53 protein-coding genes, 1 tRNA gene and 1 CRISPR repeat array (2 of these 55 running past the window's edge) are annotated in these 55,917 nt (G+C 61.3%); of the genes, 26 read left to right on the forward strand and 28 right to left on the reverse strand.

Annotated elements, in window-relative coordinates:
• A protein-coding gene (locus Q355_RS0101830) for a 23S rRNA (cytosine(1962)-C(5))-methyltransferase (RefSeq protein WP_027876212.1) crosses the window boundary here: on the reverse strand, positions 1-124 show its 5' end (the start). It extends 1,031 nt beyond the left edge of the window; the window shows 124 of its 1,155 coding nt (coding positions 1-124); the start codon lies at positions 122-124; its stop codon lies beyond the left edge, outside the window.
• Positions 125-571: 447 nt separating this feature from the next.
• Here Q355_RS0101830 and Q355_RS0101835 point away from each other — a divergent pair, with 447 nt between their 5' ends.
• The 10 genes from Q355_RS0101835 (at position 572) to Q355_RS0101880 (ending at position 9,782) form a co-directional block, all read left to right on the forward strand.
• Positions 572-886: a V-type ATPase subunit subunit G family protein gene (locus Q355_RS0101835; protein WP_027876213.1), complete on the forward strand. Its 315-nt coding sequence runs from the start codon at positions 572-574 to the stop codon at positions 884-886.
• Positions 887-894: 8 nt separating this feature from the next.
• Entirely contained in the window at positions 895-2,907 is a 2,013-nt protein-coding gene (locus Q355_RS0101840) for a V-type ATP synthase subunit I (RefSeq protein ID WP_084496002.1), read from the forward strand.
• 76 nt (positions 2,908-2,983) lie between these two features.
• Positions 2,984-3,280, forward strand: a complete 297-nt coding sequence (locus Q355_RS0101845) for an ATP synthase subunit K (RefSeq protein WP_027876215.1) — start codon at positions 2,984-2,986, stop codon at positions 3,278-3,280.
• 95 nt (positions 3,281-3,375) lie between these two features.
• On the forward strand, positions 3,376-3,942 hold the full coding sequence (locus Q355_RS0101850; RefSeq protein ID WP_027876216.1) for a V-type ATP synthase subunit E: 567 nt from the start codon (positions 3,376-3,378) through the stop codon (positions 3,940-3,942).
• Complete coding sequence (locus tag Q355_RS0101855) at positions 3,902-4,930, forward strand: V-type ATPase subunit (RefSeq protein ID WP_051529263.1); 1,029 nt, start codon at positions 3,902-3,904, stop codon at positions 4,928-4,930. Before Q355_RS0101850 ends, Q355_RS0101855 begins: the two co-directional genes overlap by 41 nt.
• Positions 4,927-5,247: a V-type ATP synthase subunit F gene (locus Q355_RS0101860; RefSeq protein WP_027876218.1), complete on the forward strand. Its 321-nt coding sequence runs from the start codon at positions 4,927-4,929 to the stop codon at positions 5,245-5,247. The genes Q355_RS0101855 and Q355_RS0101860 overlap by 4 nt, the downstream gene beginning before the upstream one ends.
• Positions 5,248-5,321: 74 nt before the next feature.
• Positions 5,322-7,058, forward strand: coding sequence for a V-type ATP synthase subunit A (locus tag Q355_RS0101865; RefSeq protein WP_027876219.1), 1,737 nt, complete (start codon positions 5,322-5,324; stop codon positions 7,056-7,058).
• A gap of 10 nt (positions 7,059-7,068) precedes the next feature.
• The gene (locus Q355_RS0101870; protein WP_027876220.1) at positions 7,069-8,469 is read left to right on the forward strand and encodes a V-type ATP synthase subunit B; all 1,401 of its coding nucleotides are present in this window, start codon (positions 7,069-7,071) and stop codon (positions 8,467-8,469) included.
• A gap of 99 nt (positions 8,470-8,568) precedes the next feature.
• A complete protein-coding gene (locus Q355_RS0101875) occupies positions 8,569-9,234 on the forward strand; it encodes a V-type ATP synthase subunit D (RefSeq protein ID WP_027876221.1) in 666 nt (221 codons plus the stop codon).
• Between the two features lie 197 nt (positions 9,235-9,431).
• Complete coding sequence (locus Q355_RS0101880) at positions 9,432-9,782, forward strand: hypothetical protein (protein WP_027876222.1); 351 nt, start codon at positions 9,432-9,434, stop codon at positions 9,780-9,782.
• Here Q355_RS0101880 and Q355_RS0101885 read toward each other — a convergent pair.
• The 3 genes from Q355_RS0101885 to Q355_RS0101895 are packed head-to-tail and all read right to left on the reverse strand — an operon-like array spanning position 9,749 to position 11,191.
• The gene (locus Q355_RS0101885) at positions 9,749-10,516 is read right to left on the reverse strand and encodes a carbon-nitrogen hydrolase family protein (RefSeq protein ID WP_027876223.1); all 768 of its coding nucleotides are present in this window, start codon (positions 10,514-10,516) and stop codon (positions 9,749-9,751) included. The genes Q355_RS0101880 and Q355_RS0101885 overlap by 34 nt on opposite strands.
• Positions 10,513-10,860 carry a hypothetical protein gene (locus Q355_RS0101890; RefSeq protein ID WP_027876224.1) on the reverse strand — a complete coding sequence of 116 codons (348 nt, stop codon included), beginning with the start codon at positions 10,858-10,860 and terminating at the stop codon, positions 10,513-10,515. The genes Q355_RS0101885 and Q355_RS0101890 overlap by 4 nt, the downstream gene beginning before the upstream one ends.
• 19 nt (positions 10,861-10,879) lie before the next feature.
• On the reverse strand, positions 10,880-11,191 hold the full coding sequence (locus Q355_RS0101895) for a hypothetical protein (protein WP_027876225.1): 312 nt from the start codon (positions 11,189-11,191) through the stop codon (positions 10,880-10,882).
• Between the two features lie 158 nt (positions 11,192-11,349).
• On the opposite strand from Q355_RS0101895, the gene Q355_RS0101900 reads away from it, so the two are divergent.
• Entirely contained in the window at positions 11,350-12,576 is a 1,227-nt protein-coding gene (locus Q355_RS0101900; RefSeq protein WP_027876226.1) for an aspartate kinase, read from the forward strand.
• Between the two features lie 95 nt (positions 12,577-12,671).
• Positions 12,672-13,187 carry a phosphoribosyltransferase gene (locus Q355_RS0101905; protein ID WP_027876227.1) on the forward strand — a complete coding sequence of 172 codons (516 nt, stop codon included), beginning with the start codon at positions 12,672-12,674 and terminating at the stop codon, positions 13,185-13,187.
• 203 nt (positions 13,188-13,390) lie between these two features.
• Here Q355_RS0101905 and Q355_RS0101910 read toward each other — a convergent pair whose 3' ends face one another.
• Positions 13,391-14,380, reverse strand: coding sequence for a malate dehydrogenase (locus Q355_RS0101910; RefSeq protein ID WP_027876228.1), 990 nt, complete (start codon positions 14,378-14,380; stop codon positions 13,391-13,393).
• Positions 14,381-14,621: 241 nt separating this feature from the next.
• Between Q355_RS0101910 and Q355_RS0101915 the strand changes: the two genes are divergently transcribed.
• Both Q355_RS0101915 and hspR read left to right on the forward strand, forming a co-directional pair.
• Complete coding sequence (locus Q355_RS0101915; protein WP_027876229.1) at positions 14,622-16,352, forward strand: NAD-dependent malic enzyme; 1,731 nt, start codon at positions 14,622-14,624, stop codon at positions 16,350-16,352.
• A gap of 140 nt (positions 16,353-16,492) precedes the next feature.
• Entirely contained in the window at positions 16,493-17,215 is a 723-nt protein-coding gene (hspR, locus tag Q355_RS0101920) for a heat shock protein transcriptional repressor HspR, fused homodimer type (RefSeq protein ID WP_027876230.1), read from the forward strand.
• Between the two features lie 168 nt (positions 17,216-17,383).
• Here hspR and murJ read toward each other — a convergent pair whose 3' ends face one another.
• The 6 genes from murJ to mqnB form a co-directional block, all read right to left on the reverse strand.
• On the reverse strand, positions 17,384-18,886 hold the full coding sequence (gene murJ / locus Q355_RS0101925) for a murein biosynthesis integral membrane protein MurJ (protein ID WP_084496004.1): 1,503 nt from the start codon (positions 18,884-18,886) through the stop codon (positions 17,384-17,386).
• 190 nt (positions 18,887-19,076) lie between these two features.
• Positions 19,077-21,791 carry an AAA family ATPase gene (locus Q355_RS0101930; protein WP_027876232.1) on the reverse strand — a complete coding sequence of 905 codons (2,715 nt, stop codon included), beginning with the start codon at positions 21,789-21,791 and terminating at the stop codon, positions 19,077-19,079.
• 8 nt (positions 21,792-21,799) lie between these two features.
• The gene (locus Q355_RS0101935) at positions 21,800-22,960 is read right to left on the reverse strand and encodes a metallophosphoesterase family protein (RefSeq protein ID WP_027876233.1); all 1,161 of its coding nucleotides are present in this window, start codon (positions 22,958-22,960) and stop codon (positions 21,800-21,802) included.
• Between the two features lie 112 nt (positions 22,961-23,072).
• Positions 23,073-23,990: a DUF1385 domain-containing protein gene (locus Q355_RS0101940; RefSeq protein ID WP_051529264.1), complete on the reverse strand. Its 918-nt coding sequence runs from the start codon at positions 23,988-23,990 to the stop codon at positions 23,073-23,075.
• Positions 23,991-24,072: 82 nt separating this feature from the next.
• Positions 24,073-24,675, reverse strand: a complete 603-nt coding sequence (locus Q355_RS0101945) for a cyclase family protein (protein ID WP_027876235.1) — start codon at positions 24,673-24,675, stop codon at positions 24,073-24,075.
• Positions 24,672-25,340: a futalosine hydrolase gene (gene mqnB / locus Q355_RS0101950; RefSeq protein ID WP_027876236.1), complete on the reverse strand. Its 669-nt coding sequence runs from the start codon at positions 25,338-25,340 to the stop codon at positions 24,672-24,674. The genes Q355_RS0101945 and mqnB overlap by 4 nt, the downstream gene beginning before the upstream one ends.
• Before the next feature lie 600 nt (positions 25,341-25,940).
• On the opposite strand from mqnB, the gene Q355_RS0101955 reads away from it, so the two are divergent.
• Both Q355_RS0101955 and Q355_RS0101960 read left to right on the forward strand, forming a co-directional pair.
• The gene (locus tag Q355_RS0101955) at positions 25,941-26,858 is read left to right on the forward strand and encodes an ABC transporter ATP-binding protein (RefSeq protein ID WP_027876237.1); all 918 of its coding nucleotides are present in this window, start codon (positions 25,941-25,943) and stop codon (positions 26,856-26,858) included.
• Positions 26,851-27,603 carry an ABC transporter permease gene (locus Q355_RS0101960; protein WP_051529265.1) on the forward strand — a complete coding sequence of 251 codons (753 nt, stop codon included), beginning with the start codon at positions 26,851-26,853 and terminating at the stop codon, positions 27,601-27,603. Before Q355_RS0101955 ends, Q355_RS0101960 begins: the two co-directional genes overlap by 8 nt.
• 3 nt (positions 27,604-27,606) lie before the next feature.
• Here the strand turns inward: Q355_RS0101960 and Q355_RS0101965 are convergent, their stop codons facing one another.
• The 5 genes from Q355_RS0101965 to Q355_RS0101985 all read right to left on the reverse strand — a co-directional run bounded on the left by Q355_RS0101965 (position 27,607) and on the right by Q355_RS0101985 (position 34,371).
• Positions 27,607-29,277 carry a glycerol-3-phosphate acyltransferase gene (locus tag Q355_RS0101965; RefSeq protein WP_027876239.1) on the reverse strand — a complete coding sequence of 557 codons (1,671 nt, stop codon included), beginning with the start codon at positions 29,275-29,277 and terminating at the stop codon, positions 27,607-27,609.
• 93 nt (positions 29,278-29,370) lie between these two features.
• Positions 29,371-29,925 (reverse strand): class I SAM-dependent methyltransferase, encoded by a 555-nt coding sequence (locus tag Q355_RS0101970; protein ID WP_027876240.1) that lies wholly within the window; start codon positions 29,923-29,925, stop codon positions 29,371-29,373.
• A 7-nt stretch (positions 29,926-29,932) separates the two neighbouring features.
• Positions 29,933-30,640 (reverse strand): TerC family protein, encoded by a 708-nt coding sequence (locus tag Q355_RS0101975; protein ID WP_027876241.1) that lies wholly within the window; start codon positions 30,638-30,640, stop codon positions 29,933-29,935.
• A gap of 23 nt (positions 30,641-30,663) precedes the next feature.
• The gene (locus tag Q355_RS0101980) at positions 30,664-31,623 is read right to left on the reverse strand and encodes an alpha/beta hydrolase-fold protein (protein ID WP_027876242.1); all 960 of its coding nucleotides are present in this window, start codon (positions 31,621-31,623) and stop codon (positions 30,664-30,666) included.
• A gap of 57 nt (positions 31,624-31,680) precedes the next feature.
• On the reverse strand, positions 31,681-34,371 hold the full coding sequence (locus Q355_RS0101985; protein ID WP_027876243.1) for a phosphoenolpyruvate carboxylase: 2,691 nt from the start codon (positions 34,369-34,371) through the stop codon (positions 31,681-31,683).
• A gap of 137 nt (positions 34,372-34,508) precedes the next feature.
• Here Q355_RS0101985 and Q355_RS0101990 point away from each other — a divergent pair, with 137 nt between their 5' ends.
• Entirely contained in the window at positions 34,509-35,021 is a 513-nt protein-coding gene (locus Q355_RS0101990; RefSeq protein WP_027876244.1) for an NUDIX hydrolase, read from the forward strand.
• Positions 35,022-35,058: 37 nt separating this feature from the next.
• The gene (gene ribF / locus Q355_RS0101995; protein WP_084496006.1) at positions 35,059-35,946 is read left to right on the forward strand and encodes a riboflavin biosynthesis protein RibF; all 888 of its coding nucleotides are present in this window, start codon (positions 35,059-35,061) and stop codon (positions 35,944-35,946) included.
• A 110-nt stretch (positions 35,947-36,056) separates the two neighbouring features.
• On the opposite strand, the gene Q355_RS0102000 is transcribed toward ribF, so the two are convergent.
• The 6 genes from Q355_RS0102000 to glgP form a co-directional block, all read right to left on the reverse strand.
• Positions 36,057-36,470: a hypothetical protein gene (locus Q355_RS0102000; RefSeq protein ID WP_027876246.1), complete on the reverse strand. Its 414-nt coding sequence runs from the start codon at positions 36,468-36,470 to the stop codon at positions 36,057-36,059.
• A gap of 96 nt (positions 36,471-36,566) precedes the next feature.
• The gene (locus tag Q355_RS0102005; RefSeq protein WP_027876247.1) at positions 36,567-37,193 is read right to left on the reverse strand and encodes a ComF family protein; all 627 of its coding nucleotides are present in this window, start codon (positions 37,191-37,193) and stop codon (positions 36,567-36,569) included.
• Between the two features lie 3 nt (positions 37,194-37,196).
• Complete coding sequence (gene mtnA / locus Q355_RS0102010; protein ID WP_027876248.1) at positions 37,197-38,180, reverse strand: S-methyl-5-thioribose-1-phosphate isomerase; 984 nt, start codon at positions 38,178-38,180, stop codon at positions 37,197-37,199.
• Between the two features lie 9 nt (positions 38,181-38,189).
• Positions 38,190-39,356: a serine hydrolase gene (locus Q355_RS0102015; protein ID WP_027876249.1), complete on the reverse strand. Its 1,167-nt coding sequence runs from the start codon at positions 39,354-39,356 to the stop codon at positions 38,190-38,192.
• A 10-nt stretch (positions 39,357-39,366) separates the two neighbouring features.
• Complete coding sequence (locus Q355_RS15235; RefSeq protein ID WP_051529266.1) at positions 39,367-39,888, reverse strand: ArsR/SmtB family transcription factor; 522 nt, start codon at positions 39,886-39,888, stop codon at positions 39,367-39,369.
• Between the two features lie 243 nt (positions 39,889-40,131).
• Entirely contained in the window at positions 40,132-42,648 is a 2,517-nt protein-coding gene (gene glgP / locus Q355_RS0102025; protein ID WP_027876250.1) for an alpha-glucan family phosphorylase, read from the reverse strand.
• 505 nt (positions 42,649-43,153) lie between these two features.
• Positions 43,154-43,850: a CRISPR direct-repeat array (repeat unit 35 nt; unit sequence GTCGCAAACAAAAAGCCCCGTAAGGGGATTGCAAC).
• A gap of 43 nt (positions 43,851-43,893) precedes the next feature.
• On the opposite strand from glgP, the gene Q355_RS0102030 reads away from it, so the two are divergent.
• The gene (locus tag Q355_RS0102030) at positions 43,894-44,598 is read left to right on the forward strand and encodes a YkgJ family cysteine cluster protein (RefSeq protein ID WP_027876251.1); all 705 of its coding nucleotides are present in this window, start codon (positions 43,894-43,896) and stop codon (positions 44,596-44,598) included.
• A gap of 30 nt (positions 44,599-44,628) precedes the next feature.
• Here the strand turns inward: Q355_RS0102030 and Q355_RS0102035 are convergent, their stop codons facing one another.
• The 3 genes from Q355_RS0102035 to tilS all read right to left on the reverse strand — a co-directional run bounded on the left by Q355_RS0102035 (position 44,629) and on the right by tilS (position 46,881).
• Entirely contained in the window at positions 44,629-45,036 is a 408-nt protein-coding gene (locus Q355_RS0102035; RefSeq protein WP_027876252.1) for a YbjN domain-containing protein, read from the reverse strand.
• Positions 45,037-45,138: 102 nt separating this feature from the next.
• A tRNA-Ser gene (locus tag Q355_RS0102040) sits at positions 45,139-45,230 on the reverse strand.
• A 130-nt stretch (positions 45,231-45,360) separates the two neighbouring features.
• A complete protein-coding gene (gene tilS, locus Q355_RS0102045) occupies positions 45,361-46,881 on the reverse strand; it encodes a tRNA lysidine(34) synthetase TilS (RefSeq protein ID WP_051529270.1) in 1,521 nt (506 codons plus the stop codon).
• Between the two features lie 75 nt (positions 46,882-46,956).
• On the opposite strand from tilS, the gene truD reads away from it, so the two are divergent.
• The 7 genes from truD (at position 46,957) to rplS (ending at position 52,003) form a co-directional block, all read left to right on the forward strand.
• On the forward strand, positions 46,957-48,036 hold the full coding sequence (gene truD / locus Q355_RS0102050; protein WP_051529267.1) for a tRNA pseudouridine(13) synthase TruD: 1,080 nt from the start codon (positions 46,957-46,959) through the stop codon (positions 48,034-48,036).
• 154 nt (positions 48,037-48,190) lie between these two features.
• A complete protein-coding gene (gene ffh, locus Q355_RS0102055) occupies positions 48,191-49,495 on the forward strand; it encodes a signal recognition particle protein (protein WP_027876255.1) in 1,305 nt (434 codons plus the stop codon).
• An 84-nt stretch (positions 49,496-49,579) separates the two neighbouring features.
• Positions 49,580-49,825, forward strand: a complete 246-nt coding sequence (gene rpsP, locus Q355_RS0102060) for a 30S ribosomal protein S16 (RefSeq protein ID WP_013013291.1) — start codon at positions 49,580-49,582, stop codon at positions 49,823-49,825.
• 75 nt (positions 49,826-49,900) lie between these two features.
• The gene (locus tag Q355_RS0102065) at positions 49,901-50,119 is read left to right on the forward strand and encodes a KH domain-containing protein (RefSeq protein ID WP_015586465.1); all 219 of its coding nucleotides are present in this window, start codon (positions 49,901-49,903) and stop codon (positions 50,117-50,119) included.
• A gap of 15 nt (positions 50,120-50,134) precedes the next feature.
• Positions 50,135-50,623 (forward strand): ribosome maturation factor RimM, encoded by a 489-nt coding sequence (gene rimM / locus Q355_RS0102070; protein ID WP_027876256.1) that lies wholly within the window; start codon positions 50,135-50,137, stop codon positions 50,621-50,623.
• Between the two features lie 7 nt (positions 50,624-50,630).
• Positions 50,631-51,344 (forward strand): tRNA (guanosine(37)-N1)-methyltransferase TrmD, encoded by a 714-nt coding sequence (gene trmD / locus Q355_RS0102075; protein WP_027876257.1) that lies wholly within the window; start codon positions 50,631-50,633, stop codon positions 51,342-51,344.
• Positions 51,345-51,529: 185 nt separating this feature from the next.
• On the forward strand, positions 51,530-52,003 hold the full coding sequence (rplS, locus tag Q355_RS15240) for a 50S ribosomal protein L19 (RefSeq protein WP_036258467.1): 474 nt from the start codon (positions 51,530-51,532) through the stop codon (positions 52,001-52,003).
• Positions 52,004-52,249: 246 nt separating this feature from the next.
• Here the strand turns inward: rplS and Q355_RS15245 are convergent, their stop codons facing one another.
• The 3 genes from Q355_RS15245 to Q355_RS0102095 all read right to left on the reverse strand — a co-directional run.
• On the reverse strand, positions 52,250-52,885 hold the full coding sequence (locus Q355_RS15245) for a hypothetical protein (protein ID WP_245597453.1): 636 nt from the start codon (positions 52,883-52,885) through the stop codon (positions 52,250-52,252).
• A 129-nt stretch (positions 52,886-53,014) separates the two neighbouring features.
• Positions 53,015-55,501, reverse strand: coding sequence for a S8 family serine peptidase (locus tag Q355_RS0102090; RefSeq protein ID WP_027876258.1), 2,487 nt, complete (start codon positions 55,499-55,501; stop codon positions 53,015-53,017).
• A 137-nt stretch (positions 55,502-55,638) separates the two neighbouring features.
• Positions 55,639-55,917, reverse strand: the end of a protein-coding gene (locus Q355_RS0102095) for a Vgb family protein (protein ID WP_027876259.1). Its footprint extends 1,050 nt past the window's final position; 279 of the gene's 1,329 nt are visible here — the last part of the coding sequence; the start codon falls outside the window, past its right edge; it ends in the stop codon at positions 55,639-55,641.

Here is a 55,917-nt window from a genome sequence, read left to right on the forward strand (position 1 = left end):
CTGCACCGGCTTGAACAGGGTACAGACCGGGCTCTTTGGGCCCCCCCACCACATCGCTGCGATAAACCCAGGGATGACGGGCCATCAGCCGGGCTGCACCTCTGGCATTAACTCGAATATTCATTTGCGGGTACCGGCTTCACATAAGATGGCCTGCCACATCTTTGTAAAGCTCAGCAAACTCCTTTCTGTGGGGGCAGATGTCCTCAATGATAGAAGACCTGCCCAAACCTGGTATGAGTCTACCGCTTCTAGCGGCGGGTGATGCGACGGCTCAGCATCCATGCGGCGGTCTCGTGCTCCCTAGCCCCTGCAAATCGCAATTGTTTTGGCCGATGTGTAAATTTTCTATATTATTGCCATTGCCTGTGGGGCTCGAGGCATTGCAGGGGATGCCTTAATGTATGTTTTTATACGATGCTTTGTTCAAACTTGCTGTTGTATGCTATCTCGCGTTGACACGAGTCCCAGGGAATCGCTATGATTCTTGGGGTTCATTTTGAGCAAGTTTTCACTTGCTCACTTTCCCGCTGTACAGACCTAAAACGATGGTGGCAAGAAAGGAGGGAACGTGGCTGGATCAGGACTCATAAAAAGCCTTGCGGAGCGCGAACAGGCCCTGGCTAAGCAGCTTGAAGAGGCCAAGCGGGCCGCGGCAGCCAAAGTCCAGGAGGCCGAGCTTAAGGCCGCCCAGATTATGGCGGAAGCCGAGCGGGCCGCACAGGACTTGGAAGCGCAGTTCCGGACCCGCACCGCCGAAGCAGTGGCCAGAATTGAAAGCGAAGCCAGGGCCAGGGCTGAAGCGGAGGCCAGGGCTATTAGCGAAGCGGCAACTGCGAAGGTGGCCGAGGCGGTTCAGGCGGTGCTTAAGGAGGTACTGCCTTGATCGCTCCCATGGAGAAGCTGATTGTGGCTGGCCCCAAGCGGCTGGCCCGGGAGCTTTTGGCTGAGCTGCAAAAGGCTGGGGTGGTGCATATTGACCCCCTGCGCCCTGATGAACTGGGCGAGTACCGCTTGTCCCCGACCGAAGAGGCCGAACTTAAGCGCTGGGAAGCTGTGGTCTCGCAGACCGAGCAGTCGCTGGCTGTAGCCGGCCTGACCCCGCTGGCGGGTGGCAAGCAGTTTGCGGGGTCGCTCGAGGAGGCCGAGGTCGTCCTTCGTCCGGTGGCCCGTCGGGCCGAGGTGCTGGGCAAGGAGCGCGCGGTGCTGGAAGAAGAAATCCAGACCATCGAGCTGTTCGGTAAAGCCGTCGAAAAGCTGGCTGCGCTGGTGCAGGGGCTGGACGAGAGCCCCCGGCTGGGGGTGATCCCGTTTTTGCTGGCCAAGCCGGAAGAACTCGAGCCGGTGCGTAAGGCCCTGCAGGATGCCCTGGGCGACCGTTTCGTGCTCGAGGCCGAGCCCCTGGAAAACCAGGTGGCGGCGGTCGTGGTGGTCAGGCGTAGCGAACTCGAGCAGGCCCGCTCCTCGCTTTCCCGCTTGGGCCTGGCCGAACTGCGCCTTCCCGGCAACTACGGCACCCTGTCCATCACCAAGGCCGCAGCCCGCATGAAAGAACGGGCCAAGCTGGCCCCCGAAGAGCTATTGGGCATCCGCGAAGAGATCGCCCGACTCTCGAGGGAGTCCAAAGATGCCCTCTTGCACCTGTGGGCTCGAGCCAAGGACGAGGTGGCCCGCTACAAGACCTCTGCCGATATGGCGGCGGGCAAGTACGGGATTGCCCTTATGGGCTGGGTTCCCCAAAAATCCAAGGGTAAGGTGGAGGAAGCCCTGGGCCGCCTGCGCGACCAGATTGTCTACACCTTCGAACCCGTAGACGAGCACCACGAAGGGCATCAGGTTCCCGTAACCCTGGAAAACCCGGCCTGGGCCAAACCTTTTGAGCTTTTGCACGGCTTCCTCAACACCCCCGCCTACGGCGGGCACGACCCCACCCTGATGATCGCCATCTTCTTCCCGCTGTTTTTCGGCATCGTGGTAGGGGATATCGGCATAGGCCTGCTTTTTTTGCTGGCTGCCCTCTGGATGGCGGGTAAAGCCCGCCGCGGCGAGACCCTGCGTATCGATTTTCTTGGGGCGGCTTTCGGCCCTGATGTGCTGGGTAAGCTCTCCATCATTGGAAAATGGATGGCGGGCTGGGCCATCTTCTGGGGGGTGCTGTACGGGGAGTTCTTCGGAACCTTCCTGGAGAAGCTGCGCCTTCCCGGTATGTTTGGCCTGAAGGACGGCTGGCGGGTCTTCTATCCGACCGGCCCCGGCTACGATCCCGAGAAGTACTATGGCCTGATCCCCATGGTCATCAACCGCCTGGATTTCGCCCAAACCGCCAATGGCCTGATGGTCTTTGCCATTATGTTCGGGGTTTTCCAGGTTCTGTACGCTTTCTTCTTGCGTATGCGCCTGGGGCTCAAACACGGCCACATGAAGCACTTCTGGGAAGGCTTCGGCTATTTCTCGGGTCTGGTGGGTCTGGTGGCCTTCGCCTACAACTTCCTTACCCAGGCCAACATCGCCATCCTGAACATCGTCTTTGTGGTGGGCATCATCCTCTTCCTGGTAGGCGTGGCCCTCTCGCGTGAAGTGCTGATGATTGCTGAGCTACCCGGTAAGGGTGGGCAGATTCTAAGCTATATCCGTTTGTACGCGGTGGGGGTGGCAGGGGGTGTGCTGGCCAGCCTGGCCAACCAGGTGGGCTTTGGCCTGGCGGAGCGTTTTGGCTTTATTGGCGGTGTGCTGGGATTTTTCATCGGTCTGATCCTGATCCTGGCGATCATCGTCATTACCACCCTGGGCCACGTGATCCAACCCATCCGTTTGCTGTGGATTGAGTTTTCCACCAACTTTGGCTTTTTCGAAGAGAGCGGACGGCAGTACAAGCCCTTTAAGTCGGTTAAGGAGCAGAATAGCTAGGGGTGCGTGGCGCCCAATAAACCAGTCCATAATGTGCTGTAGGCACATGGAACCAAGTACCAAAAGGAGAGAAACCATGAAGAGTGTAAAGCTAACCAAGACCCTCTTGATCGTCGCTGTTGCCATTCTTGCCACTGTAGCCTTTGCCGCCGAGGAAGGCGCCGCCGCCGGCACTTCTCTGGCTGCCATCGGTAAGGGCCTGGCCATCGGCCTGGGCCTGCTTGGTACCGGTATGGCCCAAAGCGCCATTGGTGCGGCAGCTGTGGGGGCAGTGGCGGAGGACCGTCGCAACTTCGGTACGGCCCTGATCTTCTTCCTGATTCCCGAAACGCTTGCCATCTTCGGTCTGGCTTTCTCGTTCCTCATCAACTAACGCGGATGGCCGATAGTCGATGGCTCATAGTTTTTTTTCTTTAGCCATACGCTATCAGCCATCGGCTATCAGCAAGAAGCACAAAGAGGAGCCAAATGTCAAAGCTTGAAGATATTCTGCAAAACGAAGTGGCCGCCGAAATAGGCGCGATTGCCGCAGAGGCTGAGGCCAGGGCTAAAGCGATTGTAGATGCCGCAATGGCCAAAGCCGAGGCACTCAAAGCAAACAAACAGCGCCAGCTCGAGGCCGACCATGCAGCCGCTTTGCGTCGGGCCGAGAGCGCCGCCGAACTACTGCTGAGCCAGGCCCGCATTACGGCCAGGGGCCAGGCCATGGAGCGGGTTCGGGCCGAGGTGGGGGACAGCCTGCAAAAACTGACCCAAAAGCCCGAATTTGCCACCATCCTGCACCAGCTGGCCGATGAAGCCTTGAGCAACATTGGCAAGGCCGAGTCGGTAGTGGTTAATCCGGCCCATGCCAGCTTGTTGAATGAATGGGCCCAGAGCAAAGGTTTGCAACTCAAAACCGACCCCTCCATTCGCGATGGGGTTCGGCTGGTAGCGGTAGGAGGGCGGGCATTCGTACAAAACACCCTGAGCGAGCGCCTCGAGCGGGCCTGGGATGCTTTGTCGGCCAAGGCGGCCAAAGCCATCTGGGGGTAGTGTGCTAACCCGTAACACGTTTGCCTACCTTAACGCCCGCGTGCGCTCGAGGCGAAGCCAGGTGGTTCCAGAGGCCTTTTTTCAACAGGCCCTGAGCCTGTCGTTCCCGGATTTTTTGCGCCTGCTGTCCGAAACGGTCTACGGGGCAGACCTGGTGGGCGACTCCCTGGCCGATGTGGACCGCGCGGTGACCAACCACCTGGCCCGTACAGTGGGTGACCTGCCGGGGCTGGTCTCGGGTGAAATGCGAGCGCTGGTCAGCCTGCCCCTGTTTCGCGCCGACCTGATTAACCTCAAGGCCATCTTGCGGGGTAAGCAGAGCAACAAAACGCCCGAGGAGATCAAGGCAACATTGCTGGGTGGAACCCTGAAAGAGCCGCTCATCAACGCCATGATCCAGGCCCCGGATGCGGCCAGCGTGGCCCAGATTCTGCAAGTGCCGGGGCATCCTCTGGCTAAGGCTTTGCGCAGCGCAGCAGCGGGCAACCCCGACCTTCTGGCCCTGGAGGTTGCGCTGGATCGGGAGTTTTTTGCGGCCAGTTTTGAGAGGGCCAAGAAGTTAGGGCAGAGCCGGATTTCTGCCTACTTTGCCCTCGAGGTAGATGTAACCAACCTGAACACCGCCTTCAAGCTGCAGGCCCTGGGGGCCAGCCTCCCCAACCTGGATGGCTACTTCATTGCTGGGGGCAGGTACCTGGGCCGCGCGGTGTTTGGCCGAATTGCCTCGGGGGACCTGGCGGCCCTCGATGCGCTGGGCGGTACCCCCCTTGCGCCCGCCATGGGGGCCCGCACCCTGGGCGAGCTCGAGCGGGCTGTGCGGGGAATTATGCTGGCCAGGGCGGCTTCGGGCGCGACCGATAGCCTGGGCGGTGGGCTGGTGCTCGACTACATCCAGCGCAAGCAGTGGGAGGCCAGCCGTATTCGCCTGCTGGCTCGGCGCGCCTACTTCAACCTGCCTGCCGAGGCTGTGGCAAAGGAGATCGCATGAAGATCGGTGTGCTGACCGATATCGAGACGGCCTCCGGCTACCGCATTGCGGGCCTCGAGGCGGTTACGGCTGGCCCCGAGGAGGCCGCCCGGAAGCTCTCGGAGATGGTTCAGTCGAACCAGTACGCCCTGATCGCTGTAGACCAGCGGCTGCTGCCCGACCCCAACAAGGCGGTCGAGCGGGTCATGCGGGGGCGCAATGTGCCGGTGCTGCTCTCGCTGCCCAACCTGCTCGACACCTTTAGCGGTGCAGGCGATGCCAAGGCCTACATGCGCGCTCTGGTGCGTGAGACGATGGGGTTTGACATCAAGCTATAAGCCCATAGCCGATGCTGGGCAGCTATCATCAAGAAGTCATTTGCTGCGAGCTAAGAGCATCCGAAGGAGGATACGTGGGAGTCATCAAAAAAATCGCAGGGCCGGCGGTCATTGCCGAGAACCTGCAAGGCGCCAAGATGTACGACATCGTGCGCGTCGGTAATGAAAAGCTGGTGGGTGAGATCATCCGCTTGGATGGTAACACCTGCTTTATTCAGGTCTACGAAGACACCAACGGCCTCAAAGTCGGCGAGCCGGTGGTTACGACGGGCCTGCCTTTGGCCCTGGAGCTGGGGCCGGGCCTTCTGAACGGCATCTTTGACGGGATTCTGCGTCCTCTGGACAAGATCCAGGCCGTTTCGGGCATCTTCATTAGCCGGGGTATCGAGGTTTCCTCGCTGGATCGCACCCGTAAGTGGGACTTCACCCCCCTGAAAAAGGTGGGCGACGAGGTCAAAGGGGGCGACATCCTGGGTACCGTGCCCGAGTACAGCTTTACCCACAAGATTCTGGTTCCACCCGATAAGGCGGGCCGCATCAAGAGCATTGTGGGTGCAGGCCAGTACACCATCGACGACACCATTGCTGAGCTCGAGGACGGTACCAAGCTGCGCCTGGCCCACTACTGGCCGGTGCGCAAGCCACGGCCCATCCAGCGCAAGCTCGACCCCAACCAGCCCTTCCTGACCGGGATGCGGATTCTGGACGTACTCTTCCCGCTGGCCGCGGGGGGTACGGCGGCCATTCCCGGCCCCTTTGGATCGGGAAAGACCGTAACCCAGCAGTCCATCGCCAAGTTCGGCGATGCCAACATCGTGGTGTATGTGGGCTGCGGTGAGCGCGGCAACGAGATGACCGATGTGCTGGTGGAGTTCCCCGAGCTGGAAGACCCCCAGACCGGCCGCCCCCTGATGGAGCGCACCATCCTGGTGGCCAACACCTCCAACATGCCGGTAGCGGCCCGCGAGGCCAGCCTGTACACCGGCATCACCCTGGCCGAGTACTTCCGCGACCAGGGCTACAAGGTCTCGCTGATGGCCGACTCCACCAGCCGCTGGGCCGAGGCCCTGCGCGAGATTGCCTCGCGGTTGGAGGAGATGCCCGCCGAGGAAGGCTACCCGCCCTACCTGGCCTCGCGCCTTTCCAGCTTCTACGAACGGGCCGGCAAGGTGGTTACCCTGGCCGGGGAGCAAGGCGCGGTCTCGGTGATCGGGGCGGTCTCGCCGGCGGGCGGCGACTTCTCCGAGCCCGTCACCCAGTCCACCCTGCGTATTACCGGGGGTTTCTGGGCCCTGGACGCGCAGTTGGCTCGAGCCCGCCACTTCCCCGCCATCAACTGGGCCCGCTCGTACTCCTTGTTCCTGGGCAGCCTCGAGTCGTGGTACCGCGAGAACGTGGCCCCGGACTACCCCGAGGTGCGCACCCAGATCATCACCCTGCTGCAACGCGAGGCCGAACTGCAACAGGTGGTGCAGCTCGTGGGCCCCGATGCCCTGCAGGATGCCGAGCGGCTGAGCCTGGAAATTGGCCGTATCGCCCGTGAAGACTTCCTGCAACAAAACGGCTACGACCCGGTGGACGCCAGCTGCTCGATGGCCAAGGCCTACGGCATCATGCAGATGATTATTGCGGCCTACAAGCAGGGCGAGCTGGCCCTCTCCAAGGGGGCTACCATCTCGGACTTCCTGAACGACCCGGTCATCGAGAAGATCGGGCGGGCGCGTTACGTGCCGGAGGCCGAGTTCCCCGCCTATAAGGCCGAGTTCGACCAGATGATCAAGACCGCCTTCTTGGGTGCGGTCAAGGCGTAAGGAGGTTTTGATGCTCAAAAAAGAATATAACGCCGTAACTTACGTCTCCGGCCCGCTTTTGTTTCTGGAAGGGGCTTCCGACCTGGCCTACGGCGCCATTGTGAACATTGATGACGGCACGGGCCGCATTCGCGGCGGCCAGGTGATCGAGGTCTCTGACCAGTACACGGTTTTGCAGGTCTTCGAGGAAACCTCGGGGCTGAACCTCGAGCACACCACGGTTTCGCTGGTGGAAGATGTGGCCCGCCTGGGCGTCTCCAAGGAGATGGTGGGCCGGGCCTTCAACGGTATCGGCAAGCCCATCGACGGCCTGCCCCCGGTGGTGGCCGATAAGCGCCTGCCCATCAACGGCGCCCCCATCAACCCGGTGGCCCGCGAGAAGCCTGAGGAGTTCATCCAGACCGGGGTTAGCGCCATTGACGTCAACATGACCCTGGTGCGCGGGCAGAAGCTGCCCATCTTCTCCGGTTCCGGTCTGCCGCACAACGAGCTGGCCGCCCAGATTGCCCGTCAGGCCAAGGTGCTGGGCGAGGGCGAGGGCTTCGCGGTGGTGTTTGCCGCAATGGGCATTACCCAGCGCGAGGTGAGCTACTTCATGCAGGAGTTTGAGCGTACCGGGGCTTTGAGCCGCTCGGTGCTCTTCCTCAACAAGGCCGACGACCCCACCGTGGAGCGCCTGCTGACCCCCCGCATGGCCCTCACGGCTGCCGAGTACCTGGCCTTCGAGCACGACTACCACGTGCTGGTGATCCTCACCGACCTGACCAACTACTGCGAGGCCCTGCGCGAGATTGGTGGGGCCCGGGAAGAGATTCCGGGCCGCCGCGGCTACCCTGGCTACATGTACACCGACCTGGCCTCGCTCTACGAGCGTGCGGGCGTGGTGCACGGCAAGAAGGGCTCGGTGACGCAGATCCCCATCCTCTCGATGCCCGGCGACGACATCACCCACCCCATCCCCGACCTGACCGGCTACATCACCGAAGGCCAGATCTTCATTGCGCGCGACCTGGCCCAGCAGGGCATCTTCCCGCCCATCAACGTACAGCCCAGCCTCTCGCGGCTGATGAACAACGGTATCGGCAAGGGCAAGACCCGCGCCGACCACAAGGAGCTGGCCGACCAGCTTTTCAGCTCCTACGCCCGTGGGGTGAACCTGCGCCGGTTGGTGGCCATTACCGGCGAGGACGCTCTGACCGAGATGGACAAGAAGTACCTGCGCTTCGCCACCAACTTCGAGCAGAAGTTTATCAACCAGGGCCAGAAGGAGCGCTCCATCGAGGAGAGCCTGAACATCGGCTGGGCTTTGCTCGCCGACTTCCCGCCCTCTGAACTCAAGCGTATTCGTCGCGAGTACATCGAGCAGTACCACCAGAAGACCGGCAAGCTTGAAGAGCTGGTGGGAGCTTAACGCATGAAAGGCGTGGAAAGTAGAAAGAGAAAAGTAAAGTCAAGGGCTCTTGGGTTTCCTTTCCACTTTTCTCTTTTCTCGCCTTTTAGGGGTTAAATTATGGCTGAACCTGTCTCACCGACCCGCTCCACCTTGCTGGCCAAACGCGACCAGAAGCGGCTGGCCTTGCAAGGCGTGGAACTGCTAAAGAACAAGCGGGACGCCCTGATTGGCGAGTTTTTCGCCCTGGTGCAAGACTCGCTCAAAGCCCGCGAGGCCCTCAACAATGCTGCTAAGGAGGCGTACTTCAGCCTGCTGATTGCCAAGGCTTTCGATACCCCCGAGGCGGTGGAGTCGCTTTCGGGTAACCCCATCGAGGTGCAGATAGAGGTAGAGAGCCTTTATGGCGTTAAGGTGCCCAGGATTTCTGCGCCAACCTCGGAAGGAGGCTTGTCCTTTAGTCCGATTGGGGTAGGGGCCAAGACCCTCGAGGCCGCCACCGCCTTCCGCCGCCTGGCCGAGGCCATCATCGCGGTGGCCAACACCGAAAACCGCCTGCGCAAGATCGGCGAGGAGATCAAGAAAACCAACCGCCGGGTGAATGCCCTCGAGCAGATCTCCATCCCCGAGATTAACGAGCAGATCAAGTTCGTTACCGACACCCTCGACCAGCGCGCTTTGGAGGAGGTGACGACCCTCAAGCGCATCAAGGCCGCCATTCTGGCCCGCGATGCCGAGGAGCAGGGCATCGTCTCGGCGCATATCGAGAAAGGCGCTGGGTTATAGGGCACCACGCAGTTTGCATACCCCGCCGAAAGGCGGGGTTTTTTGGTTTGCCCTCGAGCCTATTTTTTGAGTGCGCTCGAATGCTCCAAATATACGACGAAGCGGTTTTTGTCCCCAAATCAATACGCGGAGCGGAACTGTCTTCTGCTTTTGAGAATGGCGACATCAATGAGATGCGCACGATAGAATGAGCCGCAATGCTTGATTTTTTCGTCGGATTGGGGTTGTTCTTGCTGGCATTGGTAGTGGTGCGTCGCCTGGGCTGGGCCTGGGGGGTGGTGGGGGTCTGGCTCAACCTGTTGTGGTTTATCTACCAGAACGAACTGGGCCAGGGCTGGCTGTTTTACATGCGCGGGGTGGGGCTGGCCTTTGTGCTGGCGGCGGGCTATCGGCAGTATGGGCTGGCCTGGGCCCTGCTGCCCTGGCCACTGCTTGTGGTGGGGCGTTTTGAGATGCAGATGCTCTGGCCCTACTTTCCCGCCTGGGGCGAAGGGCTGATGCTGGGGGCGGTGTTTTACTTGCTGGTGGGGCTTTTTAAGAGGCCCTGATACAGCTCGGGGCGGCGCTGGGGGAAGACGGGGAAGTCCTGGCGCAGCTTGGCGGGATAACTGGGGTCGAGCGCCACCACCCCAAGCCCCTCGCTTTCTACCCGCAGCAGCTCCATGCCCAGGGGGTCTACCGCCAGGCTGGGCGCACCAAAGGGTTCTTCGGCGTGGTTGACCGCAACTAGGTAGGCCTGGTTTTCGGCGGCCCGGGCTTTGCAAAAAAGCTCCCAGGCGTAGCTGCGGCTCATGGGCCAGGCCGAGGGAATCAGGAATAGACTGACCCCCTGTAGGGCATAGGCACGGAAGAGCTCGGGGAAGCGCAGGTCGAAGCAGATGGCGATGCCAACCTTGAAGCCCCCCAGCTCGAGCGCAACCAAATCCTGCCCCGGAACCATGGTCTCGGGCTCGCCAAAGGCGGGAATCAGGTGGGTTTTGGTGTAGCAGGCCCCCTGGCCCGCGGGCCCCATGACCCTGGCCCGGTTGGCGTGGCGCTCGCCGGCCTGCTCCAGCACCCCGGCGACCAGGGTCATGCCGGTTTGGCTAGAGAATTGCTCGAGGTGCGTCAGCACGGCTGGGGTAAAGGCAGCATCGGCAAAGCGGTAGCCGCTGGGGAATAGCTCGGGCAGCACCGCGACCTGTGCGCCTTCCTGGTGGGCCTGGTGGAGGAGCTCGAGAGCCTTTTCCAACGTGGCCTGGGGGGTTTCGCGGGTTGCCAGGTGCAGTAGGGCTACTTTCATGCTTTCTCCCGCAAGCGGTAGGCCAGATAGGGCAGGCCCAGTCCCAGGGCGCTTCCCAGCAGTGCGGCCCAGAGCTGCCCGCCCACACCCAAGAGCCCTCCGACGGCCTGTGCCAGCACCAGCGCGGCCAGCACCGCCACATACAGCGGGATGACAAAGGGTTTACCGCTGCCGTACTGCACCAACCCGGCCCCCACCAGCGTTGCTACGGAAAGGGTGGCGCCAAAGGGGCTGGGCTGTACAAAGAAAAACCAGATAAAGCCAGCTATTCCAGCATAGATGAGGGTACGGGCCAGCCAGTCGGGTGCTAGCGAGCGCTCCAGGAATGTGCCCAGCTTGCTCAAACCCGGCCTCCAAAGCGTATCAGGACTTGATAAAACGCCAGACGATGAGGCTCGACAAAATGAGCCCCAGGCCACCCCAGGCCACCTGAGGCTCGCTGCCCGCAAAGCCCAGCAGTGCGGCCAGCACACCTGCGCTCAGGAAGCCAGGCGCATACTTTGGATTGACGGTCAGTCCCAGCAGGAACGCTACCAAAAAACCCGAAACTGCCGGTGGCATACTGGCCCCCACCGCTACTACCACAATTAACAAGCCCAGGGTAATTACCAGGCCTACGAAATAAGCCCCTGGAAAGGGTTCCTTGCTCGGTTTGTCTGTTGCTTTCTCTGCCATGTGCTATACCTGCTTTATAGCTTACCGCTTTTGGATGAGCTTGGCACCTAAGCAGCTTCGTTCGCTGGGCTTTCCCTGGGCATTGTTATGCCTGTGCTGGTGGGCGGCATTTTGCTATTGGCTAGCGTCAGCAGTCATGTTAGCATTCTTTGCTAGCTATGGCCCTCATTGTCCAAAAATATGGCGGAACCAGCGTGGGCGACCTCGAGCGCATTCACAAGGTGGCCCAGCGCGTCCACCACTACCTCGAGAAAGGACACCAGCTTGTGGTGGTGGTCTCGGCCATGGGTCGTATGACCGACGAACTGATTGCCCTGGCCAGGCGGGTGAACAAACGTCCGCCTCAGCGCGAACTCGACATGCTTACCACCATTGGCGAGCAGCAGTCGGTGGCCTTGCTTTCGATGCAGCTCAACGCTATGGGTATTCCAGCGCGGGGGTTTACCCAACACCAGATTGGTATAACTACCGATGGGCGCTACGGCGATGCCCGCATTTTGCGGGTAGAGCCCACCCTCATCCAGCAAGCCCTGAACCGGGGAGAAGTGGCGGTGGTGGCGGGCTTTATGGGCACTACCCCCGAAGGCGAACTGACTACCCTGGGGCGCGGCGGCTCCGATACCACCGCAGTTGCTCTGGCAGCGGCCCTGGGGGCGCGGGAGTGCGAAATCTTTACCGACACCGAAGGGGTTTATACCACCGACCCACACACCATCCCTGAGGCGCAAAAACTCAACAAAATTGGCTACGACCAGATGCTGGAGATGGCGGCCCTGGGAGCGCGGGTGCTGCACCCCCGGTCGGTCTACTACGGCAAGCGCTATGGGGTGAGAATCCACGTGCGCAGCAGCTTTTCCTATAACCCTGGCACCATTGTTACGGAGGATGGAATGGAACTCGATCGCCCAGTGACGGGGGTAGCCCTCGACGACGAAATTGCCCAGATCGGTCTGATAGGCATTCCGGATCGGCCCGGCATTGCAGCCCGGGTCTTTGAAGCCCTAGCCCGCAAAGGCGTGGCCGTAGACATGATTATCCAGGGGGTTCCCGGCCACGAAGCCAGCCGAACCCAGATGGCTTTTACCGTTAACCAAGACTTTGTCGAAGAGGCCTTGGAGGCCCTCGAGCCCGTTCTGGCCGAGATTGGCGGCGAGGCCCAGCTGCGCCGGGACATCTGCAAGATTTCCATCGTGGGGGTGGCCCTGGCCTCGACCCCCGGCATTCCGGCCCGGATGTTCCAGGCCCTCTTTAGCGCCGGGGCCAACATCGACATGATTGCAACCAGCGAGGTGCGCATCTCGGCCATTATCCCCTCGCAGTACGCCGAAGCGGCCCTGCGCGCAGTGCATAGCGCGTTTGAGCTGGATAAGCCGGTGGAAAAGTAACAGGCGAGAAAAGTGGAAAGAGAAAAGGAAAATCCAGAGCTTTTGACTTTTCTTTCCTCTTTCCCCTTTTATCTTTCCTCGCCTGTGGGGGTCATATGAGTGAAACCACCAACTACTCTGGCAAACAATACCTGAGCTGGCAGGATATTACCAACCTGGTTTCCAAGCTGCTGGGCCAGGTCAACCCCAACGACTTTGACTGCATTCTGGCGGTAACTCGAGGTGGTATGATTCCGGCCTGCCTGGTTTCCGAGGCCACCGATCAGCGCAACATTCTGACTGCTGCTGTGATGTTTTACACTGATGTGGGCGAGACCATCAAAGACCCTGTTTTTCTCCAGTTTCCCTCCGATAGTTTGCTGTATGGTAAGCGGGTACTGGTTGTAGACGACGTGTGGGATTCGGGTAAAACGGCTGTGGCGGTGCGCGAGCGCATCCGGATGGCCGGTGGACGTCCTCAGGTAGCGGTCTTGCACTACAAACCCAGCAAAAGTCAGTTCCCCGCTGACGGCCCCGACTACTACGCTGCCGAGACCGAGGCCTGGATTGTGTATCCCTGGGATCCGGCCCAGGGCTGGACCACCTTGGGCCAGGGGGCCAGCCAGGCCTGAAATACGGCAAGTGCGGTGGAGGGGCAGATTTAACTAGCCGCTCACAACTTGAATTGCTGTGAAAGGTGCGATAAGCGGGCCTTACCGAGGTGAGGCCCGCTTGGTTTGTCCCGAAGGGGAAATAGCAAAATGCCGTAAGACTAACGCCCGAAGCGTTCGGGTGAGCGTTTTCCCCCTATTGCTGCTACGGGCGGAGGCTCCTACTACTTGATCAGGCCCAGTTGCAGCACCGCGTCGCGCTCCTCGGCCAGCTCTCTGGCGGTAGCGTCCATCTTGCTGCGGCTGAACTCGTTGATATCCAGGCCCTGCACAATTTCAAAGTCGCCGTCTTTGCAAACACAGGGGTAGCTGTACACCAGCCCTTCGGGGATGCCATACGAGCCGTCGGAGGGAACAGCCATGCTGACCCAGTCGCCCTCAGGGGTGCCCAGGGCCCAGTTGCGCATGTGGTCGATGGCCGCGCTGGCTGCCGAGGCCGCCGAGGAAGCGCCGCGGGCTTCAATAATTTCAGCCCCGCGCTTGGCGACTTTGGGAATGTAGGTATTGACGTACCAGTCGTGGTCGCCTACCAGCTCGTAGGCATTTCTGCCCCCAACTTCGCAGTGGAACAGGTCGGGGTACTGGGTGACGGAGTGGTTGCCCCAGATGGTCATCTTCTTAATCTCGCTTACGGGCACCTTTAGGCGGGCCGCCAGCTGCGAGATGGCCCGGTTGTGGTCGAGGCGGGTCATGGCGTGAATCTGACGCGGCGAGAGGTTGGGGGCGTTTTTGTAGGTGATGAGGGCGTTGGTATTGGCTGGGTTGCCTACTACCAGCACCTTTACATCTTTGCGGGCGTTGTCCGAAAGAGCGCGGCCCTGGGCGGTGAAGATGGCGCCGTTGGCCTGGAGCAAGTCGGCGCGCTCCATGCCTTGTTTGCGGGGCATGGCCCCTACCAGCAGGGCATAGTCGGCGTCGGCAAAAGCTATGTTGGGATCGTCGGTGGGTACGATGCCTGCCAGGGTGGGGAAAGCACAGTCCTCGAGCTCCATAACGACCCCATTCAGGGCCTTGAGGGCCGGGGTAATCTCCAAGAGCTGCAGGATAACCGGCTGGTCTTTGCCGAGCATCTCGCCTGCGGCAATGCGGAACAGCAAGCTATAGCCAATTTGACCGGCTGCACCAGTAACTGCGACACGTACAGGGGACTTCATCTGAAAGCTCCTTTCAATGGGTTGTAACCCATCTCTGCCGTTCACGATAATAACGCGCCGAAGGCCCAATGTCGAAGGACAAAGGTCGGGGGTAGTTACACCATTGAGGGGTTTTCAAAAAAATGCTTATCAGGCCCGCTTCCATTGGGAAGCTCGAGCCCCAGGTGGCCCTGAGCCGCGCGCGGCTCGGCATGTAACCTGCATCTAGACCACAAATACCCTCTGGGCGTAACATTGCCACATGACCGTGAGCCGCTACTACGATGTGAAGCGCGATGAGCGAGGTAAGCGCTACCTGGAGCCATTTATCGAGGGATCGCTCTTGCTGGGGCTGCCCCTTTTGAACAAAGGAACGGCTTTTACGCATGAAGAGCGCAAAGCCCTCAAGCTCGAGGGCCTCCTGCCCCCCCACGTGACCAGCCTAGAGGAGCAAAAACAGCGCAATTATCGGCGCTACTGCCTGATCGAAAACGACCTGGAAAAACACATTTTTTTGCGCAACCTGCAAGACCGCAACGAGGTGCTTTTCTATGCCCTTTTCGCCGACCACATGAGCGAAATGCTCCCTATCCTCTATACTCCTACGGTGGGCGAGGCGGTCAAGCAGTTCTCGCATATTTATCGCTATCCACGGGGATTTACGGCCTCCACCGACAACATCCACGAAATTGAGCAGGCCCTCTCCAACGTGCCCCTCAACGATGTGCGGCTGGCCGTTGCCACCGATTCTTCGGCCATTCTGGGCATCGGCGACCAGGGTTTTGGAGGGATGGCGATCTCCATCGGCAAACTTTCCATCTATACCGCTGCCGGGGGTCTGGGCCCCGACAAAGCCCTCCCTATCGAGCTCGACGTGGGCACCAACCGGGCCGACCTGATCAACGACCCGCTCTACCTGGGGGTGCGCCACCGCAGGCTTTCGGGGGATGAATACTTCGCCTTTATGGATCGCTTTGTGGAGGCTTTCTGCAAGCGCTACCCCAACGCGGTCATGCAGTGGGAAGACTTTGGCAAGGACACGGCTTTTACTGTGCTCGAGCGCTACCGCAAGGTGCTGCCCTCCTTCAACGACGACATCCAGGGTACCGGAGCGGTCACGCTGGCGGGGGTGCTCTCGGCTTGTCGGATTAATGGTCAGCGCCTTTCCGACCAGCGCATCCTGGTTTATGGGGCCGGGGCGGGGGGCATTGGCGTGGCCCAGGCCTTGCTCGAAGGCCTTATGCGCGAGGGCCTGAGCGAGGCAGAGGCCTTAGAGCACCTGTTTGTTCTCGACTCCAAGGGCTTGCTGCTCTGCAACCGCAGCATGGAAGCCTACAAGCAAAAGTTCGCCAAAGACCCGGCCCTGATTCAGGACTGGCCCATCGCGGGCGAGGCGCCCAACCTGTACGAAACAGTGGTGAACGCGAAGATTACCGTCTTGTTGGGGCTTTCTGGCCAGGTGGGGTCGTTTACCGAACCCATCGTGCAGGCGGTGCAGGCCAACGCCGAGCGCCCCATTATCTTTCCGTTATCCAACCCCACCAGCTCGTCGGAGGCGTTTCCGGAGGAAATTTTGCGCTGGACGCGGGGCAAGGCGCTGGTGGCTGCCGGGAGTCCCTTTGCCCCGGTGGAGTTGGACGGCCAGGTTTACCCAATCGGCCAGGGGAACAACGCCTTTGTGTTCCCAGGGCTAGGTTTTGGTACGGTACTCTCTAAGGCTAAAGAAGTCTCCGACGCCATGGTGCTGGAGGCGGCCTACGCCCTTTACGACTACACCAGCAAGCACCACCCCGACCGGGTATACCCGCCCACCTCCGAGTTGCGTGAGGTGAGTCAGTATGTGGCCTCGAGGGTGATTCGCCAGGCCATGAAGGAGGGTTTGGCCCGCGAAGAGCGCCTGAAGGGGCTCAGCATGGAGGCCATCCAGGCCTATGTGGCGGAGCGGTTCTGGCAGCCGCGGTATCTGCCCTACAAGATGGCGACCAAGGCCTAGTAACCCCATATGGGGGTTGGATCGCGGGCTTGAATACGCTCAACTCAGCATTCACAGGTGGGCCTTCTGCGCATTACTGACATAAAACCTGTAGATTTTCGTATACTTAAGGTGTCAAGGGCTTTTAGCCCGGTTTATATATGGACAAGAAAGACCGCCCGGTATACATCATTTCGGTTGCTGCCGAACTGGTGGATATGCATCCCCAGACCCTGCGCCTGTACGAGCGCAAAGGTCTGATTCAGCCCAAGCGCTCGGGCGGCAAAACCCGGCTGTATTCAGAACGGGATGTGGAAAAGCTGCGGGAGATTCGTCGCCTGACCCAGGAGCTGGGGGTCAACCTGGCCGGGGTGGAGGAGATCATGAAGCTGCGCGACGAGTTGTGGGCGCTCGAGCAGCGGTTTCGAGAGGAGGCCGAGCGATTGAAGCAGGAGCTAGGGGATAAGCTCGAGGCCCTCAAGACGCCCCCAGCTCTACCACCTCCTGGCGAAAAAAGCAGAAAGACCGACGATAAAGAGCGGCCCGTCTACATCATCTCGGTGGCCGCAGAACTGGTGGGCATGCACCCCCAGACCCTGCGGCTCTACGAGCGGGAGGGCCTGGTTGCGCCCAGCCGCACCTCAGGCAAAACCCGCCTGTACTCCGAGCGAGATGTGGAAAAGCTGCGGGAGATTCGCCGCCTGACCCAGGAGCTGGGGGTCAACCTGGCCGGGGTGGAGGAGATCATCCGCCTGCGGGATGAGCTGGACATCCAGCAAAACCGTCTGGAGTCGGAAATAGCCCGCCTGCGCCTGGCCTTGTTGCGTGAACTCAAGCAGGAAAAAGGCGAGGTGCAGAAGAAAGCCAGATCCTCGGCAGGCTGAACTGCTGCACTGGAAATTCAGGGCCCAGCCAGGCTGCGCTATGGTGGTCGTCGCTTTTTTGCCGCTGCCCAAAAACGACGCATGTTTTCGAGTTTCCCAGCGGCAAAAGATACGCCTGAAATGGTCTTCTTCTTGATTGGGATGGCACCCTTCCCGTTGAAGACCGCTCTAACGAAGCCTCAGCGGGAGCCGCAAGGCATAGGCCAGCCCAATAAACACCCCCAGACCTGCCAGCCCCCCAAGGATGAGCGGGGGGATGTTTTGCAAAAAAAATGCTGGGAGGCCAAAGTGTGCCGCTACCAGGTAAGCCACCCAGCCTGCCGGTGCGGCTGCCAGGATGGTTTTTGCGACCATTCCCCACACCTCGGCCTGCGCTGCCATCTGAAAAGCTTGCAACTGCCGGGCATAAAGAGCCAGGCCCAGCCAGCCTGCGACCACTGTAGCCAGGTTCAACACAAACAAGCCCTGCTCGCGCAGCAGCCAATAGCCAAAGGTGTTGAGCAGCGCCACCACTACCGTAACCCGCACGGCCTGGCTTACCTTCCCCACTGCATAGAAACCCCGCAGCAGCAACTGGTTTAAGCCCCAGGGGAGCAGGGCCAGGCCCAGGGCCATCACGGTCTGGGTGGTAAAGGTTCGGTTGGCCTCGGAGAAGTTGGCGGTAATGGCGTAGAGCAGGCCTACAATCCAGGGGGCCAGCGCCACCATCATGGCTGCCGCGAAGGCCAGGGGCACCGCCAGCCGGGCCATGATACGGTGGAGCAGCTCGCGGGCTGCGGGCACGTTCTGGCCACCTGCCAGCGCAGACAGACGGGGGAAAGCGGCCATAGCGGGTGAGACGGCCAGCAGGCCCAGCGCGGTAGTAAAGATGAGCTCACCGTTTTGGAAGCCCGTGACGGCTGCTGAGGGGTAGGCAGCTAGAATGCTCAACAGAACCAGGTTCAAAAACTGCCGCACCGAGGTGGTGAAGGCAAAGGGGCCAATCCGGGCCAGGGCTAGGCGGAAGGCCGGGTGCCATTTGAACTCGAGCCGGTACCCTTTGAGGGCAGGGAGCTGTACCAGGGCCTGTAAAGCCCCCCCCAGCGCGACCGATAAGCCCAAAGCCACCACGCTGTCTGGAAAAAGCAGCATCAGCGCTATAGAACCCACGTTGAAGGCCATCGGGCTGAAGCTGGTAATACCGAAGCGCTCACCCGACTGAAGCACCGAAGAAAACAGCGAAGCCATTGAGATGGAGAGCAAAAAGGGCATCACCAGGCGAACCAGGAGCACCAACTGCTCAAAAACCGTCGGGTCGCGCAGGGGGCTGGCCTGGGCCAGGGAAAGCTCGGCGAGCCACAGCAGGGCATGGGCAACCTGGGGGGCAAAGAGCAGGCCCAGACCCAGAATCACCAGATTGATGCCCAGCAAAAACGCACCAAAACGCCGGGCGAACACACGGGATTCTTGGGGTGGGAGGCTGGTCAGTACCGGGATTAGGGCGTTTTGAATGGCCCCCTCGGCCAGCAGCTCGCGCAGCAGGTTGGGAATACGGTAAGCCACCCAGAAGGCATCTTTGATGACATCCGGCAGTGGCAGGTTGGTGAGGATGGTCTGGCGTACCTGGCCCAAAAGCCGGCTGGAAAGGGTGCCGGCCATGACCAAAAAGGTGTTGCGAAGGATGCGTGACATATGGATGGGGGGTTGGCGCCTCGAATGCTTCCAAAGGGATTTATACCAGATGGGTTTGGTTTTTGGCCGGGAAAACCAACCGAAGGAATGCGGCTAGATTTTGCGCCGGGCTGGGCTGCTCATATGAACCCCGCCTGAATCGTTCCGTTGGGGATTGTCAGAGCACCCTGGCTTTTCGAGCTGTTGCAGATCAATCTCTCCAGCGCACTTGACTGCCTGCAGGCGATTTGTAGACCTCCAGGCGGGCAGGCAGGCGTTCGGCCAGGGCTTCGACGTGGGTCACGATGCCCACCAGGCGGCCCTGGGTGGGCAGGGCCTCGAGCACCCCGGCTACTTGCTCTAGGGTTTCGCCGTCCAGGGTACCAAAGCCTTCGTCAAGGAAAAGTGCCCCGATTCTGCCGCGCGAGAGGTGCTCCGAGAGTGAGAGGGCCAGGCATAGGCTGGCCATGAAACTCTCGCCCCCCGAAAGGGTGCGCACTGGCCGCAGGGCATCGGTCCAGCGGTCGAATACAAAATACTCACCATCCTCGAGCTGCAGGCTATAGCGGTTTTGCGAGAGGGAAGCGATCAGCTGGGAAGCTCGGCCCAAAAGCCCGGACTGGTAGCGCTCGAGCAAAAAGTCCTGGAAGCGGTCGCCCTTGAGGTCGCCCGCGAGCTGCTCCCAGAGGTCGATTTGCTTGTCCAACTCAGCTTTTTCCTGGAGGAGCTGGCGCTTGCGCTTTAGCTGCTCTTCCAAGCGCTTTAGGTCGCTCCTCTTGCCGCCCAGGCTTTTCTTGATCGCATCGAGCTCCCGCTCGAGGCTGTCTTTGAGGCTGCGCTGTTCGGTTACCTGATCCGGGGTGATGGGGGGCTGGCCTCTTAGTTTTTCCTCCAGCGCCCCCAGGTTGCTGGCGATCTGGGCCCCCTCGAGCTCGTCTTCTTTGATCCGCTTTTGCAGCGCCTCCATTTCTTCTGGGCTCAGGCGGGCGCTCCGGGCCGCCTCGAGGCTGTCGAAGTTGGCTGCGCGCAGCAGGGCTAGCAGGCTTTCCCGCTGGCGGGCCAGGTTCAGCACCCGCACCACCTCGGCCTGGCTCTGGATTTTGCCTTTTAGCTCGGCAACCTGGGCCTCGAGCCGGTCGATCTCTTGCTTCAAGTCCCGCAGGGTCTGGAGCTCTTGCTCGAGCCACTTCACGTAAGCCGCAACCTCCTTACCCCCGGTGATGGTTCGAACCTCTTCGGCCAGGGCCGCAAGGCGCCGGGTGCGCTCTTCCCTGACCTGCTCGGGGCTGCCCAGGGCTTGGGCCTGGGCCTCCAGCTCGGCGTGGGCTTTGCGGGCTTCTTCGGCCTCGGCGCGCAGCTTGTCTAGCTGTTCTTGCAGCCGGGGCAGGCGTTCTTCCAGGTCTTTGAGGCGCTGCTGGGTAGCCGCATACTGGGCCCTTAGCTCGCCAAGGGTGGTTTCCAGGTGCTCGACCTGGGCCTCCAGGGCTTGCAGATCGGCCTGGGGCTTGGGCGGGGGCAGGTTCTCGACGGGATGCCCGCAGAGGGGGCAGGGCTCCCCCTGCTTTAGGTGGGCGTGGTACAGCCCCAGGCCCTGCTGAAGCTTCTCGCGCTCGAGGGCCTGCTTGGCTTCCTCCAGCCTGGCTTTGTGCTGCTTGCCGGTATCGGCCAGGGCCGCAAGGTTCTGTTTGAGTTCAGCGCTTAGGGTCTGCGCCTGTTGCAATTCCTGCTCAGCCTCTTGTAGGCGGGCCTGGGCACGCTGTGCGCCGATGCGGGCCTTTTCTAGCTCGGCAAACACCCGCTCAGCGTCGCGCAGCTGGTCGAGGCGGTCTTCGTCGAAGGGCAGCGGGTGGGGGTGGCGCAAACCCAGGCTGCCGCCGTAGCGCTTGAGGCTGGCCTCCTTCGAGCGCAGCAAGGGAAGCTGGTGCATTTGCTGCTCCAGCGCCTGGTGCTTTTCGGACTGGTACCTGGCGCGAAGGTCGCCAAACTTGGCCTCGAGCTTTTCCAGCTTCGACTGGTCTTGCCCCAGGGCTTGCTGTTTCTGTTGCAGCTCGGCTTCCGCTTGCTGGATTGCCTCGACCTGCGGCCAGATGCGCTCGGCTTGTTGGGCCCGCGCAAGCCGGGCGGCCACCTCGGCGATGCGGGGTCGCTCGTTTTCCCAGGTTTGCTGGCGGCGGCGCCAGGACTCCAGCTCACCCCATAGCCCCACCAGCTCCTCGAGCTTCTTGAGGGTTCGCTCGGCCTCTTGCAGCTTTTGGGTGAGCGCGCGCTCGCTTTGATCGAGGGCTGCGATTTCGTCTCGCAGCGCCCCCAGGCGCTCTTCCTCGGCCTCGGCCAGGGCGGCCAGCTCCCCTTCCAGGCGGGCTTTTTGCTTTTTCAGATCCTCGAGCCGGCCCATTACCCGCTCCCGCATGGCCTTGAGGGTTTCCAGGCCGTAGAGCTTGATCAGGGTTTCGCGCCGTTCTTTGGGCGAGCCCCGCAAAAACAGGTCGAACTGGCCCTGCGGCAGCAAAATGGCCCGGGTAAAGGTATCGTAGTCCATGCCCAGAATCTCGGCCAGTTTGGCATCGAGCTCCCGCACCTTTTCCGAGGCCGGGTGGATTCGCCATGCGTCGTTCTGATGGAACTCGAGGCGGTTCTGGTTTTCCTTGCCCACCACCCGCACCACCCGCCAGAGCTGTTCACCGACGGCAAAAGTGAGCTCTACCCTGGCTGCGTCGGCCTGGGGGTGTTTGAGGTCCTTCAGGCCGGTCGCGCCGATGCGTGGGGTGGCCTTGTAGAGGGCATAGGTGATGGCGTCGAGCAGGGTGCTTTTGCCCGCGCCGGTGGGGCCGGTGATGGCAAACAGACCCAGATCGGGGTTGAAGTCGACCGTTTGCGCTTGGGCATAGGGGCCAAATCCGTCGAGGAGCAGTTTGATGGGTCGCATAGCAGCATTCAGTGCGCCTGATCGCTAATGGTGTGAACCTCTTCAAAGGTTTGCTTGAAAGCGGCTAGAAGTTCGGGACTTGCTTCCTTGGTGGTGATGGTTCGGCGGTACTCGGCATAAGCCTCTACCCAGTCCAGATTTTCGGTATCTACCACCACCGGGCCTTTTGTGTCTGCTTCTGGGGTGTGGAACTCGACCTCGAGCAGGTTTGGCAGCTCCTTGAACAAGCGCTCGCGCAAGGCGGGGTTGCCTTTGCCTTCGATCACCACCTTGCTATAGCCAGGGAAAGCCCGAATCTCCTCCCAGCGCCGATCCAGCCACTCCCGGCTGACCCGGAAGGTTTTGAGCGGCCTGCCCCAGCGCTCCTTTACGGGATGTACCTGGGGCTGCAAACCTGGCTTTAGCTCCACAATCAGGGCCCCCCGGTCGCCGTTCTCGCTCTCGCCAAAGTCGAGCTGGATGAGGGAGCCCGCATACCAGGCCAGAGGAGCCTCACAGACCTGCTGCTGGCGGTGCAGGTGGCCCAGGGCCACGTAGCTCAGGCTCAGGGGAAAGGCGCTCTTGGGAATGGCGTAGCTGTTGGTGGTGTGGAAGGTAAACTCGCCGCCCCCGAGCTGGCCCCCCTCCACGGTCAGGTGGGCCATCAGCAGGTTGAGGTCAGGGCCAAAGCCCTGGGCCAGGTTCTGCAGAACGAGGCTCATGCTGGAGCCATAGGTTCTTTTCCAATCTGCGCTATCGCCTTGCAGCAGGTCGCCGGTCTTGACCAGCCGCCGCTCCGACAAAAAGGGCAGCAGCGCTACCCTGGCCCCCAGGGCCTCCACCACCCCGCCCTGCTCGGCAAAGCGCAGGTTGCCAAACACGGTGGCCCCGGTGAGGGAGAGCAGGGGAGAGAGGGCCTCGAGGCGCTCGCGGCTGTCGTGGTTGCCGGCAATCACCAGCGCCGGAACCCCCAGCGCGCGCAAGCCCACAAAAAACTCGAAGGCAGCAGCTTCGGCCTCGCTGGATACCACGCTGCGGTCGAACAAATCGCCCGCCACCAGCACCAGCTCGATGCGCTCGGAGCGCACCAGCTCCAAAAGCCGCTGCAAGGCCTGCCGAATTTCCGGTGTTCGCTCCCGTCCTTTGAGCACCTTGCCCAGGTGCCAGTCTGCTGTGTGCAGAATACGCATGGGCTGATTGTACTTTACTGGCCTTCTGTGGGCAGCGTTACCTGAGAAATGTCCTTGATTTGCTTCACAGGGGGCTGGAAAAAACCAAAACGAACGGCTTGGAAAAACTGCCCTACGCCACCACCATAGGCTTTTCGCTTGGCCTTTCGGCCAGGGCGGCTTTGGTGCTTTCGATGGCGACTTCGATCATATCGTCGGTGGGTTCCCGCACGGTGAGCATCTGGAACTTGAAGCCGAGCCAGCGGAAGAACCTCGAGAGGGGGTCGTGGTGAACAGCGGAGTAGCGCAGCACCTCATACGAGACCGCCGCCACCACCGGAATCATCAAGAGGCGCGGGAAAATCCAGTACCAGGCCACCGTGAGGGGGGGGAAGAAGCTGTACACAAACACCCCTACCACTGCGGTAAAGGCGATAAAGCTGGTGCCACAGCGGGGATGGTAGGCGGGCTGGGCCCGCACGTTTTCTACGGTGAGCTCGAGGCCCTTCTCGTGCGCCGCGATGGCCTTGTGCTCGGCCCCGTGGTACATGAAGAAGCGTTGCATGTCCTTCATGCGACCAATAAACACCAGATACGCAATCAGGATGGCAGTCTCGAACAGGCCGGCCACCACGTAGAACAGAAAGCGAAAGCGCTCCTCGTCCACCAGCAAGCCCGCCAGCCGGGCCGGCAACCAGACAAACAGGGCCAGGCCAATCAGTAGCGAAACCGCCAGGGTGCCGTACATGGCCGCCCCGGAAATTTTTTCGTCTTCTTCGCCGGCCAGCTCACCGCTGCGCGTGAGCGATTTGTAGGAGATGCTCATGGCATCCCATAGCGCCACCACGCCCCGGATGAGGGGCAGCCGGGCCCAGGGGTATTTTTTGGTCAGGGCCTCTTCCTCGTGGCGCTCTACGTGAATCTGACCGTTGGGCAGCCGTACCGCCAGCGCCCAGGCGTCGGCGGCCTTCATCATGACCCCCTCGAGGGCGGCACTGCCCCCCAGGGCGGCCTGATTTAGAAAAAACCCCAGCTTACGAAAAAGTCCCATACCTGGCAATGCTACCTTCATTCGAACCATATTAGCGTATTCGAGCAGCAGCACCACAGAAAGATATGAGAAAGGCAGGTGCTTACCGCAAAATAGCCCGCACCGGCGCGGCCTCGGCCCCCTCGAGCTTTAGCGGCAGGCAGATGAGCTCGTACTTGCCCGCAGCCACCCCCTCCAGGGCCAGCCCTTCCACAATATAGATCCCGGCCTGGGCAAAAGCCTTATGGGCGGGCAGGTCTTTGGAGGTGAGGGGGTCTACGCTGGGGCAGTCGGTACCGTAGAGCCGAACACCCTGCGCGGCCATGTACCGAACGGCCTCGGGTAGCACGTGCATGAAGGTGTGGGGGAAGCTCTGCCAGATATTGGGCTGCCCGGTGAAGAACAGGGTGCGCTCGGCGAGTTGGATGGTTTTGAGAAAATCAGCCGTGAGCGCCGCTTGTCCACGCGCATCTACCACCCGGCAGGGGCCCATGAGCACCTCCAGCGGAACCGTTTCCAGTTTGCCGCCCTCGTCCACGTAATGCCAGGGTGCATCGAGGTGGGTGCCCAGGTGGGTGGTGGAGGTAAGTTTGCCCACGTTCACGCTGTCACCCTCGGCAATGCGCGCGACCAGTTGGTAGCTAAACGGGGTATCGCCCGGCCAGACCGGAACGCCGGGGTAGATGGGGCGGGTAATGTCGATCATGATCCGATAATACGCAACACCTGGCGCTCGAGGGCCTCCACCGCCTGCCGGAGGCGCCACTGCGACTTGTCGCGCACCCCGGCTACGTTCGAGACCGCCCGCAACTCGGCCCCGGCCAGCCCCAGCCACAAGCAGGTCTGGGCGAAGGCCGCGCCCTCCATGTTCTCGAGCTCGGCCTCCCATTTGCGTGCGAGCTGCCGGGCTTCGCTGGGGTTCTCCGAGACCAGGTCGCGGGTGAGGAACTGCTTGGCGGGCAGGCCCAACTGCTGTTTTAGCTCGGCGGTGAAGGCTTTGTCCAGGGGAAAGCGGTTGTGGTAGGGCTGGCCCCCCACCACCAGGGTGGGGAAGCCCATCCCCTTCATGCCGCCGTCCTTGATGCCCAGGTCGGCCTGGATCTCCCGCTCGGCCAGCGCACACTCGCCCAGCGCCAGCCCTGCATCGGGGTAGGCCCCGGCGATGCCAAACAGCAGCACCCGCCCAAACCTGCGCCGCTGGGTAAAGGCGGCCAGGGTAGCGGCGGTGTTGGCCTTGCCGATGCCGCACTCGAGCCAGACCCAGCCCTCCCCGCGCAGGCCAGCCCGTCCGTGGAAACTGAACGCCCGGCCCTTCAGGAAGGGGGCCTCGAGGCGCGTGGGGGAGAGCAGGAGCAAGGTTCTGGCTGGCATATCCAAGGTTTTACTAGCTTAGCACTCATCGAAAAGTTAGACTTAGTTCAAAAAATAGAGAAGGGATTGTCAAAAAAAAATGGTGGTATGTATCTGTTTGAGCGCTCAAAGGAGGTGAAATTGCTCTAAATTGCAAGAAGTTCGACCTCTAAAGTACCTCAAAGCCGATTTTAGATACAGTTTAATAACCTGTTTGAGGAGGTGTGCTGTGCGTGAGTTTATAATTCGGCTCATTGCCGAGGTGATCTGCTTCTTCAGCAATGGTTGTTAGGTTGTCGGAGGTCTTGAGTAAAAGTAGAAGGGAGGTTGAACCGTGGGAATCTTCGATTTCATTTACAACATAGCATATGCGCTCTATTGTCTCTACTCTCCCAACTGCTAGATCGTACTCAAACGGTCGTTAATCGTGCGCTGTAGCCACTTGACGTGTGGTTTAAGACGATAAAGGGGATCAAATGAAAGAATACATCATCGCGCTCCTCGATCACATCTTTTGTCTCTTGGGTTGGTGCTAGGGCAAGCTCTTTAGGTTTAGCTTCTGTTGAAGAGGTTGTTGGGAACTCTCCCAACAACCCTCCATTTACGTAAAAAGGTGAAAAAGTGTTAATCGTCGACTCGGTCAAAAAAACCTACCGCTCATTACGCAATGTTGTGCATGTGCTCGAGGAGATTTCCTTTCAGGTGCAAGCCGGTGAAGTGGTTGCCCTGCTGGGCCGTAACGGGAGCGGTAAGACCACCACCATACGCACGATATGCGGCCTGGTGATTCCGGATGCTGGCTCTGTACGTATCAACGGCTTTAGGTTTGGACAACAAGAGTACATGGCGCAACTGGGTGCTTTGATCGACACCAACCGCGGCCTTTTCCCGCGTCTGTCGGTTTTTGAAAACCTGGTGTATACCTCTACGGTGCGGGGCATGTCGCGTCGTGCAGCCACAGAGCGGGCCAAATACCTTTTGGATATGCTTGGGCTGTGGGAAAAGCGCAATGCGCCGGCTCAAACCCTCTCGAAGGGGATGCTTTCAAAAATGGCCTTCGCCAATGCCATTGTCCACGACCCACCTTTTGTTTTGCTCGATGAGCCTACGCTTGGTTTGGATATTGATGCAGCTGAGGTGCTGGAGGAGCAAATCCTAGCGATGGCCAAAGCCGGAAAGGGCATTCTGCTAACCACCCACCAAATGGAGGTTGCGGCGAGGCTTTGTACACGGGTGGCCATTCTTTCGGATGGAAAAATTGTTCTGGACAAACCCAAGCAAGACCTTTTGCAGATGTTTGACCTTCAAACCTATCGGGTTACTTTCAAAGAGCCGGTCAGTTTACCCAGTTTGCCCTTCATTCACTCGCTGGATGAGACAGGCCTGGTGCTCGATGTAACCCTTAATCACCCAGGGGAGCTATATGAGCTGATGGATAGGTTGCAACCCAGACCGCTGAGGTCCATAGAGAAGCGTGAGGTTGAGCTGGCAGAGATTTTCAGGGCCTATACCCTAAAAAAGGAGGCCAGGCGTGCGTAGGCTGTTCATCTTGTTTATTGCTGAGTTACAGCGAGCCTGGCTGGAGCAGGTGCGCTATCCACTTCAGTTTGTGCTGGGCCTTGTTCTAGTCGGACTTATCTTCTATTTGCTGCTAGGGGTGGCCCAGATATCGGGGGTTTCGGGTGCCAATCCTGCTCAGGTTTCCAGACTCCTGGTGGGGTATCTGTTGGGATTAATTGCGTTGGGTGTTGTAAGCAGCCTCTCCAACCAGATCTCTAAAGAAGCCAAGTCGGGCACCCTCGAGAACATGGTTTTGTCGGGGCATGGCTTGACTGCTTTCTTTGTGGTGCAGACCCTGGCCCGTTTTGGGCAAAACCTTTTTCAGTTTGCGATACTCTTCTTTGTCCTGGCACATCTGAGCCAAATTAACTACACCCTGAGCTGGCAGTTGCTCCCGGCCTTTGTTCTTTTCCTTATCGCTGCGCTGGGCCTGGGTCTGGCGCTGGGAGCAGTGGAGCTGCTTTTCAAAGAAACAAGCAGCGCCCTTCTGCTGTTAAAGTTGCTTATTTTTCCCGCTGTCATCGCCGAACTGCCGCAGCTCGAGTGGTTCCCCCTGGTACTGGGAGCGAGCATCTTCCGCGAGCTGCTGCAAGGTGGTGTGGTAGAAGGCTTAAGGTGGCTGCTTTTGGCGGTGGAAACGGTAGCGCTTTATAGCCTGGGAGTGTTTTTGTTCCAGAGCGCCGACCTGGAAGCCAGAAAGCGCGGTCTCCTGGGGCACGAGTAAGCTTTAGTCCACCACTCGAAACCCCAGCGCCTCGGCCCGCTCCACAAAAAACTGGATGTTCTCGCTTTTGGTCTCGCCCCCCAGGCTCTTGCGCTCGTAGGCCTGCTCGGCGGCCAGAATCATGGTCTCGGCCAGGCAGGCCGGTACTGCCCCTTCGCCAAAGTGCAGGTCGAGGTTGCCGGTCATGGCCCCCGGAGGCCGCACCACACCGCCCGGAATCACCCGCACCCCTGGTACCTCTTTTACCGATTCGTCCACGTCGGGGGGCACCCCTTCGTCGTAGATCCAGGCCCCAGGCTTTACATGCTGGGGGAAGATGACCGGCTGGGGGTCGGAGGTGGCGGTAAAGACCAGGTCGGCCTCGCGGATGGCGGCCATCTCCAGGGTGGTTACAATTTCGGGTACCGGCTGTCCCTTGCGCTCGAGGTTCTGCTTAAGGGTGCTGGCGCTCTTTTCCAGGCGCTCCAGGTTCCGCCCTACCAGAATCAACCTACCCACCAGCGGGGCAATCTGACGGGCGATGCCAAAGGCCACCACCCCATTGGCCCCCACCACCGCAGCCGTTGCATCTTTGAGCTTGCGCCCGGTCTGCTCGAAGTGGGCCAGGATACCCGGTATAGCCGCCTTGACGGTCCCGGCGGTATAGGCCCCGCCGTTGGTCACCTCGATCTCCGGCACGGCCTCCTGCACCATTTTGCCCTTATCGCCCACCACGCTCCAGAAGGCCCCCAACCCCACCACCGTGCAGCCCAGCTCTTTGGCCAGCCGTGCCCCCTGGATGGCCCGCTGCGTGGCCAGCTCGGGCTTGCCGGTAATCTGGTGGGGCAACAGGGGCGCTGAGATGAGGTGGCAGCGGATCTCCCGCCCATCGGCGGTTTTGACCCCGCGCAGCTCGCCCACCTTCATGGGCCTTATGGCCTCGGCCAGGTTTTCCACCAGGGCTTGGGAGACCAGGCCCCGCTTCACCAGTGCCCTGGCCCAGCGAAAACGGGGGCTCTGGAAGAGGTCGTCTATGGTCAGGGGGTGGATCATGAAGGCGCATACCACCTGTTTTTCCGAGGGCAGCGGCGGCGGCTCGCCCAGGCGGGGCTCGGTGCCCTCCAGCATCCGCCCGATGTTTTCCTTGTAGCGCCAGAGGGTAGCCAGTAGCAGTGTCCAGGCTGCCAGCTTGGCCCAGGCTGTGATGGGCTCGAGGGTGAGCAGAAGGGCCAGTGTGGCCGGTATTCCGATCACGGCCAGCGAAGCATAGCGGCCCCACAAAAGCGCCAGTACCGCGACCAGAAAGACTGCCAAGGTGAGCCAGTAGGCGAGGCCGCTCAGGTACAGCCCGAAGACGATGCCTACCAGCACCCCGGCCCCCCGCCCCCGCAAGAGGGCACCCTCGGAAAAAAGCCGGGGGGGATACAGGTGTCCCAGGTAGACCAGCAGCGCAAAAACAACGGCCCAGGACAGGCCCCACTGCCCCCCCAGCCAGACCGCCAGGAGACCCTTGAGGAAGTCCAGGCCCCAGGCCAGCAGGGCCGGGACGGTGCCCAGGCGTTTGAGGGTGTTCTCGAGGCCCAGGTTATAGGCCGAGGCCAGGCGCGGGTCCTGCCCGGTGAGGCGGCGAATGGCCCAGTAGCCCAGGGGCAAAGCGCCAATTACGTAAGACAGGATTGCCAACACAAAAACCATCGGATCAACCTTACCAGATTTGACCATGAGCGAGGAGGCTAGGTAAAGCGTTTGCGCTTCAGGGACGCGATGTTCTTTTTGCTGAAGTTCATTTCAGGGCTGAATTGACTTTTCCCACACCGCCCAGGTGCGATGGTGGCCTTCCAAAAAGCCCTCGGCCCAGGCCCGCAGGTAGAGCCCTGGGGGTGGGTGCAGCAGCTCGCCGGGCTGCCAGTAGTGGGCGGCCTGACTGCCGCGCTGCTGGGCTTCTATAAGCGTGAAACCCTCGAGCAGCACCAGGCCGCCCGGCACAAGCCGTTCGGCCAGCCGTTCCAGCAGGGGGCGGTGCAGAAAATACGACTTGACGATGCCGGCAACAGGGCCGGGGGGCAGGTCTGGGGAGGGGGCTTCCAGATCGGTTTCGAGCGCCCAAATGTCCAGGTGTTGCCCAGTGGCCTCGGCCCGGACGAACTCGAGCGCCACCCGGCTTTGCTCGAGCAGAATTACAGGATGCCCCCGCCGGGCCAGAAAAAAGGCGTTGCGGCCCATACCCCCGGCCAGATCCAGCACCAAGCCCACCGGAAGGAGGTGGGCGTAGGCCGCCACTACCGCGGCAGGCTGGCTTAGAGGTGGCTGGTTCAGGTAGTGGGCGTCCCAGTCTTTGGGCATGGCCGGGTTAGGGCAAGCGACGGAAAGCCCACAGGCTGCCCAGTACCAGGATGGCAAAGGTTACGCTCAGGAAAAAAGCCTGGGGCAGATGCAAGGCCAGCTCGGGGCGGTGCAGCCAGACCTCGCTGCCGTGGCCCCAGCCCTCCAGTGTCAGCTTGAGCCCGGCCCAGCCCACCACCGCGTAGGCCACGGTCTCCAGGCGCGGATACCGCTCGATGATGGTCACCATGATGCCGGCGGCCAGCCGGATCAGCAGAATCCCGATGGCCACCCCAGTAAAAATCACCCAGAACTCGCGGCTGAAGGCAATCACCACCAGCACCGAGTCCACCGCGAAGGCCAGGTCTACCACGTTGATCATGATCACGATGCGCCAGAAACTGGCGGCTGCGGCCTGCTGGATGCGGGCTTGCTCCGAGGCCAATGCCGTTTCTGTCTCGGGCTTGCGCCGGAAGATGTGGTTGGCCCCTAGATACACCAGGTAGAGTCCACCCAAAAGCTGTATCCACCAGATTTTGATGATGATGGTGGCGAACAGCAAAGCCAGCCCGCGCAGCACATAGGCTCCAATGATGCCGTAGAGCAGGGCCCTCGAGCGCAGGTGCTCCGGCAAAGGCCGCACCATCACGGCCAGTACCATAGCGTTGTCTACGGATAAAACGGCCTCGAGGGCCACGATGATCAGAATGGCTACAAGTGCCGAACCAAAATCCATAAGCTCTAGCCTATCACTTCCTCTCAAAAACCAAACAGGTAGCGCAGGGCGGGCGCCAGCCCTTGCCGCCAGGTCATCCAGTTGTGGCCGGAGGGGCGCTCTAAGTAGGCGTGGGGGTAGCCCTTATCGGCTAGCAGGGCGGCAAAGCGGCGGTTGGGAGCCAGCAGCCACTCGATCTGCCCGGTTTCGCAATAGAAGCGTAGGGGTAGGGTGGGGGCGGCCCGGTACTGCTCGGTGAGCCACTCGGGGTCGGTGAAGGAGTCGCCCCCCTGGGGCGAGGCGGTCAGGCAGGCCGACTGGGTGGCGACTTTCTGGAAGAGATCGGGGTGGCGCTGGGCCATCCAGCTCGAGACCAGCCCGCCCAGGCTGGCCCCCATCAGCCCTTTTTCCGGGGTGGGGCCGTAGTGGGCCTCCACGGTGGGGATGATTTCCTCGAGCAGGTGCCGTTCGTAGGCCTCGCTGAACCAGTACTCCTGGCGGCGGTCTTCCGGCTCGATGAACACAATCCGCACGGGCCTTATCTCGCCCTGCTCCAAAAGCCCCTGGGCCACCTCGGCCAGCCGGGCGGTGCGGTAGTAGGCCACCCCATCGTGCACGTAAAGGGTGGCCTGGGCCGGTTGGGAGGGGTTGTAGACGTAGTAGCGGCGGGTGCTGCCAAAGGCTCGCGATTCCAGCCGGTGGCGGTGTACTTCGACGGTACGGGAGGGTTGTGGGGGGGCCATGTAGTGAAAACCGGGCAGCTCGATGGCCCGGGGGTAGCTCCACCAGGGGTTCTGGGCTTTGTGGGGGTTGTCGGGGTCGGGGAAGGGCTGTTTGTTCTCGTCCAGGAAGGCGTACTCCACGTAGGCCCCGGAGGGGAACTCGAGCGTAAGGGGCTTTTCGATGGGAATGGGTCGGCGGTTCCAGTCGGTGAAGTCGCCTACTAGATACTTGGCCCCAGCAGGGGGGTGAAAAGTCACGTAGCGATTGTGCACCTCGACCATAGCGTCCCCATCATATGGGTATCGTCGCTGATCGGGGCATTCAGGTTCTGGTCGCACCTAGCCTGCGTTACGCAAGCCTGCTGCAATCCCCAATAGTGAAAGCATCAAGGCCCGCTCCAAACCCGTGCGTTCTGGAGCCTCGGGGGGGGTGCGGCGGTAGCGTTCCAGCAGTTCAACCTGCACCAGCGAGATAGGGTCCACATAGGGGTTGCGTAGCTCGGTCTGGCGGGCCAGCACCGGGTGTTTGAAGAGCAGGGTGTTTTGAAAGGTTTCCTCCAGGATGGCCTTGGTTTCTGCAAAAGCCCGGGCGATGCCGGGGAAGAAGCCTTCGGCCAGCTCGGGCCTAACCAGCCGCAGGTATTCGCGGGCAATGCCCAGGTCGGCTTTGGCCAGGGCGATGGCGGCGCTATCCAGGGTGGTGGCAAAAAAAGGCCACTGTTCAAACATCTCCCGGCGCAGCTCCAGCGGAATTTCCCGAAGCCCCTCCAAGAGCCCATACCAGCCGGGAATCAAGAGCCGCACCTGCGTCCAGGACATGACCCAGGGGATGGCCCGCAGGTCTTTGATCTCCCGCACCTTTCCAGAGCGGTAGACCGGGCGGCTGGCGATGTTGAGCGCCCCAATCTCGCGGATGGGGGTGAGCTGTTCGTAGAACTCGAAAAAACCGGGGCGGCCTAAGAGCTCCCGATAGGCCTGGGTAGAACGCTCTGCGGCCCGCCCCATGGCCTCGCGCCACTCGGGCTTGAGGGGCGCGGCCTGACCGTAGAGGTCGCGGGCCGAGGCCAGCGCCATGTGGTAAAGCATCTGCTCGAGGTTGCGTATGGCCAGGTCGGGGTGGGCGTAACGGTCGGCCAGGGCCTCGCCCTGTTCGGTTAGGCGCATGCGGCTGCCCACCGTACCGGGCGGCAGGCTGGCAATAGCCCGCCCCGCCGTGCCCCCGCCGCGGGCGGTAGAAGTTCCCCGCCCGTGAAAGTAGTAGACCTGCACGCCCCGGCTTTGGGCGATGGCTGTGATGGCCTCCTGGGCCTGGTAGAGCGCCCAGTTGGCCGCCAGAAAGCCCGCGTCCTTGTTGGAGTCGGAGTAGCCAATCATCACCTCGAGGCCCTCCCGCCCCTGCACATGGGCCTTGAATACGGGGTTATCCAGCAGCCGGGCCACCACCTCGGGGGCATGGTGCAGGTCGTCCAGGGTCTCAAAAAGCGGCACCACATCAAAAGGCAGCGCCCGCCCGGGGCGGTACAAACCCACCTCCCGCGCCAGCAGCATCACTTCCAGCAGGTCGCTGGCGTGGTGGGTCATCGAGACCACGTGTGCGCCACGGGCCTTCCAGTGTCGCAGGGCCTCGAGGGCGGTCTGCAAAGCTTTGGTCTGCGGACGATACCCTACAGGGGCCAGCGGTCTGGCTGTGGCCAGCTCCTGGGTGAGCAGGGCTTCCTTTTGCTCCGGCTTTAGCGTGGCGTACTGCTCCTGCACACCGGCAATTTTTAGCAGCTCGGCCACTGCTTCGCTGAGGGCGCGCGATTCCTCGCGCAGATCCAGACCAACCAGATCCAGGCCAAAGGCCTCGGCGTTGAGTCGGATGGGTCTCACGCTGGCTCGAGCCACCTCCCCTAGGCCTAGCTGTTCCAGGCTGCGCTCGGCTTTACCCAGGTCGCTGGCGAACTCGGCGGTGCTGGTGTAGCCGGGGCCGGGCTGCTCGCCCAGCAAAGCCCGCAGCTTGTGGCGCAGACCCATGCCAAACTGGCGGTAGGGTTCGCCCTGGAAACGCTCGGGCAGCGAAAGATGCCTGGCATGGTCTTCCAGGGCCAGCCGCAACTCGCGGGTGATGGTGATGCGCTCGTCGCTGAGGGACAGGTCGCGAATCAGGCCGTCTACATCCTCTACAAACTTGCGAATGGCGGTTGTGCGGGCGTAGTTTTGCGCCCAACTGGTAACCTCGGGCAGTACGTTGGGGTTGCCGTCTCGGTCACCGCCAATCCAGCTGCGAAACACCAGGGGGGGTGAAAGGTTGGGGCGCTGTCCATAGTGGGCTTCTATGGCCCGCTCGAGCCCATCTACCAGCCGGGGAATGGCCTGCCACAGGGTGTAGGTGATGTAGAACAGACCACCTTTGACCTCGTCTTCTACGCTGGGGCGGGATTTGCGAAGTTCTGAGGTGCCCCACAGCAGCGCCACCCGCGCATCCAGGGCAGGGCTGGCCTGTTCCTGCGTCGCTTTTTGGTTTGGCTCGGTCGGCTCCGTGGCATCCAGCAGCCGGGCAATTTCGCTGATGTGGTAGCGCTGGGTGCGGCGGCGAGTCTCGGTGGGATGGGCGGTAAAGGTCAGGTGCAGCCGCAAGCGTGAAAGCACCTCCACGGCCTGCTCGTAGCCAAGGCCCTGGTTTTTGAGCTGCCCCACCAGGGCCAGAAACGACTCGCCCCGGGGTGCTGCTGGGGTGCTATTTTTCTCGCGCTCCCGGTTGACCCGCACGCGATGGCGTTCTTCGGCCAGGTTGACCAGGTGAAAGTAGGTCGAGAAGGCCCGGATCATGTTTTCGGCCTCGAGCAGCGAGAGACCCCGCACGATGGACAGAAGCTGCTGCCGGATGTCTTCGGTATAGCCCTGCCGCAGGGTTTTGGTCAGCTCGCGCACCTGTTCTTCCAGTTCAAAAATACGTTCGCCGGAAAGCGTGCGGATGGCCTTGCCTAAAGCCCGCCCCAGCACATCCACTTCGCGCTTGAGCTGTTCAAAGAGCCGATCTTCGTTCATCCAGCGATAGTGTAACGGGTTTGTAAGCCATTCCCAAACCCTGCGGCTGCCGCGTTTTGGGGGGATTGTGCCCTCTGGAAGGCCAGCTTATTGAAATACCGTTTGACGTGGATTTCTTTTGCCTTTAGCTTGGGGGCATGCCCGAACGGCAGTACTTGTACAAAGGCCGCATCCTGAACCTGGCCCTGGAAGGCCCCTACGAGATCGTAGAACACGCCGACGCAGTGGCGGTACTGGTCGAGCGGGGCGGAAAACTGCTTTTTGTGCGGCAGTACCGCCCGGCCATCGGCAGCGAGACCCTTGAGATTCCGGCGGGCCTCATTGACCCCGGCGAGACCCCCGAACAGGCGGCCCTGCGCGAGCTGGCCGAGGAAGCCCAGCTAACCGGCCAGCTACACTACCTGACCGGCTTTTACCTTTCGCCGGGGTTTTGCGACGAGAAGCTGCACGTTTTTCGGGCTACCCATACCCGCCCGGCCTACGCAAAGCCCGACGACGACGAAGCCATCACGGTAGAATGGCACTACCCGCGCCAGGTTTTGCGGGATGCCCGCGACGGCAGGGTTCAGATATCGGCCTCGGCCCTGGCCGGAATCCTCTTCTACCTGAGCGAGAAGGCGCTCGAGGACGACATTCCCTATTACGAGTAGCGCACCTACCGCTGTCCGCCCGGCACCAATACCTGCCATGTTGCTTATCAACGACCCCTCCGATGCGCCGGCTGGCCCCAAGGTGGTGGCGATTGGCAGCTTTGATGGCCTGCACCTGGGGCACCAGCACCTGATTCACCAGGCCCAGCAGGCGGCCAAGAGCCTGCACGTGCCGCTGCTGGTGTACACCTTCGACCCCCCCAGCAAGGTCTTCATGAGAGGGGAGGGCTTCCTGACCGACTTGTCGGAGAAGCTCGAGCTCCTGAGGGGCTTGGGGGTCGAGATCGCCCTGATTGTGCCCTTCACCGAGGCTTTCTCCAGGCGCAGCAAGGACGACTTCCTGGATGACCTGCGTACCCTGGAAGCCCAGCGCATCTATGTGGGGGCCGATTTCCGCTTTGGGCAGGGGCGGGCCGGGGGCCTGGAGGATTTGAATGCCGTAGCGCCGACCCAGATTCTGCCGCTGCTCGAGCTGGGCGGGGGGCCGGTCAAGTCGAGCCGCATCCGCGACCTGCTGCGTGCAGGGCGGGTAGACGAGGCCAAGCTCCTGCTGGGCCGGGCCTACACGGCCCGGGGTATCGTGCGGGAAGGCGACAGGCTGGGACGAAAACTAGGTTTTCCCACCGCCAATATCGAAGTGGCCCACCTCAAAATTCTGCCGATGGGGGTGTTTGCTGTGCGGGTGCAGACCCCACAGGGCAAGTTTGGCGGGATGGCCAACGTCGGCTATCGCCCCACGGTTTCGGGCCAGAGCCTGCGCTTTGAGGTACACCTGTTTGGCTTTGTGGGCGATTTGTATGGGCAAGAACTCACCGTCGAGTTTCTGACCCGGCTGCGTGGCGAAATGAAGTTCGAGAGCCTCGAGGCCCTCAAAGCCCAGCTCGCCCAGGATGCCGAGGCTGCCCGCCGGGTCTTGGGGATTTAAGTTGCGCCAGGGTAGATTGGCAAAACCAGTGGAGTAGGTCTATGCGTGCCTGGCGCAATTCCCCCAGCGATCTTTCGGAACAGCAACTTGTATTTCAACTATGGAGACACCTAGCGGGGTATATCCTCGTCGGTCATGAAGCGGGGCCTGACCCAGCGCACCTCCTCGAAGGTGCCGTCGTAGCGCAGGATGGCGGCGATGCGGGCCCTGGAGTACACCTGGTGCGGCTTCTTGGGGATGAAGGCGGTCACGATGTCTACCCAGCGCGGCTCGCGGTACTCCAGCACCACGTGCAGCGGTAGCTTGAGCTGGGGCGGAAAAACCATGTAGCCCAGCACCAGCATGCGCTGGTCTTCGGGGTAGACGGCCATCTCGCGGCCCCACTCCACCGCCTGCAACACGTCGTGCTCGATGAAGCCTTCTTGCAGCATGTGCTTGGCCACGTGGGGGCCAATGCGGTAGCGGCCTTCGCGGATGTAGGGGAGGAGTTCCTCGAGCCTGCGAATGCGTGGTCGTTTGAGCATCCATCCTCCCTTTAGCAATCAACCCCACGCTCGAGAGAGGTAGGGTTGGGTATTCGGCCTGCAAGAACCCCGCTTGGTGGAGTCCTGTGACTTTGATTATAGGGAATATTTGGCGAGTTCGTGTGGGCTCTTGACCGCAATTGCCGCACCGTAAACCTTGGCCGCTCCGGCCTCGAGCAGGGCTTTGCGCGCGCGCTCGAAGGTGGTTCCGGTGGTCACCACATCGTCTACCAGCAGCCAGATTCCTTTCACCCGGCTGACAGGCTGAAAGGTGGCCTGGGAGAGTTGCAAGCGCCGCAGGAGGGTTTTTTGGGTTTGCGATTTGTCCAGTGCTGTGCGCGAGAGCACGCTTTTGTAAGGGATGCGAAGCTCTTTAGCTGCTGCTTGGGCCAGCAGTTCGGCCTGGTTATAGCCTCGCTGAATCTGGCGATGGGGCAGGGTGGGTACGGCAGTCACGCCGTCCAGTCCCCATTCAGCCTGTCGCACCCCAAGGGCCATCCTCTGGCCCAGCAATAGGGCCAGGTTGCGCCGACCCTGGTATTTGAGGGCACGGGCAAGATTGCCAAAGCGCTGGTAGCTGCCCAGATACACAAATCCCGGCCCGTGCCTTGGAACCAGCGCACGCTGGCATTCGCTGCACAGGGTTGGCTCTTGCAGTGGCTTGGCGCAACCCGGGCAGGTCGCGCCGGTTAGTTGTTCCCACCAGCCCAGCAATGGGTTCACGCCTCACTCCATCCCCAGGGCGGCCCGCAGGGCCTCGTCGAAGGGGGGATAGAGCACCCCTTTCTCGGTTACGATGCCGGTAATCAGGTGGTGCGGGGTTACATCGAAGCCAGGGTGGGCCGCCGGAAATCCCTCGGGCGCGATGGGCTGTCCCCGAATGACCGTGACCTCCTGGGCCGAACGCTTCTCGATGGGAATCTGGTCGCCGCGCTGTAGCCTGGGGTCTACCGAGGAGAGCGGCAGGGCCGGATAGAAGGGGATGCCGTGGTACTGCGCCAGAATGGCCAGGCCATAGGTGCCGATTTTGTTGGCAAAGTCGCCGTTCATGGCCATGCGGTCGGTGCCGAGGATTACTGCATCCACCTGACCCTGGCCCATCATGTAGGCCGCCATGTTGTCGCTAATCAGGGTGGCGGGTACCCCGGCTTTTTGCAGTTCGTAGGCGGTTAGGCGGGCCCCTTGCAGGTAGGGACGGGTCTCGTCTACCCAGACGTGCGTTACCCGGCCCTGCCGGTAGGCCTCGACGATGGCCCCCAAAGCCGTTCCGAATCCGCCCGTGGCCAGGGGGCCGGTGTTGCAATGGGTGAGCACCTGGCCCTTGAGCACCCGTGCGCCGTGCTGGCTGATGGCTCGCTCGGTTTCTTCTACCTCACTCCAGATGGCCTGGGCTTCCTGTAGCGAGGCCTCGAGGTGGCCCCAGTGGGGTTTCATGCGATCCAGGGCGTAAAACAGGTTGACCGCGGTGGGCCGGCTCTGGCGCAGCAGGGCATCGGCTTGGGCCAGGTCTTCGCCCGACAGGTGGGCCAACACCATGCCAAAAGCTGCCGTCACCCCGATGGCCGGGGCCCCCCGCACCACCATCTCGCGGATGCCGACGGCGGCCTCGAGGGCGCTTTTGCAGGGCACCCAGACTTCCTCAAAGGGGAGCTTGCGCTGATCCAGGAGCCAAAAGGTGTTGTTTTCAAAACGAAAGGGCACTACGCGCATGGGGTCAGTCTACTTCAGGCTGTTGAGCAGGCTGGTGTAGAGCAAGAAGAACTGGTTTTCGTCCAGCCGGGCCTGGGGGTTGTTCCAGGTGGCCGAGACGCAGTACTGCTTGCCATCCCTGGCCGTGAGCCAGGTGGTCAGGTTCAGCACCCCTGGCTCGGAGCCCCCTTTGTAGGCCACCCGCTGCCAGTCGGCGGGGTTGGCGAGGCCGGGGTTGAGCGACATCAGGGGCAGGGCCTGCACCCGGCTCATCAGCGCGCACAGCTCGCGGGTGCTGAAGAACCACTCCACATCGATAGCGACAGGCCCCCCGGCGAACACGCCGGCGTCGGGCAGGGGGAGGCGGGCCAGTTGGGGCAGCAAGGCCGCCCGCCCGGCGGGGTTGGCCCGGTAGCGCTCGAGCCATTGCCGGTTTTGCGGGTTCTTGAGCACAAAGGCCTCGCGGGTGGTGAGGAAGGGCCGGTTGCGGGGGGCGATTTTTTCCACCTCGGCCCGCCCGACGATATTAATCAGGGCATCGCTAGCGGTATTATCGGAGATGGAGATCATTTGGGTAGCGTACTGCTCGAGGCTCAAGGGGGTTCCGTCGGGCAGGTTCTGCAGGGTGCCGCTGGGCAGGCTTTTCCACTCCGGGCGCAGCGGCACGGTATCGCTCCACTTGCGCCGCCCGGCCTCGATCTGCTGGCGCAGGGCTTCCAGCACGGCCAGTTTGAAGCTCGAGCCCACCGCCAGCACCCGGTCGGCCTCGAGGTTCAGGCGCTCCTGGGAGCCTTGCAGCACCAGCATGCTCGCCTGCCCCGGTAGCTTGCGATACTCGGCCAGGAGCTGTTCCGGGGTTAGGGCCACTTTAGGTTGGGCCGGTCGGAAGAATAGCCCCTGGATGCGTCCTCCAGCATCCAGCGAGATCTGCGCTGGCACCACCCCGCGCTCGAAGTTCACCCGAAAGTTGGGGCCGTCCGGCGCTACGCCCTCGTAGCGCCCCAGGCCGTCCAGCAGTTGCTGGAGAATGGCCTCCACCTGGGCCAGCGGCACCTGCTGCAAGAACGCCGGGGCGAACCATTCGGACTTAGCCGGGCGCTCGGTGAAGAGGCGCTCGAGAGCCGCCTTGGGGGTTAGGGTGGCCTGGGCTATAGCCAGCCCGAGCAAAAGGGTTCCTGCCGTCATCCAGAATCTCATCGGTACCTCCTTACGATTCCGCCTGTTCTATCTGCGCTGCCAGGGCCTCGCCCCCGGCGGCGCTCAGTATGACCAGTAAAGGGATGATTCTTTCGGGGGGTACTGTGTAAGAGCCTCGCTTGCCCACCTTGAGCCAGCCGGCGCTTTGCAACTCCTTGAGATGGTGGTAGAGCCGACCGGTGGTGCCGATGTCCTCGAGGTGCTGTAGCTCCTGGGAGGTGCTCTTGCTATTCAGCACGGCCCGGAGAAGTTCCAGGCGCATAGGGTGGGCCAGGGCAGCGAGGTTTTCAGCCACCTCTGCCCAAGAGGTTCTAAGGAGAGGGCCCACCGGTAAGCCCCACTGCCAACCCCAGGTGCCCGAAGCCACCTCGGCCTGCCCGGCAAACACCACCTCGCCGCCCGGTCTAGCGGTCTCACGCAGGTAATCCAGTGCCCAGAAGGGGCCTTCGGGCGACTTCGACGATGCCACCGAGGCTCGTTCCAGTGCTTCTAGGCGGGCCTCGAGCCGACTGAGCCGGGTCTCAATATCCACGTAAATACGTTATTACGTTATTACGAAAAATAAATGAGAAATAGAACCACACTTTGATGCCCGAGTCGAATTTCAAGTCAAGCAGCACCACACAAACAGCCCCGGCTTGTCAGTCACAACGCCTCCTGAGCGCTCTTCAGTTGTGAAGACTGTGACAAGGAATACTAAAACCCATTCAGAGCGCAACTGACCGGGCGCTTCACATCCCAGAGCGGTTGAGGAAGAACTCCCAGTGACTCAGTTTTACACCTTGACCGGCTCTTCCACCACCGTGCCGGCCCACTTCACGAAGGCCACCTCGCGGGGGCTGGAGAGCTCGGGGTGGGCTGCGACCACCCGCACGCCGTACTCGTAACTACCGGGTCGTGCGGGTAGGTAGGTGCCGGTGTAGAGCAGGGCTTCCCGTTCCTGTCCGGCGTGTTTAAGCGCGACCACTTCCAAATCGCCACTGCTGCGGCGCACCACCAGCTCGACCCGCAGGGTTTCGGTGGGGATGCCGTAGGCCTGCACAAAAGCCCGCAACTGCAAGGGCTGGTTGGCTGCGCTGTGCGGGGCCTCGACCCATATCTTTACGTTGCTCCAGGCACTTTGTACCAGACTTTTCCAGCGCGCAACTTCTTTTAGGGTCGCCCTATTCTGCTCCATCAGGTGGGCCGAGCGTTGGGCCAGGGGGGTGTAGAACTTGCGGTGGTACTCGTCCACCATGCGCTGGGCCGAGAAGGTGGGGCCGCAGGTGCGGATGCTGTCGCGCACCATGGCCAGCCAACCGCTGGGGGTGCCCACTGCGCCCCGCGCATAAAACAGCGGGATGATCTCGTACTGCAGGGTGTCGTAGAAGCTCTGGGCGTCGGCGTGATCCTGGGCTTCCTCGGTGGCGTAGGTGCGCTCGTCGCCGATGGCCCAGCCGTTGGTGGTGTTGAAGGCCTCGGCCCACCAGCCGTCCAGAATCGAGAAGTTCAAGGCGCCGTTGAGCGCTGCTTTCATGCCCGAGGTGCCGGAGGCCTCCATGGGCCGTCGGGGGGTGTTGAGCCAGACATCCACCCCCTGTACCAGGGTGCGGGCCAGACTCATGTCGTAGTCCTCGAGCAAAATCATCTTGTCCTCGAGGCCCAGCGCCTTGATTCTTTCGGCCAGCTTCCTGATGAACTCTTTGCCAGGCTCGTCTTTGGGGTGGGCCTTGCCAGCAAACACAAACTGTACCGGCAAAGGGCCATTCAGAATCGAGACCAGCCGGTCGGGGTCGGTGAACATCAGGATGGCCCGCTTGTAGGTGGCAAAGCGACGGGCAAAGCCGATGGTCAGCACGGTGGGGTCGAGCACCTTTTCGGCTGCCCGCAGGCTTGCCGGTAGGTCGCCGTTGCGGCGGCGCTGCTCAAACAAGCGCACCCGCACCTCTTCGATGAGCTGGGCCCGCAGCTTGTTGCGAACACGCCAGAGCTCGTCCTCCTCGAGCCGGTCTACCGTCCACTGGCTGGGGTCGTGTAGTTGCTCGGCCCAGGTTTTGGGGAAGGCTCGTTCGTAGAGGGCGTGTATCTCGGGGTGTAGGAAGGTAAAGGTGTGGATGCCGTTGGTGATGTGCCCGATGGGCACTTCTTCCGGCTCCAGGCCTTTCCACAGGTGCTGGAACATCTCGCGCGAGACCTGGCCGTGCAGTGCCGAGACCCCGCCTGCGGCCCTCGAGGTGGTCAGGGCCAGGTGGGACATGCTAAAGACCGGGCCATAGCTTTTTTCCTCGCGGCCCAGGGCGATAAACTCCTCTTTGCTAATCCCCAGCTTGTTCCACCAGCCGTCCAGGTAGCGCTCGACCAAATCCAAAGGAAAGGTGTCGTGTCCAGCCGGTACGGGGGTATGGGTGGTGAAAAGGGCTCCCGCCGAGGTGGCCTCCAGGGCCTCGCCAAACGAGCTTCCAGTCGCAACCATCTCACGTATGCGCTCGAGGCCCAGAAAAGCCGCGTGGCCTTCGTTCATGTGCCAGACTTCGGGCTCCAATCCCAAAGCCCGCAGCAGCCGCACCCCGCCAATGCCCAAAATCATTTCCTGCTCTATGCGGATTTCCTGCCCCGGCGCATACAGCCGAGCAGTTAGGGCGCGGTCTTCGGGCCGGTTTTCGGGCAGGTTGGTGCTCATCAAGTAGACCGGAATGGTGCCCACCTGAACCTTGTAGGCCATCACATAGACCATCCGCCCGGGAAACTCCACCGCCACCCGCAGGGGTTTGCCGTCTTTGTTGACCACCACCAGCGGCAGCTCTTCGGGCAGGAGGTCTTCGTAGACCTCGCGCTGCTGGCCCTCGGGGGTTAGCTGCTGACGGAAATAACCCTCGTGGTAGAACATGCCCACGCCGGTGAGGTTGAGCCCCAGATCCGAGGCTGCCTTGATGTGATCACCCGCCAGGATGCCCAGACCGCCCGAGTAGATGGGCAGCGACTCGTGAAAGCCATACTCCATCGAAAAATAGGCGATGCGGGGCGTCTTTTTGGGGCGGGTTTGCAGGTAGCGATGAAAATTAGCTACCGTGGCCTCGACCGCGCCCACATAGCCAGCATTTTCGGCCAGGGCAGCCAGGCGCTCGGGGTCGGCTTCCAATAGCGCCCGCACCGGATTGGCCCGGAAGCGCTTCCACTGTGAAGGATTAATCTGTTCGAACAGGTGCTGGGCTTCGGGGTTCCAGCTCCACCAGAGGTTGTAGGCCAGTTCGTGAAGGCCCTTTAAGGGCTCGGGTAGACGGGGCATGCTGACGATTCGACCGATGGCATTCATAATCAAGCCAAGATTGTACCACCATATATTCTGCTAAAGGTCGGACATCGAACAAAACCGGTATTGTAGTGTCTTCTTTGACGAACCGAAGGTTCTGGCAGGACAGTTTAGAACCCGCCTTGACCCATTCGTTACAAAAAGCGTTACATGCTATTTTGTACCCAAAAATGCTATCGCAACCGTACCCCCTTGCCCAAAAAACACCACACCAGCACCCACCAGAACGGCATGGAAGCAATTTCCAAAAATAACCCATTATGTTTTGCGCAAAATGCTATAATGCCTATGTCGGCCATTTCGACAGCGGTTCTTGAAAGCCTAGATGTGCGATGTAAATCGCAAACCCACCGCACAAAAAATCTAAAAGTGTGGGTTTGTAAGCATCCATCGCAAAAAACGCCACTTTTTACCCACTTATCCACAGGCTGCCTGTGGATAACTCGGTTTTCTCATAAATACCCCCTAATAAGAGCCCTTTACAGGACGGCGATTAACGGGGTATGCTGTCGCAAACAAAAAGCCCCGTAAGGGGATTGCAACATAATATAGTGGGCCTCGAATCCCTCCGTCACATGAATAATAGTCGCAAACAAAAAGCCCCGTAAGGGGATTGCAACACTTCAGGTACTTTATTAGGCTTGCAATCATTACAGGTCGCAAACAAAAAGCCCCGTAAGGGGATTGCAACGAGGCCCCTGATACGTCCCCAGGGGTGGGATTTACAAAGTCGCAAACAAAAAGCCCCGTAAGGGGATTGCAACCTGAAGTCGAATGTACGTCATGTTATTCCTCCTCTATTTGTCGCAAACAAAAAGCCCCGTAAGGGGATTGCAACAGCACCACGATGTCATCCCCGTCGAAGTCCCCGCCGAGTCGCAAACAAAAAGCCCCGTAAGGGGATTGCAACCAACCAATTGATTCCAAAATATGGTTGATTTCCTCCGGTGTCGCAAACAAAAAGCCCCGTAAGGGGATTGCAACAAGGGCGGTAGAGAAAAAGCCCTGGGCCGCCCTCTATATCCGTCGCAAACAAAAAGCCCCGTAAGGGGATTGCAACTACAGGTACCGATGGGCTTTGGTATGCCCTTCGAGGGTGTCGCAAACAAAAAGCCCCGTAAGGGGATTGCAACCATACCAACAGGTAGGGTAACGCTGTGCGATAATCGTGTCGCAAACAAAAAGCCCCGTAAGGGGATTGCAAGCACGCTGCTGGTTTTGGGGTTTGTGAAGGTATCATCGAAGCCGATGAACGCGGTTTTGCGCCAGGCGGTGATAAAAGCCCACGGGCAGCTCGAGCGTCGCACTGCGGCTTATCTGGGCGAACGCCGTGTGCGGGTGAGCTGTGGTAAGGGCTGCTTTGCTTGCTGCTCGGCCTGGGTGGTGGTGGGGCTGGCCGAGGCCGAATATCTGCGCGAAGCGCTCGAGGCTTCTCAGCCAGAGGTGCTTGCCCGTGTCGAAGCTGAAGGCCCCAAAAGGCTCAGGCGCCTGGCTCAGCAAAAAAACCGGCCCGATTTTCCCACCCTGTATTTTCTGGAAGATAACCCCTGCCCGCTGCTTACACCAGAGGGTGCTTGCTCGGCGCATGCCTACCGCCCCCTGGCCTGCCGCGGGGTGCTGACCAACCTTTCGCCCCGCTACTGTGCCCCTGGGGTGGTGCCTGCGCTGCGGGGACGAGAGAAAGACACCTACCTGGGCCAGCTCGAGCCCTGGCATGGCCCCGAACACTACCTGAAGCTGCCCTGGCAGCTTTCCGAGCGCACAGCGCAAAAACTGTGGGCAACAGAACAGCAGGTGCGCGGCTTTACCGTGATTGGAGAACTGGTGGGCCTGATGTACTTGCTGGGGCAGCCGGACTTTCGGGCCGCCTTGCAAAACGGGCTGGCTGCAACCCTGAAGGTGTTGCGTGGGCGGCGGTTGCTGGGGGGGCAGTTTGGGTTTTGGGCGGGTTGATTGAGCGGCCCAATAATTGCGAAGAGCGCTTTATTCGACCAGGTTGGCATCAATCATGCGTAGATAGGAAAAAAACAGGGTAATCTGGTCGCCAAAATCGTGCACAAAGGCCTGGATGGCCTCGGGCGTGACCCCCACAAGCCGCAGGTCGCTTTCTAGAACGGGGTCGTTGTCGGCATCCAGGTACGACTTGGTAAAGCGGTAGCGGCGGTTCCAGTTGAGCAGGTGGCGCGCTTCTACCCGGTCGAAACCCGAGAACCCCGCCCGCAACTGCAAGCTGCTGACGTATGGCTCGCCGTAGGTAATCAGATGGCCCCGCAGACCGTTGGGCAGCTCCAGATGGAACAGGTCTTCCTTGACCTGCTCAGCGTTGAGGCCGAACTGATCCAGGAGAATGCGCACCTCTTCGGTGGTGACTTCGCGCAGAATGGTGTCCATGGCCTTTAGGTTAAGCCCAAAATCGAATTTCCGAAGTGAAAATCAGAAAAGACCCCTGCCTTTCGGCTAGCGGGGTCGTGGCCTGTGGTGCTTCTTTGAAGCTGGCGGAGGAGGAGGGATTCGAACCCTCGATAGGGGGAAACCCCTATACCGGTTTTCGAGACCGGCCCGTTCAACCACTCCGGCACCCCTCCGCAGGCGGGCCTGGCAGTGCCGAATAGAGACTTTAGCACAACTTGGCCGGGAAGTCACGGGTTCCCCAGGGTTGGCCGCGCCTGGCCCTTATGGCCCTGGGTGGGTTTGGATCGATTCGGCTGGGTCGGACTAGGGGCCGCCCTGTTCTGCGGCGCGTTTTTGTGAGAAGAAATCCCTTAGCAGGCGGGCCGATTCCCGCTCGAGCCAGCCCCCTTCCCAGGCAAAAGGCGGTTTCATGCGGTGAACCGTTACGGCCCCTGCCTTGAGGTTCTCCACCGCATACACCACCCGCCGCACCTGGGCCTCCAGCAGCGCACCAAAACACATGGGGCAGGGCTCCAGCGTAACGTAGATGGTGGCCCCTGGCAGCACCTTGGCCTGCTTTTTGTGCAGGGCTTTTTGCAGGGCCAGCAGCTCGGCGTGGGCGGTGGCGTCGCGGCGGTGCTCCACCTGGTTGTGCGCCACCGCCAGCACCTCCTCCTCCCAGACCAGCACCGCCCCAATGGGCACCTCGTGGCTGTGCCTAGCCAGCCGGGCTTGCTCGAGCGCCATACGCATGTGCTCGAGGTCTTCGGGCTGGGGCCAGAGGTTCCACACCTCTTGCACGATGTTGCCCACTGCGCGCACCGGCCAGGCTTGCTTGAGTTCGAGCGGGACGCCGTGCTCGGTGAAAAAATCCATCAGCCGTATCAGGCCTTTGCCTGGGTCGATCAGGTCGCCGGGCATTGGGAGCCTCGAGCCGCGCCAGGCCGGAAAAGTGTTTAGAACTGGGGGAATCAGGAACAGCGTGCCGTCGCGGCGGCGTACCTGCCAGCCTTCCGGTAAGGTAAAGGCCTCACCCTGCAAGGCTCGCTCGAGCTGCATTACCCAGCCCATCTCGGGGCGCAGGTTGATCTGCTCGAGCATCTGCCGCAAGGCCCGGCGGCGCAGACCCGCGGGGGCCTGTAGCAGCGGTGCGATGCGGAAGGCCGGGCAGGGCCAGCGCTGGTCGCGCAGCAGCAGTTGTTCGGCCAGCGGGTCGAGGGCCTCGTCGTCGAGCTGAGAGATGGCGGCAAAGCGGGCCAGGGAAGTATTGGTCTGAGGAAAACGCTGCTTTAGCCTGGGAAAAACCTCGTGCCGAAGATAATTCCGATCCAGCGAGGTGTCGGCGTTGGAAATGTCCTCGAGCCAGTCCTGCTTTTTGCACTTCAGGTAGGCCCGCAGGGTGCTGCGGCTGAGCTCGAGCAACGGTCGCACCACCTTGCCCCGCCTAGGGCGCATGCCCAGGCCGCGACCGGTGCCCTGCAAGAGCTGGAGCAATACTGTTTCGGCCTGGTCGTCCTCGGTGTGGGCGGTCAGAATGGCCTGAGCCTGGTGCTTTTTGGCTACTTTGGCCAGAAAACCATAGCGCAGCTCCCGCGCGGTGGCCTCGAGGTTCCCCCCACGTTCTTCGGCGAGTCTGGCCACCTCGAGCCTTTCTGACTCAAAGGGGTAGCCCAGGCGCTCGGCCAGGGCCCTGACCCACAGGGCGTCCTGGGCCGAATCGGGCCTGAGCGCGTGGTCGAGATGGGCCACCACCACCTTGCGGGGGGTGGAGGTGAGCAGCAGCAGCAATGCCACCGAGTCGCTGCCGCCCGACACCGCAGCAACCAGGCCCCCTTCGGGCACCATGCGGGTCAGATGGGTGGCGAACTGGGCTTCAAGTTGGCTGGCCTCCAGCAAATCCACCCCTATATGCTATAGGGTATGCCGGATCTGCCCAACCTGCGCTTCGACTTCAATGCCTACCCCTACCTGACCCCCCACCTGCCGGGCGTAGAGGGGGTGATTCGCCACCTGCCGCAGGACTTTCAGGTCGAAGAGGTGCCCGCTTACAGCCCGCTGGGCAGCGGTGAACACCTGTTTGTGCTCATCGAAAAGCAAGGCCTGACCACCCGGGCCGTTTTTGAGTTTTTGCGCGACCGCCTGCACATCAACGAAGCCCACATCGGGGTTGCGGGCCTCAAGGACAAACACGCCCTGACCCGCCAGTGGTTCAGCATCCCTGCCCGGCACGCCTCGCGCCTGGAAAGCCTGGCTGAGCTCGAGGGGGTGCGGGTTTTAGAGCAGGCTTTGCACCCGCACAAGCTAAAGGTAGGGCACTTGCGGGGCAACCGCTTCCGCATTCTGATTCGTGCTACGGGCCAGGCTACCCTGCCCAGGCAGGCAGCCGAGGCCATCATGCGCGAGCTGGAGCAGCAGGGAGTGCCCAACTACTTTGGGCCACAGCGGTTTGGCATTGGCGGGCTGAACCCCGTCAAAGGCTACGAGCTGGCCAAGAAGGGCAAGGTGCATAGCCCCTCCTGGCTGAAGAAGTTTCTGCTCGCGAGCCTGCAAAGCCTTTTGTTCAACGACTGGCTGGCCCTTCGGCTGGAAGAAGGGCTCTTTGCCCAGGTGATTGAAGGGGATGTGGCTAAAAAGCACGATACCGGCGGGGAGTTTGTGGTGCAGGAGGCCGCGCTGGAAAACCCCCGTGCCCTGCGCTTCGAAATAAGCGCAACCGGCCCCCTGTACGGCAAAAAGTACCGCGAAGCCCAAGGGTTGGCCCGGGCCCTCGAGGATCGGATTTTGCAAAAATATCAGCTCGAGCGCAGCCACTTTGCCTCACGCCGGGGGGATCGCCGCCTGATCCGCTTCCCGCTGACCGACTGGGGGGTGGAGGAAGCGCCGGAGGGGCTATGGGTGCGCTTCTTTTTGCCCAAAGGGGCCTACGCCACCGCTGTGCTGCGCGAGCTGATGAAAAGAAACCCCGAGGAAGGCGAGCTGGAAAGCGAGATAGAGGAATAGGCCCTGCTTTGGCTGCTGGGGGGGGGTGCCTCAACTTGATATTGACACGCTCAACCTTTTGCTGCTACCCTAGCGGGCGGCCTGCGAAACGTGGGCCAAAAATCGCAAAAACGCCTTTAGTGGTTTCTTGGGCAGTTCGCTAAACTAAAACTTTATGTTTGAAAACCTCTCCCAACGCATCCGTGCCGCAGTAGATAAGCTGCGTGGGCGGGGTCGTATCACGGAAGCCGACCTCAAAGCCACCTTGCGCGAAATCCGCATGTCGCTGTTGGATGCCGACGTCAACTTCGAGGTGGCGAAAAACTTCGTAAACAGGGTGCAGGAAAAAACCCTGGGGCAGGCCGTGCTGGAGAGCCTGACCCCAGCAGAGCAAATCCTCAGCGTGGTTTACGAGGAACTGGTGCAGATGCTGGGAGGGGAGGCCAAACAGCCCCTGCTCAAGAACGAGGGCAACCTGTGGTTCATGGTGGGGTTGCAAGGCTCGGGTAAAACCACCACTTCGGGCAAGCTGGCCCATTTTTATAAGTCCAAAGGACGACGCCCCTTGCTGGTGGCCGCCGACACCCAGCGGCCTGCGGCCCGCGAGCAGCTTCGTATCCTGGGCGAGAAAATTGGCGTTCCGGTGCTGGAAGTGGCCGATGGAGAGCGCCCTGAGACCACCCGCACCCGCCTGCAGCAGCACCTGACTTTCGATTACCGCGACCTGGTGATCGTAGACACCGCCGGTCGTCTGCAGATAGACCAGGCCCTGATGGACGAACTGGCCCAGCTCAAGCAGGTGCTGGGACCTTCCGAAACCCTGCTGGTGGTGGACAGCATGACCGGCCAGGAGGCCCTGAATGTCTCCAAAGCCTTTGATGAGCGCATCGGGGTAACCGGCCTGATTCTAACCAAACTGGATGGCGATGCCCGGGGCGGCGCGGCGCTTTCGGCCCGGTATGTGACCGGCAAACCCATCTACTTTGCGGGGGTTTCGGAAAAGGTCGAAGGCCTGGAGCCCTTCTACCCCGACCGGCTGGCCCAGCGCATCCTGGGCATGGGCGACCTGCAGACCCTTCTGGAAAAAGCCAGACAGGCCGAGCTCGAGGCCCCGCAAAAAGACCTCAAGGAGATCACCCTCGAGGACCTCATCACCCAGATGCGCCAGATGCGCAAGATGGGCAGCTTCACCGAGATCCTGGGCATGATACCGGGTATATCCAGAATGCTACCCCCCGGCTTCTCGGTGGACGAAAAGCAGGTTAATCGCATGGAGGCCATCGTGCTCTCCATGACCCCTAAAGAACGCCGCGACCCCCGCATTCTGAATGCCTCGCGCCGCAAGCGCATTGCGGCGGGTTCTGGCACGACGGTGCAGGAGGTTAACCGCCTCATCAAAACCTTCGAGGACACCAAGCAGATGCTGAAAACCCTGGCCAAGCAGCAGGCTCGAGGGGGGCGGGGTTTGTTCAGGAGATAGGTCTTGGGTTGCAGGCAGAAATACCAAAGCCTGTAACTGACAGTGCGTCCAGAGGGCGCTTCAGACAACACAAAGGAGTAGAACATGACCAAGATTCGTTTGTCCCGTTTCGGTTCCAAAGGCAACCCCCATTACCGCATTGTGGTGATGGACAGCCGTACCAAGCGCGATGGTGGCTACATCGAGCGCATCGGCTACTACGACCCGCGCAAGACCACCAAAGACTGGCTGAAGATCGACCAGGAGCGCCTTCAGTACTGGCTGGGGGTGGGTGCCCAGCCCACCGATACCGTAAAAAAACTCATCAAGCAGGCCAACCCAGGGGCCTAATAGCAACCCAGCAAAAGCCGAAGGCCCAAAACCCTGGGCTTTCGGCTTTCGACTTAAGGCTTTAGGCTAATGTTTATGAAAGACCTCGTGGAGTACCTGGCAAAAGCAGTGGTCGACCACCCGGCCTCGATTCGCGTGGATGAGCGCCGGGGCCGCGAAGGGTTGGTGTACTACATCGAGACCCACCCCGAGGACAAAGGCCGGATTATCGGCCGGCAGGGCCGCGTAATCGAGAGCATCCGCACGGTGGTGCGCTCGTTTGCCAAGGGCCGGGTTTCGGTGGAAGTACGCTGAGCGCTTCCGTACGGTATGCGGCGCATCGAAATTGGACGCATCGGAAAAGCCTACGGCATGGCGGGGGGCCTCAAGTTTCGGGGAGAGCCGGTGATTTTTGACCTCGAGCGCATCTACCTCGAGGGTCTGGGCTACCGTGCAGTAGAGGAGATCGAGGAGCAAGGCAACGAGATGGTGTTGTATCTGGCGGGTGTGGAGAGCCGCCCGGAGGCCGAGCGGCTGGCGGGCTTACGGGTTTATGCCGACCAGGAAGACCTGCCTGCGCTGGAAGAAGGCGAGTACTACTACTTTGAGCTGATCGGCAGGCCGGTTTTTGTGGATGGTCAGCCCTTTGGAGAAGTGGTCGACGTAGAAGATGGAGCCCAGGAGCGGCTGATCATCAAAGCCAGGGGCGCTTCCCTGCGGGCCCAGAGCAAGACCTACATGGTGCCCTTTCAGGCCCCCTACGTCAGGGTCGAGGCCGACGGCATCTACATCGAGGCCATACCGGGTTTGCTCGAGTAGCCTTGCTATGAAATACACCATCCTGACCCTGTTCCCCGATTTAATCCGCCCCTGGACGGAGGAATCTATTCTGCAAAAAGCCATCCAGAAGGGCTTGATCGAAGTAGATATCCGCGATATCCGGGCCTACGCCGAAGACAAGCACAAAACCGTAGACGACACCCCTTATGGCGGCGGGGCCGGTATGGTGATGCGGGTGGATGTGGTGGTGCGGGCCCTCGAGGCCGCCGGGCCCGCCGATGAGGTTATCTTGCTCACCCCCGCGGGCCAACCCCTTAACCAGCGGCTGGTGGAGGAACTCGCCCAAAAGTCGCACCTGGTGCTGGTTTGTGGGCGTTACGAAGGAATTGATGCCCGGGTGGAGCAGTTCGTGACCCGCGAGGTCTCGATTGGTGACTACGTGCTGATGGGTGGGGAGCTGGGCGCGCTGGTGATCCTGGAAGCCACCGCCCGCCTGGTGCCGGGGGTAATCAAAGAGGCCGAAAGCTACCAACAGGACTCTTTTTCCACCGGGCTGCTGGACTACCCCCACTATACCCGTCCCCCGGTGTTCCGGGGCCTGGCGGTGCCGGAAATTCTCACCTCGGGCCATCACGGCAAAATTGCCGAATGGCGGCGCAAGCAGGCCCTAAAACGCACCAGAATGCGCCGACCCGACCTGCTGGAAAAGGCCGAGTTGACCCCAAAGGATCTGGCCTGGCTCGAGGAAAACGAGACTTGAGATGTGGGCATAGCGCGTCAACAAACTTTGACAAGGGCTACCCTGGCTGCTAGAATCACAACTTGCTGACCGTCCCGAGTATCTGCTTTAGCGGATACGCTTTAGGGCAACAATCCATGAACCCGCAGGCTTGCCAGAGCGGCAAGGGCGCATAAGTAGGTTCCGCTGGAGCAAGGAGTCAGACCATGAACCGTGGCGCATTGCTAAAAGTGGTAGAGAAAAAGTACACCCGTACCGACATCCCCCAGTTCAAACCGGGCGACACCGTGCGGGTCAACTACAAGGTGGTCGAAGGCAACCGTACCCGTGTGCAGGCCTACGAAGGCGTGGTGCTCAAAATCAAACGCAACGGCTTCAACAGCGCTTTTACGGTGCGCAAAATCTCCTTCAACGAAGGGGTGGAGCGCATTTTCCCCTTCAACTCGCCCCTCATCGAAAGCGTGCAGGTGGTGAGCCGGGGCAAGGTGCGCCGGGCCAAACTGTACTATCTGCGTGAGCTGCGCGGTAAAGCGGCCCGCATCAAGGGCGACCGCAAGCGCCTCAACCAGGACGTTGAAGCCCGCGCTGTTGCCGCCAAGGAAGCAGCCGAGGCCAGGGCCGCTGCTAAGCTGGAAGCCGAGGCTGCGGCTCAGACCAGCGAAGCAGAGCGCAAGGAATAGCGCTTCATCAGAAAGGCCGGGGAGGATATGCCTCCCCGGCTATTCTTTGTGGGTGCGAGCCGACTGTTCATACCGACCGAGGGAAGTCCACACCCGCATCAGGACGAATGTCGGCGGTAAATCCGGATGCTGGCAAAACTGCGGGTGTTGCGCCCTCCGCTGCCCTGGCGTCTGTACCCTGGTGTGGGTTGGTTCCTAACTTCAAAGAGCTGGTTTCGGCAACCCGCTGTTGATCTCAAGCCGTGTTCAATCGCCCAGGAACACCCGAAAACCTCGTAGCGCGGGCTTGCCGCCGCTGGGGCGGAAATTGACCAGGAGCTTGTCGGGCGCGCCGATTTCGTCCAGCTTGGGGTTGGGCCCGAAGCGCAGGGTGATCAGCACACCGTCGGCCTGGGGCAGATCGGTGTACTGTTCGCCGAAGCTAGCGGCCACCAGCTTGTTGCCCCGGTTGTCCAGAAGCTGGAAGCCGTCGAAACCCGTTTTGTGCAGCGAGAGCCGACCGCTGGTCAGGTTGCGCACCTCCACCCGCACCACATACCCCGGCCCCGAACCGAAGAAGGGGTTGGTGCCAGGCGCCACATCCAGCACCCGCAGCCGCCAGGTGCCGTTGGAGAGCCACTCGCCCTTTTTGCCCTCGAGCAGCATGGCCTGCTCCTGTCCTCCCACCGGGATGAACTGCACCCGCACCTCGTTGCCGGATAGCGAGACCTGGGCCCCGGCTTTTTGCAGGGCCTCGAGGGGCACATAGGTCTTGCCCCCCACCACGATGGCCGGGCTGGCCTGGGCCTGGCCGTTGACGATGAGCCGGTAGGTTTTCTGGGCGGCCTGGGCCAGCACCAGGGCCGATAGGAAGATTCCCGTACCAATCAGTAGTTTGTTCATATAGTCTCCTTGCTGGGCTTGGAAACATTGTATTACCGAGGCTGTGTATTCGGTATAGACTAAACAACGCTCTTCCTGCCAAAGAATAGCTCCTGCCCGAATGAGTGCAGGCAGGAGCAACCGGTGTATTTAGCAGAGGGTGCGAACGGTAATCAGGCGGGTTCGGGAGACCCTGTTGCCTGCGCTGTCGGTAGCGGTGAGGGTAATGCGGTGTACTACCGTACCGAAGTACGGCATGGCGCAAGTGGTATACAGACGGACGTTGGCCACCGAGGTTCCAGTTCCCAAGACCTGATCCCCTGTGGACGGGCCACCGGGCTGAACGTCGGCGCGGTTGGTGGTCCAGACGAGGGAGGCGCCGCTCAGCGGGCCGTCTTCGGGGTCGGTGGCGTTGCCCTGGAGGGTGATCTGGAAGTAGTAACCGTTGGTATCAAAGGTAGAAGGGGTCACGTCTAGGTCGCTGGCCGGGTTGGTGATGCTGACGTTGGGTGGGAAGTTAGTGCAGTTTTGCACGTTGATGGTGATGCTGTCGCTGTGCGAGAGGGTGTGGGGGGCTGGGGCATCGTCGGTGGCCTCTACGGTGACGGTATAGCTGCCCGGACTGGTGAAGGTGCGGCTGGCCGTTAGCCCAGTGCCAAAGTTGGTGGTCCCCACCCTCCATACCACGTTCCCGGTGGGGAAGGGGTGGGAGGCGTTGTTGTTGGGGTCGCTCACCACGGCGCGGAATGTGACGGGCTGGTTAGTGCAGAAGGTGCCACCGGCGGGTTCCACGATATCCACCGTGGGACGGTCATTGCGGATGGTGATGTTTACACTGGCGCTGGCGCTCTGCCCGCCCGAGCTGGCCGTGGCGGTGATGCGGTGGTTGCCAAGGTTCAGGCTATTGACGGTAAGTGAAGTGCCACTACCCAGGCTGCCGTTCAGGCTGCTGCTCCAGCCAACACTGGGGGTGCCGCTGCTGTCGGGGTCGTAGGTAAGGGCCTGCAGGAACACCGGCAACCGCCAGGAATGGGTGCTATCTTCGCTCGGCCTCTCTATCCGAATGAAGGGCGGTACATTGCCCAGGGCCCGGCTGACCGCGCCAAAGGCGTTGACCCGCCGCTGGTGTCCACCCTCCCCGTGGACACCGCCACTATGTGCGGTCTCGTAGAGGATAAGTTCCACCGCCTGGGCCGGGAGCAGCGGGTTCGCGGCCCAGATCAGCGCAGCCACCCCGGCCACGAAGGGCGAGGAGAAGCTGGTGCCATTGATCCTCCGCACCTCCCGGCGGTCGAAGTCGGGGCCGCCCCAGATGGTATACGGGCCATAGATGTCTACGGAGAAGAAGTTGCGGTCGCTGCCGTAGTTGGAGCCGGGTGCTTTAGCGGTGGTGTCCCACCCCATGCCGCCCACGCAGATAAAGCCCAACAGCTCGCAGGGCGCCCACAGGTCTTCCTCCCAGCAAAGAGGGCCAAAGCAGTCCTCCGCGTCCACATTGACCCCTGCGTTTCCGGCTGAGGCGAAGAAGATAGGGCGCAAGGGGTTGGTCTCTATGGCCAGCAGAAGTGGGGTGAGGGCCGCATCCAGCAAGGCGCCCGGCACGGCAGGGATGGCGCCCGCTCCGCTGGTGTTGACGATGCGTGGACGCTCGATTGCAGCGCCGCCCAGGGTGGTTACCACAAAGCGGAGGAACTCGAAGAAATCGCCAGGAACCTGTACGGCCATCAGCTCGGCAATGGGGCCCGCGGGCCCGGCTACGCCCTGGTTGTTGTCGGGCTGGGCCATGGCGGCCTGGGTTACCAGCGTGCCGTGCCAGGGGCAGGGGCTGCCTCCACAGCCGTAGGGGTTACGGGCGCCCCAGTCGGCACCGCCGTAGATGCGGCGAGTGGCGGGGTAGTCGGGGTGATCACGCTCAAAACCACCGTCTATAACAGCGATCTCGACCCGGTTAGAGAGCTTTCCCGCCGCTTGCAACAGCCGCCAGGCCTCGGCTACCCCGATGTCCTGGGGGCTGCCCCGGTTCATGTAGGGCCAGTCAAAGGCGTTTTGGGTGTAGTCGCTCCGGTCTGCGAAGGCAACCGCGCTGAATGCGGACTCGAAACTGGTTCGTTCGGCAAAGCCCTGTGGCTGGAGGATAAAGTTGAGCGAGACCTTGAGGTTCTGGCTTACCCCCTCCCGGGCGGCGGTGGCCAGCAGGTTGAGGCCCTCCTGGCTGGAGAACTCCAGGTCGCTGCGGGCATCCGGCACCAAAGCCCGTAGGTCCTGGGCGAGCTGGGATTCTACGGCAGGGGCTGCGTTCACGCGCACCAGGTGCAGCTTGGGGGCGCCCTCGAGGCCAATCGTGCGCAGAACCTGCCCCCCGTAGCGGGCTGCCAGCGCCTCTACCTTAGCGGTGTCGTCGCTGCTAATCATAAGCTCGTTGAGCACAAACTCGCTTTGGTGGCCGCTTTTGCCACGCATGGCACCCACCGGGCGAGGCGCACCCCCCTCGGGGTCGGGGATGCTGCTAACCGAGGGGGTCAGCGAGGGGTTGATGCGAAATGTCGAGGGCGGGATCTGGTTCGAGCCGCTGTTGTTGCCACAAGCCGCCAGCAGCGCCAGTGTGCTTACCAGAGCGAGTTTCCAAAGGTTTTTCATGGTCTTCCTCCTCGTGGGGGCTTCGGTTTTCCCGAAGGTGCCCCCAGGGTAGAGGCCAGGGGTTGAACGACCCATGAACGTCGCAAGAGCGGATACAAACAACGAAAAACCCCGCCATGCGAGGCGGGGTAATCAGACTAGGGCAGCTTGTGGTAGAGCGGCAGCCCTGCCGGGGCGGGATACAGCGCCAGGCCGCCTGCGCTGCCGATGCTGGCGCTGGTGATGATGCGCTCGGGGGTGGTGGGGCTGCCCGAGGTGCTGCTGGTGCCGAGCTGGGCCGACGAGAGCCGGGCAAACTTGCCCGCCGAGTAGCTGATCCAGAGCCCGCCGCCCTCGTCGAAAGCCAGGCCTTCCAGCACCGCTCCTACCGGAATGCTCACCTGAATGGCCGGGGTGAGGGTCTTGCTGCCGCTGCC

Source organism: Meiothermus cerbereus DSM 11376 (assembly GCF_000620065.1).
Taxonomy (GTDB): Bacteria; Deinococcota; Deinococci; order Deinococcales; family Thermaceae; genus Meiothermus; species Meiothermus cerbereus.

Excerpts from the sequence above, each read along its gene's own strand:
- Q355_RS0101840 (WP_084496002.1), top strand. The coding sequence starts at position 895 with ATGGAGAAGCTGATTGTGGCTGGCCCCAAGCGGCTGGCCCGGGAGCTT.
- Q355_RS0101845 (WP_027876215.1), top strand. The coding sequence starts at position 2,984 with ATGAAGAGTGTAAAGCTAACCAAGACCCTCTTGATCGTCGCTGTTGCC.
- Q355_RS0101850 (WP_027876216.1), top strand. The coding sequence starts at position 3,376 with ATGTCAAAGCTTGAAGATATTCTGCAAAACGAAGTGGCCGCCGAAATA.
- Q355_RS0101855 (WP_051529263.1), top strand. The coding sequence starts at position 3,902 with ATGCTTTGTCGGCCAAGGCGGCCAAAGCCATCTGGGGGTAGTGTGCTA.
- Q355_RS0101860 (WP_027876218.1), top strand. The coding sequence starts at position 4,927 with ATGAAGATCGGTGTGCTGACCGATATCGAGACGGCCTCCGGCTACCGC.
- Q355_RS0101870 (WP_027876220.1), top strand. The coding sequence starts at position 7,069 with ATGCTCAAAAAAGAATATAACGCCGTAACTTACGTCTCCGGCCCGCTT.
- Q355_RS0101875 (WP_027876221.1), top strand. The coding sequence starts at position 8,569 with ATGGCTGAACCTGTCTCACCGACCCGCTCCACCTTGCTGGCCAAACGC.
- Q355_RS0101880 (WP_027876222.1), top strand. The coding sequence starts at position 9,432 with ATGCTTGATTTTTTCGTCGGATTGGGGTTGTTCTTGCTGGCATTGGTA.
- Q355_RS0101885 (WP_027876223.1), bottom strand. The coding sequence starts at position 10,516 with ATGAAAGTAGCCCTACTGCACCTGGCAACCCGCGAAACCCCCCAGGCC.
- Q355_RS0101895 (WP_027876225.1), bottom strand. The coding sequence starts at position 11,191 with ATGGCAGAGAAAGCAACAGACAAACCGAGCAAGGAACCCTTTCCAGGG.
- Q355_RS0101900 (WP_027876226.1), top strand. The coding sequence starts at position 11,350 with ATGGCCCTCATTGTCCAAAAATATGGCGGAACCAGCGTGGGCGACCTC.
- Q355_RS0101905 (WP_027876227.1), top strand. The coding sequence starts at position 12,672 with ATGAGTGAAACCACCAACTACTCTGGCAAACAATACCTGAGCTGGCAG.
- Q355_RS0101910 (WP_027876228.1), bottom strand. The coding sequence starts at position 14,380 with ATGAAGTCCCCTGTACGTGTCGCAGTTACTGGTGCAGCCGGTCAAATT.
- Q355_RS0101915 (WP_027876229.1), top strand. The coding sequence starts at position 14,622 with ATGACCGTGAGCCGCTACTACGATGTGAAGCGCGATGAGCGAGGTAAG.
- hspR (WP_027876230.1), top strand. The coding sequence starts at position 16,493 with ATGGACAAGAAAGACCGCCCGGTATACATCATTTCGGTTGCTGCCGAA.
- murJ (WP_084496004.1), bottom strand. The coding sequence starts at position 18,886 with ATGTCACGCATCCTTCGCAACACCTTTTTGGTCATGGCCGGCACCCTT.
- Q355_RS0101930 (WP_027876232.1), bottom strand. The coding sequence starts at position 21,791 with ATGCGACCCATCAAACTGCTCCTCGACGGATTTGGCCCCTATGCCCAA.
- Q355_RS0101935 (WP_027876233.1), bottom strand. The coding sequence starts at position 22,960 with ATGCGTATTCTGCACACAGCAGACTGGCACCTGGGCAAGGTGCTCAAA.
- Q355_RS0101940 (WP_051529264.1), bottom strand. The coding sequence starts at position 23,990 with ATGGGACTTTTTCGTAAGCTGGGGTTTTTTCTAAATCAGGCCGCCCTG.
- Q355_RS0101945 (WP_027876235.1), bottom strand. The coding sequence starts at position 24,675 with ATGATCGACATTACCCGCCCCATCTACCCCGGCGTTCCGGTCTGGCCG.
- mqnB (WP_027876236.1), bottom strand. The coding sequence starts at position 25,340 with ATGCCAGCCAGAACCTTGCTCCTGCTCTCCCCCACGCGCCTCGAGGCC.
- Q355_RS0101965 (WP_027876239.1), bottom strand. The coding sequence starts at position 29,277 with ATGGTTTTTGTGTTGGCAATCCTGTCTTACGTAATTGGCGCTTTGCCC.
- Q355_RS0101970 (WP_027876240.1), bottom strand. The coding sequence starts at position 29,925 with ATGCCCAAAGACTGGGACGCCCACTACCTGAACCAGCCACCTCTAAGC.
- Q355_RS0101975 (WP_027876241.1), bottom strand. The coding sequence starts at position 30,640 with ATGGATTTTGGTTCGGCACTTGTAGCCATTCTGATCATCGTGGCCCTC.
- Q355_RS0101980 (WP_027876242.1), bottom strand. The coding sequence starts at position 31,623 with ATGGTCGAGGTGCACAATCGCTACGTGACTTTTCACCCCCCTGCTGGG.
- Q355_RS0101985 (WP_027876243.1), bottom strand. The coding sequence starts at position 34,371 with ATGAACGAAGATCGGCTCTTTGAACAGCTCAAGCGCGAAGTGGATGTG.
- Q355_RS0101990 (WP_027876244.1), top strand. The coding sequence starts at position 34,509 with ATGCCCGAACGGCAGTACTTGTACAAAGGCCGCATCCTGAACCTGGCC.
- ribF (WP_084496006.1), top strand. The coding sequence starts at position 35,059 with ATGTTGCTTATCAACGACCCCTCCGATGCGCCGGCTGGCCCCAAGGTG.
- Q355_RS0102000 (WP_027876246.1), bottom strand. The coding sequence starts at position 36,470 with ATGCTCAAACGACCACGCATTCGCAGGCTCGAGGAACTCCTCCCCTAC.
- mtnA (WP_027876248.1), bottom strand. The coding sequence starts at position 38,180 with ATGCGCGTAGTGCCCTTTCGTTTTGAAAACAACACCTTTTGGCTCCTG.
- Q355_RS0102015 (WP_027876249.1), bottom strand. The coding sequence starts at position 39,356 with ATGAGATTCTGGATGACGGCAGGAACCCTTTTGCTCGGGCTGGCTATA.
- glgP (WP_027876250.1), bottom strand. The coding sequence starts at position 42,648 with ATGAATGCCATCGGTCGAATCGTCAGCATGCCCCGTCTACCCGAGCCC.
- Q355_RS0102030 (WP_027876251.1), top strand. The coding sequence starts at position 43,894 with ATGAACGCGGTTTTGCGCCAGGCGGTGATAAAAGCCCACGGGCAGCTC.
- Q355_RS0102035 (WP_027876252.1), bottom strand. The coding sequence starts at position 45,036 with ATGGACACCATTCTGCGCGAAGTCACCACCGAAGAGGTGCGCATTCTC.
- tilS (WP_051529270.1), bottom strand. The coding sequence starts at position 46,881 with ATGGTGCCCGAAGGGGGCCTGGTTGCTGCGGTGTCGGGCGGCAGCGAC.
- truD (WP_051529267.1), top strand. The coding sequence starts at position 46,957 with ATGCCGGATCTGCCCAACCTGCGCTTCGACTTCAATGCCTACCCCTAC.
- ffh (WP_027876255.1), top strand. The coding sequence starts at position 48,191 with ATGTTTGAAAACCTCTCCCAACGCATCCGTGCCGCAGTAGATAAGCTG.
- rpsP (WP_013013291.1), top strand. The coding sequence starts at position 49,580 with ATGACCAAGATTCGTTTGTCCCGTTTCGGTTCCAAAGGCAACCCCCAT.
- Q355_RS0102065 (WP_015586465.1), top strand. The coding sequence starts at position 49,901 with ATGAAAGACCTCGTGGAGTACCTGGCAAAAGCAGTGGTCGACCACCCG.
- rimM (WP_027876256.1), top strand. The coding sequence starts at position 50,135 with ATGCGGCGCATCGAAATTGGACGCATCGGAAAAGCCTACGGCATGGCG.
- trmD (WP_027876257.1), top strand. The coding sequence starts at position 50,631 with ATGAAATACACCATCCTGACCCTGTTCCCCGATTTAATCCGCCCCTGG.
- rplS (WP_036258467.1), top strand. The coding sequence starts at position 51,530 with ATGAACCGTGGCGCATTGCTAAAAGTGGTAGAGAAAAAGTACACCCGT.
- Q355_RS15245 (WP_245597453.1), bottom strand. The coding sequence starts at position 52,885 with ATGAACAAACTACTGATTGGTACGGGAATCTTCCTATCGGCCCTGGTG.
- Q355_RS0102090 (WP_027876258.1), bottom strand. The coding sequence starts at position 55,501 with ATGAAAAACCTTTGGAAACTCGCTCTGGTAAGCACACTGGCGCTGCTG.